The sequence below is a fragment of the Butyrivibrio sp. AE2032 genome (assembly GCF_000702965.1).
This window is the reverse complement of record NZ_JNLF01000005.1, coordinates 1,892,915-1,950,585: the sequence shown is the minus strand read 5'-3', so window position 1 is coordinate 1,950,585 and position 57,671 is coordinate 1,892,915. Positions and strand designations below refer to the sequence as shown.

Sequence of the window (57,671 nt, the reverse complement as noted above, 5' to 3'; positions counted from 1 at the left end):
TCAGATTCGTCTCCGGTGTTGTTCAGTGACAACATGTTTGTTGACACGTCATAGGCATAAAGTGCCTCTCTGACCTGCTTGACACTGAAGCCGCAGATCTCTGCAAGCTGCTCGACAGTGGGGTCGACACCATGCTTGCTGCGGAACCCGCGTTCCATTTTCTTGACCTTCATCTTGCGGATGTTGACACGCGGGTTAACAACGACCTTCGCGTTAGCGCCGTCAACAAATTTGGGGATCTCGTGCTCAAGGGTACGGTCAAGAAAAGTCTTGAATGAAGCACCTTTGGATGCATCGTATGTGACAATGCACTCAAGAAGGATAAGCCATCCCTGCTGGACCAGGTCCTCATGATCGAAAGTTGTGCTCTTAAAGGAAACATACTTCCTGATCGCAGACCTTATCTGCACGTCAGTCTGTTCAAACCAGGCCTTGAAATCACCACCCAAGTGGTTAGTGAGGCGCATCAACCTCTCCTGCTCCTGCAGGTCAAAATCCTTGTAAGTCACTGATGATCCCTCCCTTATTCCGGAATCTTAAAATAACGACATCTATTGCTGTATACCTTTATGTGACGAAACGGTAATCTGTAAACGCTTTATCTATCCCTTATTCCGCATTTATATTTACCGTTGCTGAATGATAGCACCGCATGCACTCCCTTTCAAACGATTTTCTGCAATTATCTTGCAAAAAATATTAAGAGCACATTTAATGGTACTATACCCGTCCTCCGCAGGGGCTGACGGTACGATCTGCGCTATTTTGCTGCAGATGCCTTACTGTTGCTTGATGTTGTCTTGTTTTGGTCGGTCAAAGTTAAAAACTTGTAATCCTTTGTGTGATGTCTCACACGGCTTAAACACTTACCTGATCGGAGTTACCGGCTCCGAAAACAATATAGATTTTATAATGACCCGTGGCACAAATTAATGCCACCGTGTAACATTAAAATATACTCTGATGGAAATGCTTTGTCAAGAATTTTCTAAAATTTTTTCGATCAATAGCCTGAAGGCGGCAGCAGGTAATATTCGAGTTTTCCGTCGACCAGATCGGCGTCACGCTCGTACCTGTCTTCTCCGTCGTAGCTGCGGAACTCTCCCAAAAGACATTTGGGGTGCTTGCCGTTTTTATTCCCGAGTGTGTATTCCGAAACGATCTTCCTTCCCTGGATGAGTATTACCGATATGTAATTATCAACCGTTACATCCTGAAGTGATTCGACCGCCCAGTTATACCAGATGCGGTTCTGGCAGACGAAGCTTATGTTGATACCCTTCATGGATGCAGGATCAAGAAGAACCCTCAAAAGGATCTTGCTGTTCTTCTCGATGACGTCATCCGCCATCCCGAATTCCGGTTCATCCATATCACGGTAGTAACCCTCATAATACAATTCCTCGTATATGAGTTCTCCGCTTCCCATGTCTTCCGGCTCATTTCCGTCGAAAACAAAACCCCAGATGAACCTCTTTCCCTTCTTGTCCTCTACCGAGGCAACATAGTCCAGATCCATATCGAGATCATATCTGTTCGGGGTATTGTCTTTTATCTTACCGTCCTCAACAGTGAACGAGTCTGATCCGGCATTCGGGAAACTCAGGAATCTGAATCCTTTGGAAGCAAGTTCCGTCTCGATGTCTTCGATCGCGCGTTCTTCATCCACCTGGTTATACCTGTCCGAGAAGGGCTTTATTTCACGGTCCTGTGTCATAACAGGTTCCATATAATTGTTGAAAGACAAATCATCTTCATTCGGAAGCTTTTTCTCGATAAGTCCGTTAGCCCTCATGAGGTTAGCCGGAGTAACAAGAGTCTTGTCATCGGCATTGTTGAGCATAGCCTGGATGAGTCCCGCCTTGAGCGGCCTCTTGATGTCATTTTCCTGCATTATCCTCGACAATACGGGCGGATTGATCTGAGTCTTGTTTTCCCTGCACTTGTTCTTGTCGCTGCAGTCTTTTGCAAACTGCGCCATCGTCCGCTTGTTGCCTCTTGCAAAGACCAGCAGCTCTTTTAGCTTGGTCTTGTCGGGTGTATATGCTTCCACGAATATGGTCTGCACCTTATCCTTGCCGTTACTTACCGTCAGGATATACTCGTGGGTATTAAGATCTTTCTTTACCGTATATATGGAACTGTCGTTGTTCATCTTCACTTCCCCTTACGCAAACTCTCAATACCCGAAGAGCGGAACATCCATTCGCTCTATATGGCCGTAGTTCATTATCTTTATTGCCTCTTCCGGGCCTTCGCCTTCGAAATGTTCACATGCCTCTCCGAGCAGACAGATCTGCTTCTTTCCGTCTCTTCTTCCGAGCGTGAACTCGGCCGCGATCTCGCCTTTTTGAATGAGCACCACCGAGATGTAGTTGCTTACTTTGATATCGGATAATTCGCTGACTGCGGCATTATACAGATTCCTGTTCTGATAGACGAAACTTATCTTAAGATCGTTCATCTCCTCCGGATGGATTATGTCCTCCAACAGGATCTCACGAAACTTCTTTACGGCTCCGGCCTTGTCAGCTCTTACGGAGGGAGCAGTTGAATCTATACAAAAGCCCCAGTAAACCGGGAGATTCGTTCCTGTATCCACGAAAACGGTATTCAGGTCATAAGGTTCTATGACGCCGAACCTGTCGCTGAAAAAGAATCTGTCATTATGCGGACGGTCCGGATCCTTCGCAGAACTGAAATCCGGAACTGATATCCATGTAGTGTTCCCGATAGCCGACAATCTTCTCCTGATGTCGGCATCCGCACGTGATTTCAGGGCAATGAACTCCCTGGTGCTCTCGAGCGACATCGAGGCATTCTTCTCACGCTCGGCAACAGATCTCAATTCATATCCGTTTGCACGCAGAAGATCATCCGGATTGACGATCTTCCTGTCGGCCGCGTTATTAAGAAGCGCCTGAATGATCTCTTCCTTGAGCGGCCTGACAACATCGTTTCCGGCAAGGACTCTGGCAAAAGCGGGAGTATTTATCTTCTTCGTATTTTGGGAACATTTCGAAATATCGCTGCAGTCCTTTGCGAACTGAGTCAGCGTTCTGGCCGGTCCCTTGGCAGCCTCGACCATCCTCTTTAACACATTCTTGTTCGGGGCTCGCATCTCGACATAGACCGTCTCGTATCTGACACCGTTTTTTTCTACGGTCAGTACGTATCCTGCCCGCTCATCGTTTTTCTCGAATGTATAGATCTTTGTATTAACGGCCATCAAGGTATCCTTTATCTGTCAGACTCGAATGGTCCTGAATGTAACTGAATGATATCAGATTGCAGAACCGATTTAAACTCTTATGAAATCTGATTGCAAAAAGTATTAATGCCGGTCCGGAGGGGGACCGGCACGGCTCATGCGGCTTCGTATCCTCCGAGACCGAGCCTCAGCTTCTTAAGTGCCTGCAGCTCGAGCTGGCGGACTCTCTCCCTGGTTACGTGAACCATGTTGCCTACTTCGTCGAGAGTGTATTTTCTGTCGCAGTTGATGCCGAATCTCCTCTCGATGATGAACTTCTCACGCTCCGTGAGGCATGTCTCCATAGCCTTGTGGAGAAGGAAGTCACGTTCCTCTTCTTCCAGGACCTCCTGGGGAGTGGGCTCATCGCTGGCGATGAAATCCATCATCTCGGCGTCATCATCGCCGATCTTTTCCTGGAGAGAACTCGTCCTCTCACTTGCCGTGAGGTAGAACTCAACCTCCTTGGCCTTCATGCCAAGTCTCTCGCCAAGTTCTTCATAGGTAGGCTCCATGCCGTATTCATCAATGAAGTCAGCCTGACATCTGAGGATCTTGCCCAGCTTCTCCTGAGCATGGACCGGCACTCTTATGGTGCGGCTGTTATTCTTGATGTATCTGCTTATGTTCTGGTTGATCCACCAGATGGCATAAGTGGAGAACTTGTAGCCCTTGGTGTAATCAAACTTCTCGATCGCTCTGAGAAGACCGAGGTTGCCCTCGCTTACCATGTCATCAAATTCGACACCGTCTCTTTTGTACTCACGTACTCTAGAAATTACGAGGTTAATGTTGCACCTTACGATCTCGTCGCGGGCTTCAAGGTCTCCCTCTTCGCGGTATCTCCTGAAAAGGTCGTACTCTTCCTCGCGTGTTAAAACTCTCTCTTTAGCCATGGTATTTACCTCCCTTATTCCAATTCGTAAATCCGACTAATAATGTTTATGAGACAATTTTTGATTATGTAAACAACTTTCCGCAAAATATTTTTATGCTGCGCTTCCTCCCTCGTCAGGATCGAACCCGTTTATAACAGGAAGATATATATATCTGTATCTGAGGCAGGAGATATTCATCTCTTCGGCAGCCGCAGGAAGCGCGATAAACTCCGTGATCATTTCCGGATCCGTCATGCCTTCCGGTACAGACAACACGTCTATGACCTCACCGGTCGCAAGATCGGAAAGGCATACGCGGGTATTGTCATCGGTAAGCGTAAAACGGACTATTCTGTTGTTCTTCAGCATGGTATCACCCTCCATTGCCAATTATGCGCCGTACATTTTATTTGTAAGGGAATGATAACAAATCCGCTTCCCGTTTGTAAAGAGTTTTTTGCAATTAAATTGCATTTTCTTTTAAGAGTACGTTTATAGGGACTGATTTTACTACGAATATCCAATCGTTATTTATTCTTGTTGCAGTTTCATGCAATTTCATTAAGGAGGAGGGCGGCCCTTAAGGGGGGCAAAGGGCCGCCCAGACACTACGCAAAACCAGCGGCTTATAATTCCTGCCGCTGTTATCCTTTATGAAACGTTTCCGGGATATGTAAACGGGATTTTTCGAAAAAATTTTCAAGCACTTTGGTATGATTTAGAAAAATAAACAAACGGAGGACAGACACCATGAGCAGAATCGATTTCGGAGCACATCCCATTATGTTTCCCCAGCCGGTCCTGATCGTCGGCACGTACGACGAGAACGGCGTTCCCAATGCCATGAATGCGGCATGGGGCATTACCACCGATTTCAAAGAGATCACCATCAGCATGTCCGAGCATAAAACGACAAAGAACTTCGCTGTAACCGGAGCCTTCACCGTCAGCATGGGCACCGAAGACCAGGTCACCGCCTGTGATTACGTCGGCATGGTATCGGCGGATAACACTCCTGACAAGTTCGCAAGAGCGGGATTCCATGCCACAAAGAGCGCTTTTGTAAACGCTCCCCTGATCGACGAACTTCCCATGGCTCTCGAGTGCAGGGTCAAGAGCTTCGAGAACGGCATCCTCATCGGAGAGATCGTAAACGTATCAGCAGACGAGAGCGTTGTCACGGACGGAAAGATCGACCCCAAAAAGTTGAAGCCAATAACATTCGATCCGTGCAACAACGCATATATCGGATTGGGTGAGAAAGTCGGCAACGCATTCAGTGACGGCGCCGCCCTGAAATGACCGGCGCTTTTCACGCTAATACCAGTTACATACAATTAAGAAATGAAATACATATAAAAGCAAATGAGAAGGATCACAACTCCTTCTCATTTGCATGTGCATACAAAATTCTTTTCGGATCACGTTTGAGGATATTGTCCCAATCACCTTTAAGCGTCGGATTATCCTCATAAGCATCCAGGTATTCATTTGGTTCAAGATCACCCACTATGCATGTCCCGTCGTCCAGGATCACGGATACACTGTCAGCGCTGTGGCTCGGTGTGGGTATTATCTCCCCGTCGATACCGAGTTCCCTTAAAAAGCCGCGCGAATCACCGAAATGAAGTATCTCAGCTTTGCTCTCGTCTATCTTCTTATATTCAAGACGCGGTTCTCTGTCGAAGATCGCATCAGAAAAGTGGACAGACTGCACCTGCGTATCCAAAATAACCAGCTTTACTCCCTGCTCTTTCAGATCACCTATGATCCCGCAGTGATCGGGATGGTAATGCGTTGCAATGACATATGTAATGTCTTTTACTTTCAGGCCTTCGCTCTTTAATGCTTTGTAAAAAGCCTGCAGGGTCCCCGCGTAATCAGTATCTACCAGCAGATTTCCAAATGTGCCTCTGATAAGAAAAGTGTTTGTATTACCGTACCTGAGTCTTGTGACCATGAGTTCTATTACCCGCCAAGACTCTCTCTTAAAGCATTAACTACCTTGATGTCAGCAGGCAGCCAGTCAACGCTGTCCAATTCATCAAAGGAGAGCCATTTGGAAGCTTCGTGCTCCAGAAGTTTCAGATGTGCCCCTTCATTAAGTGTTGCCCAGAAGCACTGCATATGGAGGTGGAAAGCCGGATAATCGTGTTCAACGGTGACCAGGTGATCACCCACGGTGATGCCGGCTTCCAGTTCTTCCATTATCTCTCTGGCAAGAGCATCTTTTGGAGTCTCCCCTTCTTCGATCTTGCCGCCCGGGAATTCCCATCCGTCCTTCTGATCGCCGTAACCGCGCTGTGTCGCGAAGATCTTATCTCCGTCTTTTATAATGGCTGCCACTACATTTACGGTCTTCATGACGGATCAGATGGAACTCCTTTTTCGGTTATTTATCAGAAGACATTATATATCATTCTCCAAGATCGACAGTGAAAGTGCTTCCGCCGTTGCCCTTTGTTACGATGATCTTTTGCTTTATGTTCTCGAAAAGTTCCTCCCTGTGGCTGATGACACCTACCAGTTTGTTGTTTCCGGAAAGCGTATTAAGGATGTCTATCGCATCAGAAAGAGATCTTCTACCAAGGGTTCCAAAGCCTTCATCGATGAACAGCGCGTCAAGCTGAACGCCGCCGATATTTGTTGATACTGTATCGGAAAGACCCAGGGCAAGACTCAATGAAGCCTTGAAGCTTTCGCCGCCCGACAGATCGCCGACGGGTCTCCAGCGCTGTGTATTGGTATCGAAAGCCTGAAGATCCAGGAAACTCTTTCCCGTTTTATCCTTTGCTTTTTCCAGACGGCTGAGCTTAAACTGTCCGTCTGTCATAGGCAGCAACCGTCTGTTGGCAGCTTCGATTATGCCGTCAAAACCGGAAGCCTGGATAAACTGTTCCAATGTGATCTTGGCCGTCCCGGCGCTTGTGCCCTTGACCAGTCTGTATAGTCTGGACACTACTTTGTATTCTTCATTTGTCTTATCAAATCCGCTTCTCTGCTCAGTGATGTTCTTCAGTTTTTCCCTGTTATTTGAGAGTCTGTTAGCAATGGCATTCTCTCCGGCTCTGACCGTCTTGACCTTCTCATCCTGCTCATCGCATTTTAATTTCAGTTCATCGATATCTACAGCAGTCTTTCCTTCAGCGTCTTTTCTCGCCTGTTCGAGTCTTGTCTTATTTGTGGACACCTTCTGCTTATATTCGTTGATTAGATTCTCCGTTTGGGTAATGACATCTTCCGTTACGACCAGCTCGAGCATCTCTTCGGCAGACTCAAACTTGCTGTCTGACAGTTTCTTATCCAAAGCAGCCTTTAAGCCGACCTCTTCTTCCTGTTGCTTCTTTAATCCGTCTTCCAGTGTTGCTATCTCGGCTTCGATCGCAGCACAAGACGTATCGGCATCAGCCTTAGCCTTTGAAGCCTTCTCGATGGCAGTGCTGATCTCGTTCATCTTTTTGGATGCCTTGTCCCTCTCGCCGGAGGCTGTTTCCCAATCATCAAAACTGAGCTTTTCCAACTCTTTGAGTTCAGTATTAAATTTGGCGAGATCTATCTCATTCTGCTGTTTCTTTGAAGATATATCTTCCCTGCCGGCATTTAGCTTCACGGTATCTTTTCCGGTTGCAACTTCAAGTTCTTTTTCCTTTTTCTGAAGCAGATCACAGTCTTCTTTCAGCTTGTTCTGGAGAAGGCTGTTCTCATTGATCTTGCCCTTTAATACCTCATTTGATTCCATTAAAGTTTTAAGGATCTCATCAAGAGGCTCACCTTCCGCATTTTCTCCAATGTGGCGGTTCCTGAGACACTCAAGGGCATCTGATCTCATCTGCTCTTCAGCAGACGAGAGAACAGTCTTGGCTTTCTCGGCTTCAGTGTTGGCTCCTTCCTTTTTCTGCCTTGCCTCTTCCTCACGAACCTTGAACGCTTCGAATTCATCCTCAGTTATGGAATCGCCGGTATTCTTTGCAGGTTCAGGATGGTGCGTCGATCCGCATACAGGACACTTCTCGCCTTCTTTCAGGTTCTTGGCAAGGATACCGGCCCTGCATCCGTCGAGGATACGTTCTGCATCCAGCCTCTCTTCACAGGCTGTCTTGTAAGCGTCAAACAAGGAACTGTACAGTTCCTGCTTTGCTTTAAGATCTGCCTGGAGTCTGGCGCGCTCCTGCACCTTTTCATCAAGGATCGCACTCACGTCATCTTCAAGAGAACTCAGATCCTTTCCTTCCGATTTGGCCCTTTCATACTCGGCAGGCTTTTCCTTCAGCGACTCTATTAATTTCTTCAGCGAAGCGATTCGATTATCAAGTTCATCAGCTGCTTCTTTTATCGAGATCTCTTCCTTCTCCAAGTTGCTCTTCTGTTTATTCAGATCTTCAACGATTTTTCTGAGTTCATCACGTCTCTGATATTTCTTTTCCTCTTCACTGATCTTGTCGATTATTTTCTTTAACTCATCAAGTTCAGGTTTATGAGTCTCAGCTTCAGCCAGTTTTACCGAAGCCTCTCCGGCAAGTCTGACAGCATCTTCATGCCTCTTTTTGCTGTCCTCGATCTTCTTAGCGGTATCTTCGGCTTCCCTGCACTTTGAACTCCATGCCGCATAAGACGGATTCACATCGTGCGTTGCCGCCTTTTGTCGCAGCAGCACGATACCTTTTTCTTCAATATCCTTGACCTGTTCTCCGAGTTCCTTATTCTCTTTTTCCAGTTCGGCAAGTCTTGAAATACACTGATTTATGTTTTCGGATCTGGCAAGATCGTCGTTTAACTTCTTCAGTTCGATTTCGGCTTTTTTACGCTCTGCCTTTATGGCCGCTATCTTTTCCTCATCGGATTTGATAACGGAATCTATCGCTTCAAGGATCTTCTCCAGATTCGCGATCTTTCCGCTTTCAGCCGTATTCTTTTGGAGTTCAAGAATATCCGCCGCTGACTCATCAGCAGGATCTGTCTTAACATCGTCAAAATACTGGATGATGCTGTTTTCCAAAGCGTTCGACTTTTCTTCGGCGGCCTTCTGGCGCTCCTGAAGTATTCGCTCCATCCTGTGATACTTCTCGGTATCGAAAATGGTGCGCAGTATCTCAGTTCTGTCATTTGTGCTCGCATTAAGGAGCTTACGGAATTCTCCCTGTGCGATCATGGCGATCTGCTTGAACTGTTCATAGCTGACGTTAAGGATCCGCGCTATGGCAGGTTCCACTTCTTTCGCTCCCTCGATAGGAGGATCTTTTTCAATATACAGCGCAACCTTCTCGCTCACATGGACCGGATCGCCGCCGCGCCTGTTCGTTCTGTCATACTGAGGTGATCTCCGGATGTGATAATCCTTTCCCTGATGAGAAAAATAAAAGTCCACATAACTCTCATCGGTTTCCTTGATATGTTCACTCCTGAGATTCTTGTTATCTCTGTATTCACCGCTCGTCTTGCCGAAAAGCGCAAAGCATATCGCATCAAAGATAAAGGTCTTGCCTGCGCCGGTGTCTCCGCAGATAAGGAAAGGGCCATTGCCGGCAAAATCTTCAAAAACAATCGGCGGCATATTGCCCGCATACGGACCAAAACCACAGATTATAAGTTTAATCGGCTTCATGAATAACACCTGCCTCTCTAGCTACCATTCTCATGACTTCCATCTCTTCCGGAGTGATCTCGCTTCCGTAGATCTGCTTGTAGAACTCACCTATCAGTTCTTCAAATGACTTCTTCTGAGCTATCTTCGAGATATCTATCTGCTCCTCTGCCCTCGTATGAGAGTTGTCGTAATCAATGGCTATCGTATTCGGATAAGTCTGCTGAAAGATGCTCATGACGTCATTGATCGGATCCTCATCCGTAAGCGTGGCATAGATATAGTTATCCTTACCGTACTCATCTGCCTTATCCAGAAGTTCCCTCATGGTTCCTCTGATGTGGATAACGTCACGTCTCGGCTTGAGCGGCACCAGATCGATCCTGATGTCATCCTTTCCGTTCACCGTGATTATTGGTACGGACTTCTTATTGGAAACCTCGCTCTTCGAATACTTAAGAGGCGAGCCGGCATATCTCACTTCCTGTCTTCCGACCTGCTGAGGCGAATGGATGTGACCCAAAGCGACATAATCGAACTTGTCGAAAACGTCGGCGCTTATCTTCTCGATCGTTCCGACATTCTGCGTAGCGACGCTCTCGGAACCACCCAGTGAAGGATCCTCACCCCTGCCCGATACAAACTGATGGGCGATCAGGATATTTACCTTGCTCTCATCGATATCAGCGTGATCAATGACAGTCCTTACCGCATCCTCATATGTCTTGATGTTTTCATCTTCATCATAGAAATGTCTGACCTGGGAAGCTTTTACAAATGGAAGCATGTACACTTCCGCCGCAACATCCCCGATCTTTATCCCGCGGTGCGCGAGACTGCCGTTAAAAACAGAAGATATATAGATCTTCTGCTTCTCGAAGACCCAGCTGCCGTAATTCAGCCTGTCGTCAGAATCGTGGTTGCCCGAGATCAGGAACACCTGAACATCCATGGACGAGAGTTCGTTAAGGAACCAGTCCAAAAGACTGATGGCATTCTCATTCGGATTCGCCCTGTCGTAAACGTCTCCCGCGATCAGCACCGCGTCAACGGATTCCTTCTCGATCAGTTCGAGGATCTGATCAAGGATATATCGCTGGTCATCGAGCAGATCGAAATCTGCAAGATACTTGCCCAAATGCAGGTCTCCCAAGTGTAAGAACTTCATAAAAACAGATCACTTCCTTCCGGGATAAAACTTGTCTGACTACTCTTGATTTCGATTATAGCCCATCAAAATGAGAATAACAGGGCAGCGGAAATGTTGTCCTAAAAACTGAATTGCATGAAGTCCAAAGTGCCTGTATCTTATACTGATATAGATATATTTTTATGGAGCCGTACTCATGTCACGCTTATTCATTACGGGTGATACGCATTGTGATATTGATTGGAACAAACTCAATACCCGGCGTTTCCCCGTACAGAAAGAACTTACCAAGAACGATCACGTTCTGATCGCCGGTGATTTCGGCGGCATCTTTGACCTGAACAGAACTGATGACTACATAATCAAAGAATATACGAGAAGAAGGTTCACGACTCTTTTCATCGACGGGAATCACGAGAATCATGACGCTCTCGACTCATATCCCGTCACCATATGGAACGGCGGGAAAGTCCACATGATATCTGATTCCGTAATCCACCTGATGAGAGGCCAGGTCTACGAGATAGACGGCAAGAAGATATTCACGATGGGCGGAGCCCAGTCGACTGACACCGAATACCGAGAGGAAGGCAAAAGCTGGTGGCGCCGCGAACTTCCGTCCGCAGACGAATATGAGGAGGCGTTAAAAAATCTCGCAGCTCATGATTTTGAAGTCGATTATGTCGTTACGCACTGCGCACCGGAAGAATATGTCTATAAAATGGCAGGACAGTTTAACCGCAGCTCTAATGCTCTGACCGTGTTCCTGTCAGACCTGATCGAAAAACACGGACTCAGATACAAAGAGTGGTTCTGGGGGCATTACCATACCGATGCCGACTTGGGAAACATGCACTGCTTATACCGCAGGGTTTTGGAACTGACATTGACAGAAAACGGATCAGTCATTACGGAACCGCCAAACGGGTTCACGAAAGGAAATTGAATTCATGTCACGGATATTCATTAAAGGCGATACACACAGGCTGATAGACGTCGAAAAGATCGATGAATTTGACCGCGTGGTCGGTAATGAACTGACCCGTGACGATTACCTTATCGTGCTCGGGGATTTCGGCGGCGTATGGACAGGCAAAGACATAATGGGCGACAAATTCGCTTACGATTTCTATGAATGGAAGTGCATGCTGGCCTTTGACGACGAGCCGCGCGAATACTGGGAGAAAAAGCCCTACACCGTTCTCTTCATAGACGGCAATCACGAGAATCACGATGCGCTGGACATGTACCCTGTCGAGGAATGGAACGGCGGCAAGGTGCACAGGATCTACAGCAACACCATCCACCTCATGAGGGGACAGATCTTTACCATCGCGGGAAAGACATTCTTCACGATGGGAGGTGCCGAATCCTCCGACAGGGCATGGCGCACTGAGGGATTTTCCTGGTGGCCCCGCGAAATGCCTTCCGATGAGGAGTATGATGAAGCAATAAGGAACCTCGACAGGTGCGGCAATAAAGTCGATTACATCCTGACTCACTGCGGACCCGAGACCATGCTCTGTTCCATGAACATGAAAGGCATGTATTACCGGTCGTCCAACAGGTTTACCAAGTTCCTGGATTCACTGGCACAGACCGTGAAGTTCAAAGACTGGTATTTCGCGCACTATCACGAGGATTCGGATCTCGGGAAGTTTCACCTGAGATACAACCGGATTGACGAATTGACGGGAGAAGACTGATAAATGAATTACTATATAGCGGATGCTCATTTCTGCCATGTGAACATTCTCAAGTATGATTCCAGGCCGTGGGATGACGTGGATTCAATGGAGTCGGACATGATCGCCCTTTGGAACGGAAAGGTCACCGACAGTGATGACATATACATCCTGGGCGACTTCTGCTGGGGATCGTCCGAAAACTGGAGGCGCATCCTTCCGCAGCTCAAAGGGAGAAAGCACCTTATAAAGGGCAACCACGATCTCAGGAAATTCCCTGAAGACATTCTCGGATTCTTTGAAGAGGAGCCTGTTCCCTGCATGGAGATCAAAGACGGCGAGCATAACGTCATTATGTGCCACTACCCCATGATCTCTTACCGCCACGACTCAAAGCCGGACACGGTGATGCTCTACGGGCATGTCCATACGACTCCCGAGTTTTACGCTGTCGCGGAATCCGTTAAGAAGATGCGGGAATGCTGTGTGGCATCGGGATTCGATTATCAGGGACAACTCTATAACTGCTGGTGCGGGTTCTTCGGCTGGGCACCGGCTTCTCTGGATGAGATATTAAATAACAGGTATGCAAAAGGAGAAACGGATTAAAGATCCGTTTTTCTTTTTTCAGAGCAATAAAAAAACCTTCCCTTATTCTGATAACCGGTTCTGCTCCGTTTGCTTCATCTCTTTTTGAGTCTTTGCAAAATCAATAAGCAATTCTAATTCGTCGGTATTCAGTTTGGGAAGGTTCAGCAGCATCGTGTATAGTGTCTCTCTGCTGGTTTGTGAAGATAGCGGTACACCGTGATCCTCAGTCTCGATCATAATATTGTCGGAAAAGGGATCGACGGCAAGCACATAATCTACAGCCGGCTCGCCTACGCCCTCAATGAGCCAGGTCTTGTTTATCTTCAGTTTTTTTGCAATGCGCTCGAAAGAACGTTGATTGACGTTCACGGCTTTGCCGTTCTCTATCAGGCTGTAATATGGTGAAGAATAACCTATCATTGAAGCCATCTTTTGCTGTGTCAGACGATTCTCTTTACGGAACTCCTTAAGACGGCGCCCTACCTCGACGCGCTCTTTGTCATCGATAACATGATCCATTTTAAGCATTCCCCTTGCTTAAGAAAATTGAGATATATTACAGATTATATTGTAGCGCGGTCCCGAAAGTCAACGCATTTTCTTAAATTTGTTCGAATTATGGGACAGCATTTTTAAAATTCTTAAATTTAATCTTAAATTTCACTTGAAATAATCATTATCCGTGGTACAATCCTGCTTAACAATTTAAGAATATGGCATAAAACATGCCGGGTAAATTAAGAATCTTACAAAAACGGAGGTGACAAAGCGATAAAGATTCTTTTTTTATCTTCAGTCAAGCGGGAGCCTGCACCAATTCAGGAGGTATTATTTTATGAAGGATTTCATTTCTCTCAGTACGTTGAGTTACAAGGTCTACGAGAACGGCCTTACTCTCAAGAAGGGTTCACTTTTCAACAAGTTTCCCAATGGCGGACTTTTCGCCTACACGACCAAGGGAGACAATATCATCATCTACTGCAGGATCGTCATCACGGATTTCTCCGCCGAAGGACTGATCAAGGACATCGCAAAGATCAAGATCACAAATGCGGAGAAGGGCTACTTCTTCATGTTCGTCGGCGACAGCTATAATTCTTTGGAGCACTACGAATGTATCACAAAGGTACTCCATGAGTATGCTCCTGCCTACACGAGATTCGATACGTTCAGAAAGGTGCTCATGAAGGAAACCGCCAAGGAACTTATCATGTTCATCGCATCTTCCAAGGAGGACGAGCTCGTCATCGAAGTCGACTACAACGTCATGCACATGAAGGCTCTCAGATCCCGCCGCACAGCGCCGGAAGCAAAGTCCGAAAGCCGTGACGTAAACGATATTCCCAAGCCGTATTTCTCTTTCGAGTCCTTGAAGATCCTGTCGGATTCCACTGAAGAACAGATCAAGAACTGGCTCTCGACCACTTCCTTCGCGGAATTCAAGAGAGCCATCAGCGAGAGAGTCATCGGCCAGAAGAATCTGCGTCTCGTACTGGTCAACATTTACCAGTATCTGCAGAATGCCGCTAACGGCAACTTCACCTGCAGGAACAACACGATCCTCTGCGCTCCCTCAGGCTGCGGAAAGACTGAGACATACAGGGCTCTGAAGGCTTACTTCAAGCAGAAGATTCCGAAGCTCATCATCAGCATCGTCGACACGAACCAGATCACGTCGGAAGGATTCCGCGGTTCTGATACGGGAGCCATCGTAACCGACCTCAAGAAGGGCGGTTCTAACGGCATCGGCATCGTCTTCCTCGACGAATTCGATAAGAGGCTCGTTCCCGAGTACACTTCCTACGGCGACGACGTAGACGCACGCGTTCAGGCTCAGATCCTCGAGACGATCGAGGGCTACACGCTCAACGGCATCGACACTTCAAAGACCCTCTTCATCGGCATGGGATCCTTCAACGTCGTAAGAACGGGAAGAGAATCCGAGAAGAAGATCGGTTTCGGTGTCGACAGAAAGGAACACATCGAGGATCACTACTCGGACATCAGCCGCAAGGAGATGATCGAGATGGGCGCATCCTACGAGCTGATTGGCCGTTTCACCTCCATCATCAACTACTACAGTCTCTCCCCCGAAGCGATCGACCAGATCATCGACCTGAGACTCAGGGAGATCTCCTCCGAGGTCGGATATATCGTTACCGTAAGCAGTGCCATGAGGGAATTCCTGCACGAGAATGCGAACACCGAATTCGGCAACCGTCTCATCTATTCCCTCATCAGGGAACCCGTGAATTCGGCATTGGCCGAGATCATGGAGTTCGAGATCGAAGCGGCCGGCATCAGGGTGGAATCTGACGGTGAGTACGTCATCGAGGCACCTGCCGAATCCGCATAACACAGCAACTCCTCCGATACATATTAACCCCCTCTTTTGTGCGGGGCTGCCTCAGCCGCAAAGGCCGGGGCAGCCCTTAACTTTACCTTAATTTCGAGCCTTAAGGTTCCGTTTTTCCTTGCAAAGGAGGTCTCCAAATGGCAAACTGTTATCGCTTTACGGATATATGGGGAGGTTAATTATATGCTGGAAGTAAAGAACGTAACCAAGCGTTACGGCAAGAATCTCGCGTGCAACGACGTATCTTTCACTCTGGAGCCGGGCTCTCTGACAGTCCTTCTGGGACCTAACGGCGCCGGCAAGAGTACGATCATAAAGTCCATCATCGGTTTCCTTAAATACGAAGGAACCATTACCGTCAACGGTATGCTGAACAAGTCCGTTGAGGCACGCAAAGTGCTGGGATACATCCCGGAGATGCCTTCGCTCTACCCTACACTCACGGTAGCGGAGCACATGGAGTTCATCGCAAGAGCCTATAAGCTCACAAATTACAAGGAACGCATCAACGAGCTCCTCGAGAGGTTCGAGCTCGACGACAAGCGCAAAAAGTTCGGCGACGAGCTTTCGAAAGGTATGCAGCAGAAGCTCAATCTCTGCCTCGGGCTCCTTCCCGATCCCGACATCATCCTTCTCGACGAACCCATGCTCGGCCTTGATCCCCATGCGATCAAGGAACTCAAGAACTACATCGAAGAGATGCGCAAAGCCGGAAAGACCCTGTTCATCAGTACTCACATCATCGACAGCGTCGATATGCTCTGGGACAGGACCATCATCATGCAGAACGGTCAGATCAAGGCTAACGTAACGAGAAGCGAGATCGAAGGCAGCGGCAAATCGCTCGAAGACCTCTTCTTCGAGGTTACGGAAGGCATCGAGAAAGATGCCGTAAGCGGCGGCAGCAAAGGCGATGAAGGAGAATCATAATGAGACTTTTTCTTTATTACGCCGCACACTCGCTCCTTAACACGCTCAAAAAGCTGTTAAAGACGTGGGTTGCCGTGATCCTTGTTATCACGCTCGCAGGCAGTATCGTCGGCGGCATCATCGGAATGGTCGCCGGAAAACTCATCGATAAGGCGGAAGAAACACATATCGAGGAGGAGGAGGAAGAGCATGAAGGGCTGGCCGAATTCATGGAGAAATACGGCCTCCAGCCCGAAAACGTGGTCGACATCGCGATCTCCGCGGTTTTCCTGTTTATTTTCGCAACCAACGTGATCAACTCAAAGAACTCGGGAAAGATCTTCCAGCCGGGAGATGTTACCATGTTGTTTGCCTCACCACTGAAACCGCAGTCGGTCATGTTATTCCGGCTTACGTGTTCTTTGGGGTCGTCGCTATTCGTGTCGCTCTTTGCACTGTTCCAGATCCCGAATCTTGTCTATAACGCGGGCTTCAGCGTATGGGGCGCTTTCTCCATAATCGTCGTTTACACGCTGATCCTCGTAATTAGCACGCTCATCCAGGTCGTCTTCTACACGATCACATCCAGGATGAAGAACGGCATCGCAAATATAAATAAATTCGTTATCGGATTATATGGCGCGATCGCACTCGGTTTTGTGGCTTATCTCACAATAAACAAGGTCGGTATCGTCCAGGGAATGTTCGGTTATTTCGCTAATCCCGCAACACACTGGATACCCGTCTGGGGATGGCTCAGAGGCATCTCCTACTACGCGGTAACAGGCGACACGGCCATGTCCCTCATCTATCTCGGACTTTTCGTCGTAGCCTGCATCTTTACGATCTTCTTTATCTGGAAGGTAAAGGCCGATTTCTACGAGGATGCCATGTTCGCGGCAGAGCGTAAGGCCGAGGCCATCGAAAACGCACAGCGCGCATCAAAGGGTGCCACGGTTACACGTGAGAAGGAGCGCAAGGGTTCTCTCGAACGCGAGGGTTTCCACTACGGAAGCGGCGCAAACGTATTCTTCTACAAGGCTGTATACAACCGCTTCAGGTTTGCCAAGTTCAAGATATTCTCCACCACCATGATCGTCTACACGATCGCCGCAGCCATTGCCGCTTTCCTGACCACCAAATACTATGAAGGTCCCGAGCCGTACTTTATCCCTGCGGTTGTCCTGGGCGTCATGGCCTTCTACAGAACTATCGGAGATCCTATCCGTGAAGACACTTCACGCGAATTCTTCATCCTGATCCCGGAAAAAGGCTATGCGAAGATCGTATATTCCCTCCTCGGGTGCATGGCAGTCAACGCGATCGACCTCATCGTCCCGATGATAATCGCAGCCGTAATACTGGGCAGCAATCCTCTTGCAGTCCTGCTCTGGCTCCTGTTCATCCTGTCGATAAGCTTCTTCGCTACGACAGTCGGAACGTTCATATCGCTCTCGATCCCCGTTCAGTCCGCCGAACAGCTCAAGACCATCCTGCAGATGATGTTCCTGTATTTCGGTCTTACACCGTCAGCGATAGTCGTTCTCGCAGGCGCATTCCTTCACCAGATGCTGATCGCCATAGCGATCGGAACGGTGATCAACTTCGCAACGGGGTTCCTCTTCTCACTGCTCCTGCCGCCGTTCCTTGGAAGGAAGTAAGCATTCAGGACTTATTAACGAATTGTTTTACGGCAGAGTTTCGGCTCTGCCGTATCTTTTGCAGAAACTTTTCTGTAAATGAATTCGGCAAAGATACGGCTATGTCTTATTTTTGCAGGATTTTTTCATGCTGATGCTCAAAAAATACGGCAAACGATTCGGCACTGCCGCATAAATGCCGAATAAAGAAGGTGCGGATCTGCCTCAACTGAATGTCTGGTCTTACCAGATTAAAACACGGCTAAAAACCCGGCATACGCCGTGCTTTTGACCGGGGTTTCTTCAAAATCTGAACAAAAGCAGGTTAAAACCTCGGCTGTAGCCGATGTTTTAGCCGGGGTTTTCAAAAAGCACTCGCGAAACATCCGGGGTTCAAAAGCAATCCTGACCGCCCGAGTTTTTAAGATTCTTAAACTTTTTCTTAAATTCCCCTTGAATTAACATAATACCTGAGGTACAATAACTCCACGCCCGAGAAATGGGCAAATTGAAAAGTCGTTATTTTGACACAGATCTGATGGCAGGGACAAGTCTGCTTTCAGACAGGTGTCAGAACAACGGCTTTTTTCGTTGTGCTGTCACCCCGTAACTTGACAACCAGATCCTCGTTTTTTAGAGGCGGACGGGCCACCGGTTAAGCCCTGCGATGATGTGTCGCCTGCATCGGCAAGGAGTTCAGATGCCGGCAGCAGATGACACGGAGCGGGCCAGGGAAAAAGTCCGGACTCGCGGGGATCGTTTTATTTCATTCAGTCCTAACAAATGGTTTTTCAATATCGAAAGGAAGGTGACAGCATATGTCAAAATCAATCAGAGTAAGTTACAGCAGGAAGATGGACATCCTCCCTGCAGGCAGGTATATGTATGATCTGGCCGACTATAGGCCGGCAAGTGAGAAGTTCATTAAGTATTCGGAGATACTGGACGGGGACGCGCCGCTGGGGATCCAGCTGGTACCTGAAGCCGGCGGTCACATCGACTGCTTTCTGATCGCCGGCAAGGAAACCATTCTGCCGGACGATGATCTGACCTGGATCTTCAAGGATGTGGCGGAAGTTGCTCCCGAAGCTCCGGCACCCGAGGACTTCTACGCCGAGGGACGCAGTATCTATACTTTTGTTCCGGATAAGAAACCGTCGGACAAATCAGCTCTTCAGATCAGTGAATATTATATAAGTGACCTTTTCAATGAGATGGCCGAAAAAGACATCATGTTCCTCATTGTCACAGGCAAGAAAGAGAGTTCTACGGAACTCCTATTGAGCGTCCGGGAAGAAATAACAGCCAAGCAGCGCATGCTTCTGTCGCTCATCTTCCCTTGTGGCTCGTTCAAACCCGCAGACTATGCGCCGGACGGATATAAGCCCGGGCGGGAACTCATCCTGTCCGTCCTCACATCCTCATTCCGCCAGCTGGCTTACAGGGTAAAAAGCGAGGAGTACAAAGCTGCCGTCAACGCCGCGGATGCGCTCGACGATTTCGACCTCATCGAGGATGACGACTTGGAATCCGACACATCATCTGACACATCGGAGGATAACGGAGAATGCGCCGCCGCGTCACCCAGCCCCGACTCGATCATCGAGGATATGGATTTCTGTGTCAGGACTTATAACTGCCTCAAGCGCGCAGGGATCAATACCGTTGCCGAGCTTCACGGTATGACCGAGGACGAGATAGCAGGAATCCGCAATATCGGCAAGAAAGGCATCGAAGAGGTCCGGGAGAAGCTGAAGCTGATCTACGGTGACTCTGAGGAGCAGCCCAAAGACGGCAACTCCTGTCTTGACCAGCTCGATGAACTGATCGGACTTGAAGACGTTAAGGAACAGGTCAGGCGCATCGCAGCTTTCGCCAGGATGAAAAAAGCCTTCGGCAAGGAGCAGGGTGACAAGCTCTCAATGTCGCTGAACATGGAATTCATCGGCAACCCTGGTACGGCAAAAACAACCGTCGCCAGGATCCTTGCAGGTATATTCCACGAGCTGGGACTCACCGAGAGCAATAAAGTTCTCGAAGCCGGACGTGCCGATCTCGTCGCCGAGTACACCGGACAGACCGCGGTAAAGGTAAAGAAGCTCTTCAAAGAGGCTCGCGGAAAAGTCCTCTTCATCGATGAAGCTTACTCCCTCACGGACGACCGCAAGAACAGCTTCGGTGATGAGGCCATAAACACCATCGTTCAAGAGATGGAGAATCACCGCGACGACACGATAGTCATCTTTGCAGGATATCCCGACAAGATGAGAGCATTCTTCGAGTGCAACCCCGGACTCCGCTCCCGTGTCCCCTTCTGCATCGAGTTCAAGGATTACGGAACTGATACTATGGTCAGCATCGCCGAGCTCGAAGCCTCAAGAAGAGGATTTACGGTTACTCCCGAGGCAAAAGAAAAGATGGTTTCTCTCTGCAAAGAGGCTCTGAAGTTCACTGATTCGGGCAACGGACGCTTCTGCCGCAACCTGATAGAGAACGCTATCCTCAACTTCGCTTCCAGGAACTACGGCCCCGATCTCAAAGAATCCGATGAGGTCCTCCCCATCCTTACTGCCGAAGACATCACGATGCCGCTCGGCATGAAGGAAACATCACCCGTAAGAAAATTCGGTTTTGTATAACAGGTAATCTTAAGGGCTGTTCCGTGACGGAGATCCGTTGCGGGACAGTCCTTTTTCGTTTGTGAGATAATGTTTATAAATAAAAATACATACCAGATGGGCCAGGTTTTGAATCCGCCCGGAAAGGATCTCCAACCCCCGGTCCACCTTCCGAAATAATACAAAACCGTTACATTATCCCGATAACATTACAAAACACCGTGAACAACGTGACATCTTTCATATAAGTGTGGTTTTTTGAAAATACCTTTTAATAATATAGGTTTAGATTATCCTCGCTCGGGGGAGGCTTTTGCATATCCCGAAGAAATGGAGTTTGTTATGAAGACAAAAAAGATCTGCAGTGCTTTGCTGTCGCTTGCGCTCTCTGCTGCCGTCATGCTGCCGGTGTGCGGGGTGAACGTCAGTGCGGATGTTATTGCTGACGGTACATGTGGCGACAACTTAACATGGACCCTTGATTACAATGATGTACTGACAATTAGCGGTCAGGGTGCTATGACAAATTTTTCTAGCAGTTCAATGCCTTGGAAAATTTACAAAAACAGCATAAAAAGTGTTGTTATACAAAATGGGGTAACATCTATCGGGGAAAATGCGTTTAATTCACATTCCGAATTGGAAAGTGTTTCATTGTCAGAAAGCATAACCAATATTGGAAGCAATTCCTTCTATGCCTGCGGATCACTTACTTCGTTAATGATTCCTGAAGGTGTAACTCGAATAGAATCATATGCATTTGCAAATTGTGAAAACATTACCAATGTAGTACTTCCAAGCACCATTGCTTATATTGGTGCAGAAGCGTTTTGGTGTTGCACAAGTGTAGATGAGGTCATTTGCTACGCTAATCCGGATAATTTGGAATGGGATGAAGAATCTTGTGATGATTTCAAAGCAAAGTCTGCCGGCAAGCCGGTAACAACATGTAAAGTCCAAGCTGAATATTGTGACGATTATAACAAAAAATTTGCTGGAAAAGTTAATGTTAATTTCGTTGGTTTTAATATTTCAAAAGCCAACGGAACCTGTGGCGATGACCTGACATGGGAATTAGACAACAGTAATGTGTTGACCATAACAGGAACAGGCAAAATGTATGACTATACTGCCTCATCTGCTCCTACTTGGGCTCAGTACAAAACAGATATAGTTAAAGTGAGAATTAATTCAGGTGCAACTTCCATAGGTAATAATGCATTTAACGGATGCACTTCTTTAGTAAGCATCGATATTCCTGAAGGTGTTGAAAGCATTGGTTATAATGCATTCCAGGATTGTACCTGTCTTACATCAATTGAACTTCCCACCAGTGTCTCGTCAATTGGAAATAGTGCTTTCAGCGGCTGTTCACAGTTGGAAGAAATTACTATTCCTGAAGGTGTAGTAAACATAGATTCAAATGCTTTTCTGGATTGCGGATCACTTACCACCTTCTCTATCCCGAGCACAGTAACAGACATCGGTGCTGACGCTTTTAAGGGATGTACAAGCGTAACGGAATTCGTTTGTAAAGCCGCACCTACACTTAACTGGACTGACAGCGGTTGTGATGATTTCCAGGCCGGAAAAGCAACAAAATGCAAAGTTGTAGACACAGCTGCTTTCAACGCCAAATTCGCCAAAGGTGACTCAACTGATATTAACGTTACATTTGAGGAGTACATTCTCGCCAGCGGTCAGTGTGGTGATAACGCAACCTGGTTGCTTAAAGGCAATGGCGTTCTGACCATAAGCGGAACCGGAGCTATGACGGACTATGAGAGTCAGTCAGCTTGGTATGATTACAGAGACCAGATTACCGGCATCGTTATCGAAAACGGAATTACATCCATTGGTAATAATGCATTCAGCAACTGCTACAAACCCAAAACAATAACCATCCCGGGAAGCGTTCAGAGAATTGGAGCCGGAGCATTCAGAAACTGTGGCTTTACATCCATATCCATTCCTGATGGAGTTAAGACTGTTGAGAATCAGGCATTTTACTATTGTGAATATCTGACAACATTAACTATGTCTGATAGTGTAACCACAATTGGAGAGGAAGCATTTTATAGTTGTTATCGTCTTGAAACAGTATATCTTTCCAATAAATTGACAAGTATCGGTCTCAAAGCATTTTATGGCGCTAATAACGTCGCAGATATTTACTTAAATGCTGATCCTACAAAACTTACTTGGATATGGGATAATGACTATTCTTATGATCATTTCAAAGATAACCGCGAGACCGTATGCCACGTTCCAGAAAATGCTCTTCCGTTCTATAACAGCAAGTTCAGTGATGTAAATGTAACTTTCCAAGGCGATCTTGATGACATAACTTATCTCGCCGGCAACTCAATAACTCTCGCTGACCAGATTGGTGTCAACTTCTTTGTAGGACTTAAAGATAAGATAGATCCTGCTGACGTTACCGTTTCTTTCACATGGGGATCAGGCATTGACGCAACAACTCAGGAATCATATGTACACAATGTAACAGGAACTCTCACAGCTGTTCAGGATCCTTCTACACACGGCGGTGCAGAATATGTTGCCACTTGTAGCGTTGCAGCACGTGCCATGACCGATACCGTCACAATGGAGATCAGGAACGGCAATAATGTGATCATTACCGGGGAGTGCCGCGTAGTCGATTATGCTGATGCACTCGCAAAACAAACAGGAAACCTGAACAACATGACCGAGATCAAGATCCACAGATTGCTCAAGGCAATGCTCAACTACGGAGCTGAATCTCAGAACTATTTCGGTTACAGGACAGATGACCTTGCCAATGCACCTAAATACCTTTCCAGCATACAGGAACCCGGCGGCTTCACAGATCTGCCGACAGTATCTGAATATATTGCTGCACAGAAAGCAGCGGCTCAGGGTTATGTCGACCAGTATGCAGCTCTTCCAATCAAGACTATCGGCACAGATCGTCCTGAACTCGGGATCAAATACAACAGTATGTCTGTTATCTGCACATCGCAGACAAAGGTAAGACTCTACTTCCAGGTTTCCGATGCGTCTAAGCTTAATGATCTGGTCATCAAAGATAACAATAATACGCTCGATATTTCGTTAAGAAAGAATGCGACAAGTCTGTACTATGTTGAGATTTCCGGAATAACTCCAGCCAGACTGTACGGTGGCATGCTTATCACCATCAACGGTACCGAATACAAATTCTACTATGAAGACTATATGGGCAAGTGCGTCGTATTGGGTAACAAGTTTGCAGACACTGCTGTTGCACTCGGTGCTTATTCTTACTTCGCAGACAAATACGTATACGGGGGGTGATACTTATGAATAATAAAGAAGAGTACAAAGATTTGGAATTTGAGATCATTACATTCGATGCCGGGGATCTTATCGTAACAAGCGGTGATCCCGTTGAGGATGAAGGACCCAATGTCGGATAAGCTGACCGTTCTTTCGGGACCGGGAATCATTCTAGAACATCGGGGGTTGTCTTCGGACAACCCCTTTCTCTTCCCTTCCAAATCTCAAATTTTCCCGCATTGAATTCCCCCCTTTTAACTTGGTATGATTTATATCGTTGTGGGGACAATTGCCTGATAAGAATCCGGGCAAGGATAATATAGGAGGATCCGCTGAATGCAACACCTGAAAAAGCTCTTCAGTCTGCTTTTGTGTCTGCCTGTAATGCTGGGCATCGCCGCATGCGGCAGAGGACAGGAATCATCCTCCGAAGAGATCGAAAAGGCAACTCCCGTTGAACAGACGAGCGACTCTGAGGAACTGCTCCTTGAGGAATCGTCGGAGATAGTCTCGACATTCATACCTGAGACAACCGTCGAAAGAGATTCCACTCTTGTTGTCGTATTTTCCGCCACAGGAACCACTAAAGGCATTGCCGAAAAGATCGCCGCCCAGACCGGCGCGGACCTTTATGAGATCACTGCTTTCGAGCCTTATACGGATGAGGACCGCGATTACAAGAACTCGGACAGCAGGTGCGCCATCGAACAGAATGACCCCACGATCCGTCCGCAGATAGGAAGCGAACCTCTTTCGCTGGACAGATATAAGACCATATACATCGGTTATCCGATCTGGTTCGGCGAAGAACCCAGGATAATGGATACTTTCGTTGAGAGCTATGACTTTACCGGGATCACCGTCATCCCCTTCTGCACTTCCGGCAGCAGCGGCATCGGTGAGAGCGGCCATAATCTCGCAGCGCTTGCAGGGAGCGGCAACTGGCTCGAAGGCGAGCGTTTCGGCGCCGATGCGACCGATGAAGAGATCTCGGCCTGGGTCGGAGCCTCCTGATACTTCTTTTTGGATTTCCTGCAAAAGTATAATTTATTATTGAGATGTTCGGTTTTTTCGAACATAATATACTCGTGTTGTTTGGAATATCCCAAACGCGGGAATTTAGGTATTTTTTTAACAAGGAGATTTTTCATGATTGGAAAAAAGATCTGGAGCGCCCCGCTCGCGCTCTCTGCCGCTTTGGTGACGGCAATGTTCTTCGGCGGCATCACCGTCTCGGCTGATGTCATTGACAGTGGAACGTGCGGAGAAAACCTGACCTGGACACTTGACAGCAATGGTAAGCTAACGATCAGCGGAACAGGTGACATGGTCCAGATGGATTATCACAAGACACCCTGGTATTCGCATAACTCGGAGATCGTTGACGTCGTGATCGGGAACGGAGTAACAAACATCAGTCAATATGCATTTGAGTTTTGTTCTCTGAGATCCGTAAGCATTCCAAACACGGTAACCAGCATTGGTTTCTATTCATTCCGTGAATGCGACAACCTTACTTCCGTGGATATTCCCGCAAGCGTCACGTTCATTGACGGAAGAGCTTTCGGCGACTGCGACAAGCTGGCATCGGTAACTATGCATGACGGAATAACGGAAATACCCGGTATGTGTTTCTATGACTGCGAATCACTTGTTTCGGTCAATATCCCGAATACTGTAACATATATCGGTGAAGAGGCTTTCAGGTCCTGTTATTCACTGACCTCCATCACCATTCCCGGGAAAGTAGAATCTATCGACCGGTTTGCATTTGACAGCTGCTACTATCTCTCATCTGTAACTCTTAATGAGGGAGTGAAGGAATTGGAATACGGCGTTTTCAAAGACTGCGCGAGCCTCCAATCTATAACATTGCCTGAGTCTCTGAAAGGCATTGGCGGCGAGGCATTCAATAGCACAGGACTTACTTCAGTCTTTATACCCACCGGAATTGAATGGCTCGGTGACGATGCTTTCGGGAACAATAAACAAATGACATCAGCTACCATTTGCTTCGGACCCGATGCTTCGATGGCCCGCGGCATGTTCGGCTCCTGCACCAAACTTGAGAAAGTGTTGATAGCCGGAAGTATAGATCATATCGGCTACGGCATGTTTTCGGGATGCAGCAGTCTTACGACGGTCAACATTCCCAAAAGCGTAACTTCTATCTACGACTATGCTTTCTCCGGATGCAGCTCACTCGAGTCAGTAATCCTTCCTGAAGGCTTAACGGAAATACGAAGATATGCGTTCGATTCCTGCACAAGCCTCAAGTCCATAGAGATACCGTCTAGTGTTACCAGTATCGGAAGCGGTGCTTTTTCGAAAACAGGCCTTACATCTGTCGTCCTTCCGGGAAAGATATCATACATGGACAGCTATGTTTTCGGTGAATGCGCAGATCTTGAATCCGTAACTATCACAAACGGCGTTACCATGATCGGAGATTATGCCTTCTACGTTTGCGGAAAGCTTACTTCGGTCAGCATTCCTTCCAGCGTAAAGAGCATAGGATGCTGTGCTTTTGAAGAAAGCGGCCTTGTTTCGGTCACTATACCCGGAAGTGTCGATACCATCTATGAAAGAACTTTTGCTTATTGCGATGATCTTAAAACAGTAATTATAAAGCCAGGTGTAAAAACCATTGAAACCGCTGCATTTGGCGATGACGAAAGCCTTGAGACGGTAACTCTTCCCTCAACGGTCACCACTATCGCAAATGACGCTTTCTATTACAATATCTCTCTTAAGGCAGTTTACTATCAAGGAAAAGAAGAACAGTTCAACAGCATCACGGTAGTCCCCGGCGAAAGCTATGCCATATACGGAGTTTTCGGCGATGCCGAGATCAAGTTTGATGCCCCGCCTGAAACCGGCTGGGTCAAAGACGGCGAATACTGGCAGTATTACGACGAAGAAGGTATTCCGGTCAAAGAACAATGGATCAGCGAGAACAATAAATGGTATTACATCAACGAGTCCGGTTATATGACTACCGGATTAGCCGAGATCGGAAATGACACATACTATTTCAAGTCCAACGGCGTAATGCTGACAGGCTGGCTCCAACTTGACCAGGACTGGTATTACTTCAACACAAACGGAAAGATAGTCACAGGCTGGAAGCAGGTCAGCGGCAAGTGGTACTATTTCGATCCCGAAAACTGCAGCATGCTCACAGGCTGGCAGCAGCTCGACGGCAAGTGGTATTACTTCAATAACGGCGGCGACATGGTCACAGGCTGGAAAGAGATCGGCGGCAAGTGGTATTTCTTCAATAACGGCGGCGACATGGTCACGGGCTGGAAAGAAGTCGGCGGCAAGTGGTATTTCTTTAACACCAACGGAAGCATGGCGACCGGATGGAAACAGTCAGGCGGAAAGTGGTATTATCTCGACCCCAAGAACGGCGACATGGTCACGGGCTGGCTTAAGCTCGGCAACAACTGGTACTATCTGAAGTCTTCCGGCGAGATGGCCACAGGCAAGCTCGAGATAGACGGCAGGATGAGCGAATTCAACAGCTCAGGCGTCTGGCTCGGATATGTAAAGTAATAATCCGAAAAGTCAACACTTAAAAAGCGGCAGCCCGGTAAAGGACTGCCGCTTTAATATTGTCTTATCAGCTCAAATCAGATGAGTGTAGCAAGGTCCGTGTACTCACAGTCCAAAGCCAGAGCAACATTCTTGTTGACGATCTTGCCGTCGTAGCAGTTGACACCTGCAGCGATGGCATTGTTTGCCTTTGCAGCTTCCTCAAGTCCTGAACCTGCGATCTGGAGACCGTAACGGAGCGTGGCATTCGTGAGAGCGATCGTGGATGTTCTCGGAACGGAACCGGGCATGTTGCCTACGCAGTAGTGAACGACACCGTCTTCAACGAAGATAGGATCGTCGTGTGTCGTGACACGGGAAGATTCACCGCATCCGCCCTGGTCGATCGCTACGTCTACGAATACCGCACCGTTCTTCATTTCGGGCAGATACTTGCGCTTGAAGAGCTTGGGCGTGGAACCGCCGGGGATGAGTACGGAACCGATTACGAGGTCGGCATCCCTTACTGCTCTCTCAACATTTGAATCGTTGGAAACAAGAGTCTGGATGTGTGAACCGAATCTGTTATCGAGTTCTTCGAGTCTCTTGAGATTTACATCGAGGATCGTTACGTTAGCGCCCATACCGACTGCGATCTTGCATGCGTTCATGCCGACCGTACCGCCGCCGAGGATAACGACATTGGCTTTAGGTGTACCGGGAACGCCTGCCAGTAGGATGCCCTCGCCGCCGAACTTCTTCTCTAAGTACTTTGCGCCTTCCTGAATGGAGAGACGGCCTGCAATCTGTGACATGGGAGCAAGGCACGGTAAAGATCCGTCCTTCTCCTGGATGGTCTCATAAGCAACTGCCTTTACCTTGCCGGCGAGAAGAGCCTCTGTCTGCTCTTTGTCTGCCGCGAGGTGGAGATAAGTGTAAAGGATAAGACCTTCCTTGAAGAGCGGGTACTCTTCCGGAAGCGGCTCTTTTACCTTGACCATCATGTCAACGAGAGCCCATACTTCGGCCGCATTGTCGATGAGCGACGCACCGGCATCGATGTATTCGTTGTCAGTAAAGCCCGATCCGACGCCTGCGCCCTTTTCCATATAGACATGGTGGCCGGCAGCGACATAGGCTTTGACATTGTCGGGTGTGAGTCCCACACGGAACTCATTGTTCTTGATCTCTTTTACGCATCCGATCTTCATTTTTTATATTCCTCCCAATTTAATAGTCCGCTGTCACAGCGGACATCTCACATTATAAAGCATCTTTGCAGATTTTCGGAACTTCAGAAGGGGTCAGTTCTCATAGATATCGCGTGGATGACCTATGCAAATGACGAGTACCCGCACTTTATCATCCTCTATCTGGGCAAGTATCCGGTAATCACCTACCCTATATCTCCATTGACCCTTAAGGTCAGCTGAAAGAGCTTTTCCGTGAATGCGCGGATTATCGCAGTTCTCAATATTCTTTCTCAGCCAGCCGATTATAAGCGCGGCAACCGGAGGATCCATTTTTTTCAGATCCTTCAGCGCCGCCTTTGCAAACTCAACATGATATCTCATTTAAGTCCCAGCTCCTTTTCAACTTCTTCAAGAGAAAAAGCAGCCGGGTCTTTCTCATATTTCTTCATTGCTTCTTCATAGCATTTGAGATCGTATTCATCTTCTATCTTCTCGATGACAGCCTGACGGAACAGGTCAGACACACTTATGTTATGAAGCGTGCAATATATTTTTATTAACTTTGCTTCCTCATCGTTCAATCTGATCGAAACTGACATAATAGTCACCGCCTTTTCTGTAATACATTGTAGTACGTTGTATTACATTGTATTACAGGATTTGTCAGTTATCAATGCAGAAAAAGGCCCAAACCAATGATTAACACTGTTACAGCCCTTATGTTATATGGCTTTGAATGAAATCAGAAAAACAGGATCAGTTCTTACGACAGCACCACATTCGACATGTATGTCATGAGGACGACTGCGATGTTGATGATCATGAGCACGGCGAAAACAAGCAGATGCGTCTTGCGTTCATAAAACAGGGTGGCGATGAATTCCCTGATAAGCGCATTCACCCAGAAATAACTCTTGGTGCGGCTTCCGATGCCTTCGGTCTCAATCCCCTGAAGTCAATGCCACATACACGCGTCCGTTGTTATTTTCAGGATCTTCTTCGCCTTTTCCAAGGCAATTATACAAAAATATTACAAACACTCAACTAACACATTATTTTTCCCATGTATTATAATAAAATGGTTTTGAGATTTATCTCAGCATGAGGATTTAGGCAATTTTTCAAAAAAAGAAACTCGGGGGATTCAATATGAGCAGAAAGAAACTGTGGGGCACGATGCTGTCCCTGGCGGTTGCCGTTGTGACCATTGTCGCATTCGGAAGTATGACCGTATTCGCAGACACCACCATTGTTGCAAGCGGCGATTGCGGCGCACAAGGCAGCAGTGTAACGTGGTCTTTAGAAAGCAACGGAAAGCTTACCATTGCAGGAGAGGGTTCTATAGCAGATTACAAACAAGCATCTGATACACCCTGGTATGGAAACAAAGATAATATTAAATCCATCAACATTGGGGATGGCGTTACAAGCATAGGAAACTATGCTTTTGCAAACTGTGAAAATCTTACAAGCATTAACTTAAATGGTGTAACCAGCATCGGGGCCTTTGCCTTCACCGGATGTACAACGCTTCCCACTGTAAATCTAAACTCCGTAACTGTTGGAGAATCAGCTTTTTCCAGCTGTGGACTACAGTATGTCAGCATATCAGGAAGTATGAAACGTATTGAAGCTGGCACTTTTGCCAAATGTCAGTCACTTAATCATGTGGATTTTCCCTCAGATCTGGAATATATCGGCAACGGCGCATTTTATAATTGTGGTTTCCGGTCATTTACTCAATATGATTTTCCTAATTCATTAAAAACTATAGGTGACCGTGCATTTGCTGATTGCTCTTCCCTCTCATCTGTAGTGCTACCGGCATCCGTTATCAGCATCGGATCATCGGCATTTGCCGGATGCGATCTCTCATCTATAACAATTCCGGAAAATGTTACTACCATTGGATCTAGCGCATTCGAAGGAAACACAAAAATCACCTCGATAACTTTCCCGAAAAACATAACATTTATCGGAAATAAAGCATTACAAAACACCGGCATATATATTTTAAATTGTCTGCCCGATCCTGAAAATCTGACTATTGAATACGGAGACATCGGACTGCCAAACACCACTGTAATCAGAGTCCCCAGCAGATTCAAATCCGCTTATATCTCAAAGTTCGGAAGCTCAAACTTTATTTTTGATGACTACATAATCGACAATGGCACTTGCGGAACCAATCTGACCTGGAAGCTCGACGGTGACGGCATGCTTATCATAAGCGGAACAGGTGATATGAGTGACTTTGAAAACACAAATCCCTGGGTATCCCAAGCTAAATCCATCAAAGAAGTTATCATAGAAGAAGGGGTAACAGGCATCGGTGATTTTGCCTTCTTCATGTGCGAGAACATGACTTCGATCTCCATTCCTTCCGGCGTTACGAGGATTGGAAAATTTGCATTTCTGATGTGCACTGAATTGGAATGCATAGATATCCCGAGCAGCGTCACAAGCATAGGAGAAAAGGCATTTTACGATTGTTTCAGCGTTGAATCGATCATAATACCGGACAATGCTGTAATCAACGGAGAGGGTACCTTCATTTATTGCAAAGCGCTGAAATCAGTTGTTTTACCAAGCGGCTTGACTGCTATCAGTGATTCAATGTTCCAGGGCTGCAAATCGCTTGCTTCTGTTTCGATCCCTCAGGGTGTGACAAGCATAGGCTCAAAGGCATTTGACGAATGCACCAGCCTGGAATCGATCGTTCTTCCCAAAAACATTACCAGTATCGGCAGCTATGCTTTCAGCAACAGCGGGTTAACTTCTATTTCTGTTCCGGCCGGAGTTACGGTCATTAACGAAGGTGCATTTATAAATTGTAAGGATCTTGTTAATGTTACTTTGTCAAATAAGGTAACCACGATCGATTACGCTGCTTTCGAAAACTGCACATCTCTTACCACAGTCAATTTACCTAACTCTTTAACCACCCTTGGATCTCAGGCATTCAATAATTGCGAGTCGCTTGAATCAGCCGTAATTCCCAACGGTATAACAGTAATCGGTCACAATACATTCTACGGGTGCAAGAATCTTTCTGAACTTAAGCTCCCTGATGGTTTGACTTCTATTGGAAATGATGCTTTCGGATACTGCAAAAGCCTGACAACCGTAACCATTCCCGGAAGCATATCAGACAAACTTGGTCAACGTGCATTTGCGGACTGTACCGGTCTGCAGAATGTTACCATTCTCGATGGTGTTACACACATCTCGTATGCGGCATTTTCCAATTGCAGCAGCATCACTTCACTGACAATACCGGCTACTGTAACTTTCATTAATAAAGAAGCTCTTGAGTACTGCGGAGACATCAAAGATGTATACTGCTATGCAGATCCTGATAATCTGGATTGGGATCCGAGCCGCACCGGATTTACGGATAAAACTACGATCCATGTTCTTAGCGGCTATAAGGATGCCTACGAGGCACTTTTCGCTAAATACAACATGACCGTTACAGTCTTAGGTGATGCAGAAGGCGGCATTGATATCGGCAGCGGCGTCCATCTCTACGGCTACTCTTTGAGCCTCGACGGCAATATCGGCGTCAACTTCTACATGACACTGGATGAAACTGTAACAGATAGTGATACAGCATTTATGCTGTTCACCGTAAACGGAAAGACGCAGAAGAAGCTGGTAAGTGAGACCGGAAAGTCCGGCGAATATTACATCTTCCGCTGCGATACTTCGGCTAAGGAAATGTGCGATAAGATCACTGCACAGGTCTACCTGGATGACAGTACTGCTATCGGACGTGAGTATTCTTACATGGTAAGAGACTATGCAAAGTACATCCTGAGCCATTCAGATGATTATTCGGCTAAGACGATCGATCTGGTCAAGGCGATGATGAACTACGGTGCATATTCCCAGATCTACTTCAATTACAATACCGGCAATCTCGCCAACGCGATCCTTGACGCTGCTGACAGAGATGTTTCAAGTATTTCTGCAACATCACTGAATCCTCGTTCATATACAGAAGATGACTTCAGAGTCAATACCGGCAACGGATTTACATCGCTTACGAGCGTCAGCCTGTCACTTGAATCAGAGACAACTCTGAATCTCTATTTCAAGGCCGGCGGTGGCAATCTGACCTTCATATGTAACGGAGTGGAATTGGATTCCGTCGAGACATCAAAAGGATTAAAGGTTAAGATCAGAAACATCAGTGCTCAGAATCTCGGTAATACTTTCACTGTTGAAGTATATTGCAACGGCGTACATTCAGGATCGATCACTTACAGCCCTATGAATTATTGCTACAATGTACTGAAGGATACTTCAACGGCTGAAAAAACAGTTAATCTGCAGAATGCGGTCAGAGCACTTTGCCTTTACAATCAGGCAGCAATAGCATATAAACAGAATTGAGACAGGGGGAAATAATAAATGTTAAGCAAAGAAACATACGAAGAAATCGAGATGAGCATCATCAAATTTGAGAGCAGCGACATTATCACCGACAGTACTGAAACTGAAGACTATCCGCCTAATGGAAAAAATTAAGGCCGCTGCATCAGAATAATCAAAAAAAAGAGCCCTCTGTTTCTCAAAAACGGAGGGTTTCTTCTTGCCTTATCGCCTCTCCTTCTCTTCAATGCTCACGGGCAATAATACATGTTGATTACAATTAATCCACTAACATATTGAAATAGTACGTATTATAATAATATAGTCTGAGAAGTCTCTCAGAATGAGGATTTAGGCTCTTTCGAAGAAGAAACTTGGGGTAATCACTATGAAGCAAAAGAAGTTACGGAGTGCACTGCTGTCGATATTTGCAGCAGCATTCACAATAGCAGCGCTTGGCGGGATCACGGTCCTGGCAGAGGGAGAAAGCGGGGAAGAAACTAATGCCCGTTACAAACTGACTCCTGCCGATTACGAGATTGTTAATACCGGATACATCGATATCAGCTGCAAGTTTGAATATTTGGAACTGGGAAAGATAGCCGGTACTGATAAAGTAGCCACCGGTATCTCATTCAGTACAAGTGCCGGAACGCTCAGCGACGGCAAAGGACATGAGATCCCTTATCTTTTAGGTGATTCCGGTCACAACGGAACTTTCGAGAATCTGGTCGATCTGGCCGTATACGATTCAGTTGATGACACATTCAAAACCACCATCTACATTGATACCAATACTTTTTGGGCTTCATACCCCGGCACCTATGAAGGCAAGTTAAATCTTGCAGCCAGATGGACAACAGGGTCAGGATCTGTTGAAACTGAAACCCATTCGATCGCACTGACAATGAATGTTCCGACTAAAGTTGTTGCCAGCGGCACCTGCGGTACTGATGCTTCATGGAAGCTTTACAACGACGAAAGATTGGTAATCAGCGGAACAGGGGCCATGAAGGATTACGGAAGTTCAACTGACACTTCCCCTTGGAGTGGTGTTGCTTACCGTTCATTAATTAAAAAAGTGGTCATAGAGAGTGGAATAACTCATATCGGCAACTACTCGTTCTACTTCTGCCAGGATATTGAATCTGCAAGTATCCCTGATACTGTTACGACGATAGGCATCGACGCCTTTGGTCATTGTGAAAACCTCAGTTCGGTAAACATCCCAAACAGTGTTCAGATCATTGGAAACTACGCCTTCTGGAGATGCAGACATCTTTCATCGATATCGATTCCCAATAGCGTAACCACGATTGGAGAATATGCTTTTTCTGAATGCGCTTTTCTCACCATAACGCTTCCCGACAGCGTAACAAACATTGGTGAATCAGCATTCTCATCATGCGGAAATCTGTATAAAGCAGTGCTCCCCAGTACGATTACAACCATCCCCGAAAACATGTTTTCGGGATGCAGGAATCTTTCACAATTTACTTTCCCGGCTTCTGTTACCGACATTGGAGAAGATGCTTTTTCAGCCTGCGGATTTACGACATTATCCCTTCCGTCCACAGTTACCAGCATCGGTGAGAGTGCTTTCAGCAATAACGATAATTTAAAGACTCTTATAATCCCTAGCAGCATAACGGTCATAAGCAGTCACGCATTCACCGGCTGTGAAGTTCTCGAATCCGTAACCATCCCTTCTTCGGTAACCAAGATCGATAATAACGCTTTCAGCTGGTGCGAGAAACTGACATCCATAGAGATTCCGTCAAGTGTAACCTCTATAGGTAATTTTGCGTTCAACCGCAGCGGTCTTACAAACATCGATATTCCCTTGGGTGTTACTACACTTGGTGAAGGAGCCTTTACAGACTGCTATGATCTGGAAACGGTCACTTTGCCTGACAGCATTACTACGATCGGTGAAAGATGCTTCTCCAACTGCCGGAAACTCGGAAGTGTAGTAATCCCTTCCGGTGTAACGAGCATTGAGAAACAAACTTTTTCCGGTAGTGCTATAACATCCGTTACGATCCCGGATACGGTAACCACCATCGGAAAATCTGCATTCTATTATTGCTTTAATCTTACTGATATCGTTCTTCCAAAGAATTTAACAACGATCGGCGAGGATGCCTTCAATAGCTGCCGATTTACTTCGATCGATATTCCAAGCAAAGTAACAAGAATCGAAAACAATGCATTTAGCGGATGCGAAAAGGTTACTGAATTACATTGCTATGCTGATCCGGAAAGATTAGTCTGGATAGACTATGACAGTAATGCCTTTGCCAGACCTTCCGGTTCGCATAAGACCATTTGTTATGTACCGCAAAATACACTGCGGGGTTATATGTCCGACAAATTCGCCAGCGTAAATGTAACCTTTACCGAAGAGATCAACATGGATATCGGCGAACACCTCTATGGCTACACATTAAGCCTTGAAGGCGACATCGGCGTTAACTTCTATATGAAGTTCAACGATATCGACGCGCTGAGCAGCAATGCGGAAATGGTATTCACCATTAGAGATCTCGACGGAACAAAGACCAGAACACAGAGCGTTAAAGTCAATTCCGTCACACCTAAGGACGGTTACTACATATTCAAGTGCAAGGTCAATGCCAAGGAAATGACTTCCCTGATCACAGCACAGATAGTAGACGGTAACATAATGAGCGCTCCGTATACTTATACTGTTCAGCAATATGCAGACTATATCCTAAAGAATCCCGCAAAATACGCTGATGAACAGGATCTGGTCAAGGCCATGCTGAACTACGGCGCTTACTCCCAGATCTACTTCAACTACAACACCCGCAAACTTGCAAATTCGATCCTTTCTGATTCTGATAAGGATGTATCCGGAGTTACGGAAGCAACACTTGCTGACTATGAGGATAAGCTTACAGAAGCAGATACCAGATTTGAGAATCCTGTTTCTCATATGAGTGCTTATTATGCAAATCTTTCTCTTGAATCTGAAACCACTCTGAACATCAAGTTCAAGGGCGTGCCGGCAGGAACGGTATTCAAGCTCGGCGATAAGGTGCTTGACGTTGACATCAAGAGCAATGATCTTACGACAGTATCGATAACGGGTATCAGTGCCAAGGAACTTAATTCTTATTTCACGATAACCATTATTTTCAGCAATTCACAGGAGTACTCATTCACGTACAGCCCCATGAACTATTGCTACAACGTTCTGCACAGGAACAGATCTGACGAATTGAGCAACACAGTCCGCGCTTTGTATCTGTACAACCTGGCAGCAGATTCTTATAAGGCAAACTGAGATAAGAGGTAAGGAAAATGGAAAACAAGACAAAATACGAAGCAGTTGAACTGGATGTCCTGTTCTTTGAATCTGATGACATAATCACCAATAGCACTGACACCGGCGACGAACCCATCGGCGGCAACAACGGCTGATAACATCGGATAACACTGATCTGTTACAGGGCTGTCTCTTTGGAGGCAGCCCGAATTATTGCCTTTTCTTCCCAAGTAAAAAGGTCCGGCTACTGATCACGGACCTTTTCATGGGGGGCTGTATGAAGGATTTTTGAAAAAGCTTTTTGCTTTTGATGGCTTCATTATCACCCCTCAACCTTAAACGTACTTAAAACTCTGCAAATAATTTGGTATCTTTGTAATTGATTATTTTTTGCGTTAATCGGAGACCTCTATGACACTCGAACGTTTGCCCTATCAGTTTACGGTCTGCAAGCTGAGATCCGCCAATGATATGGATCTTTCAAAAGAATTCTGCTTTACCGGCAGGACGGATGAGGAGATTTCACTCGTCTGCAAGACCTGCGATGTACCTTCGGAGACCGAAGTCAGGGATGACGGATGGAAAGGGTTCAGGATAACCGGCATTTTGGATTTCTCGCTGATCGGAATTCTTTCAAAGATAGCTTCTATACTGGCAGAGAATAAAATCGGTATATTTGCGGTATCAACGTACAACACGGATTATATCTTCGTGAAGGAAGAAAATTTCGGCAGGGCCATGGAGGCGCTTAATAACGCCGGATATGAGGTGATATAAATGCTTCTGAAGGAACTGGACAGATATAAATTCTCATTGTGTACAATAATACTCCTGACGTATTTCCTGAGCTTCTTCGGCAAGCCAGAGAGGGGTTCTTCCAGAGTTGCCTATCTGATAATCGGGGCATTCGCGCTGGCATCGTTCATAATCAACCAGATCGCAATTTACAAGGGCGGCGAGGCTCCCGTCACCGACAAATACAAGAAGAGAGTCCTGATGCTGTTCGGTTCTCTTTTCGGACTAATCACCGTATATGCTAACTACGAGATGTATATCGAGAAGACTATGGGCTCCAGGATCTTTACGATCGTCCTGCTGTTCCTTTCTTCCGTCGCGGTATTCATCACGATCTTCAGGTTCTGCTGCAGGGTCTTCTCCTGCTTCGACATACGGAACGAAAAGACGGCAGGGAGCGCGGTCAAATGGTTCTTCGGATGCTTTATCGTACTGTCTGCTTTCTACCTCACCATATTCTATCTGTGCTCATATCCGGGACAGATCTGCTCTGACAGTCTGAACCAGATAAAGCAGGTCATCTACGGCAACTACTCAAATCACCATCCCGTGTATCAGACATGGATCATAGGATTCTTCTTCAAGATCGGCATGGCACTGTTCAATGACGTCAACGATGCGGTAGCGATGTACACGGTCTTTCAGATTCTCTTCCTGTCCGCAGCGTTCGCCTACTCTATCGCCACCATGATACAGGCCGGCAGCAAAAGACTCTTCGCGGTCTTATGGCTCGTTTGGTTCATGCTGACACCAGGACACCTCATCTTCAGCTTCACCCTGTGGAAGGACAGCCTCTACGGCGCGGTCGTTCTCATCTTCACGGTTTCCCTGTTCAGGATCCTTAAGCATATAGGCAGACATAAGATATTGAATTACGTGATCCTTTCTTTGTCGGCAGTCGGATTCAATCTTTTAAGGAGCAACGGCATGCCCGCATTTCTCCTGCTGCTCGCGGTCTTCGCCTTATTCTGTTTCTTCTTCTCGGACCATTCCGAAAAGAAGACCATCCTGATCTCCTGCGCTGCCGCACTTCTTTTGGCGGTCATAATGAAGTATCCCGTACTAAAGGCAATGAACATACCCCAGGCGGACACCGTCGAGATGCTGTCCATCCCCGTTCAGCAGGTAACGAGGATCGCCCGCGAAACGGACGATTTCACCGACAGGGAACTTGAAGTCATTGCCCAGATCGCACCCATCGAAAGACTCAGGGAACAATACAACCCGAAGATCTACGATTATGCGAGGGACGTCATCCGTTACGAAGGCAACCAGCAGTACATATCAGACCATCCCTTAAAGTGCCTGGGCACATGGTTCTCCATAGTCACGAGGCATCCGTTCATAGCCACGAAAGCCTGGGTTGACCAGACATCGGGCTACTGGAATCCGAGTTCTTATTACTGGATGAAATGGTGGGACGGCGTCTGCGAGGAAGAAGGTCTGCACCTTATCGTAAACAATCCGCGCGCAAACGACGCTTTCCATACTTATGTGAGACAGTTCACGGATGAGAACGCGGTCCTCGGGCTGTCCTACAGCGTCGGTCTTCATGTATGGATAATCCTGTTCTTCGTGGCATACAGCGTCTATCAGCGCCGCAGGGACTACATTTTCGCACTACCTGTACTCTGCCTTGTGTTCACGCTCCTCATCGCCACGCTCATGCACGATGAGTTCAGATTCGGATACCCGATCTACACCTGCTTCCCGATGATCATATTCGCATGTCTGGGATATAAAAGCGTGAAGAGCGCCAAAGCACGTAAGGCTGCAAAGGTCTTAAAGAGCGGCTCTGCGGATAACACTCCCGAGGCTTAGCCGCGGAACTTCTCCATCCTGATAAGATGCTCCTCGTCGGGCTCTTTTATGCCGTTCTTGAAGCCGTAACCCATCTTCAGATAGAAAGGAACACCCGTAATCGAAGCGGGTATCTCGATGCGCTTTGCCCTTAAGAAGTACTCGTCCTTTTCGAGAGTGTCGATAATAAGACGGCCTACTCCCTTTCCCTGGTATTCAGGCAGAACAAATATGGTGAAAAGGCTGCTCTCTTCTTCACTGCCCCAGTACGGTCCTATGGCACCGCAGCCGATGATCGTGCTCCCGGTCTCTGCCACATAGAAGTGCGTCCAGGAGGCCATCCCAAGGACGTTCTCAGGCGTCTCTGAGGCTATCAGCTGGTCCATCAGTTCAGCCGGATAATCTTTCTTATTCGAGATGCCTATCGTCGTTCTGATGAGCCTCGAGACGGCTTCGGCATCGCTTTCTTTAAATCTTCTCATCACGATGCCAGGTTCTGAATAAGTCACTTCATTCGTCATTATTGGAATCCTCCTGCGGTTCAGCTGAAGGTGCAGACTGTGCGGTCTGCTCCTCTGCGCTTTGAGCCTGTGTCTCCGTATTCTGTTCCTGTATGGTCTCTGCCGTTTCAGTCTTCTTTTCATGCTCGGGCGCCGGTTTGCCGATCCTCTGCTCATACTCTTCCTTCGGCATCGGCTTCGCGTAGTAGTAACCCTGGATCATGCTGCATCCCTCAGCGGCGAGGAAGTCGACCTGCGCCTGCTCTTCAACGCCTTCGGCGACAGTCGTCATTTTGAGTTTCTTAGCGAGCTGCAGGGCTTCCGAAACAACGATCTCCGTCCTGCCGTTATCATTGTCTCCCCTGAAGAAACCGGCATCGAGCTTAAGGATGTCGAGCGGCATGTCCTTTAAGGAATTGAGTGAGGAATAACCTGATCCGAAGTCATCCATGGAGACGAGGAATCCGTATTCCTTGAGCTTTCTGATCGTCGTGAGCATGACCTTCTTGTCATCGAAGAATGCGCTTTCCGTAAGCTCGATCTCGATGAGGTCATGAGGTGTGCCGGCTTTATTTACCATGTCCCTTATCTCTTCGGCAAGGTCAGTCTCGGCGAAATGCGCTCTCGAGATGTTGACTGATACCGGCACGCACTTCTTGCCTTCATCGAGCCATCTTCTCTGATCGGCTGCGACATGTTTGAGCATGTAGTGATCGATCTCCGTGATAAAGCCCGATGTTTCGAAGATAGGTATGAACTTGCCTGGCGGGACCAGACCCATGTCGTCCGTCTGCCATCTGATAAGGGCTTCGGCACCCATGAGCTCATTTGTCCTCGGGTCGTATTTCGGCTGGTAGTAGACCTTGAATTCCTCATTATCAATAGCCTTCTGCTGTCTTGCCTGAACCTTGTCGATCCACTTCTCATCCTCGACGAGCTTGTTATCGAAGAAAGCGATGCCCGTATCTTCGGTATCCTTGAGCGTGCTGCGCGCAGAAGAAGCGTTGTTGTAGATCAGCTCTATGTCCGCGTTCTTCCTGATACCGGGATCGATCATGTAGATGCCAGCCTGGAAACTGAAATCATGCTTGTCTCCACCGATCTTTTCGAGGCATTTGATGATCCTGTCTATCTTCTTTCTCGCCGTCTCCTCGCTCTCTGCCTTTATGAGGATCGGGAAAGTGGAGATGCCGCTGTGCGCGCAGATCTCGCCTGAGTCGAGATAGCCTGCTATAACCTCATAAAACTGACGGAGCAGATGTTCGCCGTCATCTACTGTATGACAGAGGACATAGTTCCTATATCTTACGAAAACAAGGCTCACCATCGCATAGCGGGTGCTGATGCTTTTCTTCTTAAGGAGCTTCCTGCTGTTGATGACGAACCAGAACCAGTTGTGGTCCGTGGTTATATTGTCCTGGAAGAGTATCTTTCTCATCTTCCTGTTTTTCCTGTGCGTTCTTATCAGGTTTACGACAAGGATGATGAAGAAGATATCCGCGATGGAATTGAGCAGGACATAGTAAGCCAAAAAGAAAAACAGGTCGGTAAAATCAAGAACGAGATTGGTCTTAAAAAAGATCCACTCTGTATTGTTCCTGACCTTGAAGGCTATCCAGTAAGGTGTGGTAAAACTCTTTTCTTCTTCGCTGACGGATTCCCAATACGTCGAAGAAGTGATCATTTCCCACATTTCAGGGGAAATGCTGGATTCGTCAACATCCATGAACTGCGTTTTCCCGTCAGGATAAAGACAGACATTCTCTCCAAATACGAGAGGATTACCGTCGATAAAGAAATCATAGCCTCCGAATCCGAAGAGTTTTAACGTAATAAAGCCTATTCCGCCAGCCGATCCGGTATTCCCATCCGGATCCTTAATAACAGCCGTCACTTCATCATTCTGATAGATGATGTTTTTGTTGCTGTCAGCAACAAAGAACTCAAACTTGCTGTCCTCGCTAAGGCTTTCGAGGATGCGGTCCCTTTCTGCGGTAGATGCCTGATCGTACAGCTTTGCAAAACGGTAGGTGGTCTCTATATCCCCCCTGGCCTTGAGATTAGTCGTGTAGCCGGAGAACAGGCCGAATGATACAGATATCAGCGCAACAACGATCAAAAAGATGAGCGTATAAATAATGAGCGGGATGACGATCCAGTTCCTCGGCAGTTTGTATCTCTGGTCTCTTTTCTTTGCCATGTGTATCCCCTTATCCGTAAATTACAGAAAATATACTACAACAATGGTTTTACGTCACTATTTATTCTTTACGATGACCAGTTCTTCGAGTTCGTCCACGGGGAGCGGCTTTGAGAAGTAGTAGCCCTGGAAGAGTTTGCATCCCATCTCTGCAAGACCGTCATACTGATCCTGTGTCTCAACGCCTTCTGTAAGTGCCGTCATGCCGAGATCGAGCGAGAGATTGATTATGTTCTTAACGATCGTATCCGCCCTCTGCTCATCGTCTGACTTGCCAAGGAAATTCATGTCGATCTTAAGAACATCAACAGGCAACGTCTTGAGCATGTTAAGTGATGAATATCCGCTTCCGAAATCATCCATCTCAACAATAAAACCTGCATCGCGGAATTCATCCATAATGGCAATTATCTTGTCGGCATCGTTAACCATGACGGATTCCGTGATCTCGACGCGGAGCTGTCTGGGCTCAAGTCCGTATTCCCTGACCAGTCCCTTGATGTATTTCGGGACATCCATATAGTAAAAATCCTTGGGAGAGATATTGACCGATAAGAACATGTCCCATCCGCGCTTCTTCCAGGCAGAAAGGATCTCGCATGAGCAGCGCCACATGTATCTGTCGATCTCGGCGATAAGGCCGTTCTTTTCGAGTGACGGGATAAACCTGATTGGCGCAAGGAATCCGTAATCCTTGTGTATCCATCGTGCAAGCGCCTCGCAGCCTACGATGTTGCCGTCGCTGTCCGCGATGGGCTGCAGATATGGTCTTATGTCACGGTTTTTAATTGCATCTGCAAGCTGTGCCGTAAGCTCCTGATCCCAAAGGATCTCATTGCGCAGATCCTCATCGTAATATGCGATATGCTTTGCATCGTCTGACTCTATCGTGGACAATGCCAGACGCGCATTGGAAAACATTATGGAAACATCAGTCACTTCGCGGTCGACCTCATATACGCCGATCTGGATCTGCAGCGGATACTTAGCCTTGTCCTTCTTAATGTTAATGTGTGCAAATTCCTGTTCGATCATGTGCTCGTCATATTCATCCTTCGGTATGAGGACACCGAAAGTGGCACCTGCGAGTCTTCCGTAAATACATCCCTTGGAGAAGAACTCCCTGAACTTATCGGCAAAACTGCTTATCGCGTAATCACCGAAATCGTTTCCGAAAATGTCGTTTACGACCTTGAAACTCTTTATGTTCACGAAAAGGATCATGTAATCGGTGTTCTTATTGACATCGATTTCCGACTTGATCGCCTGGAACAGGTGTTCTTTGGTATAAAGTCCCGTGAGCCTGTCATGTGTCGCTTCATAAAGATCACGCCTTATCTTAAGCTGTTCTTCGGTAATGTCCTTGACCTTCAGATAGTATCCGGACTGAATGCCCTTCTCGTTGACGACGTCACGGTTCTCGAGAAGATAATATCTCATGCATTCTCCTGCGCCGGTGGAATGCTGCTCGGACCAGTTACCCTTGCGCAGCTTTGTGTTAAACAGGTATTCCACGAGTTCCGGAGCATTGCCGCAGTCATCTTCCTTGACTCCTACAAGAACGCTTGCAGCCTTGTTGACCCAGACACATCTGCCTCTCGGGGTGAATATAAAACATGCATCGTTGCCGTTTGAGACAATGCCCGAAAGCATGCGGTCAAGAAGTTTCAGCGGTCTGTAATGGATGGAGAAATAGTAAACGAGGATGCCGAATGCGCCGAATCCGATCATGGAACGGTCTATCGGGATCTTCGCGAAGATATCGATAGTTTCCCATACACCGACCGCGATCAGGGTGACCAGAATGATCGAATATCTTTCCCTGTAGATACGTGAGGCCTTGAAAGTGTTTATGGCAAATGTGATGATGATCGCCAGAAAGAAACCGTAATCCACGACACGGTGAAAAGCCTGTCCGATAAGAGGCTTCATGATATAGAATACTTCGTTGTTATATACGGTCCAGTCAACCTTGAAAGCGTGTGCCGTGAAGATATTTGCCAGAAGCTGCAGTGCGTCGGCAGCAAGGACGAATGCCGGCCAGCGCGGAGCTTTTTTGTGTTTACCTGCCCCTTTGCAGTAAGCTTCGGTAAATCTCAGCAGCTCGAATATGACCAGATCCATTCCGATGTAATAGGTGTAGCATCCTATCAGCGCGACATATCTGCGCTGTGCCATGATGATAAGGGCATTTCCGAGGATGGGCGGGATGAACGCGAGATCAAGGCGCGCAACAGCCTTGCTCAACGCCTTGTGATGGCGTATCGAGCTGACCGTGCATGCTATCAGTGCGAGTATCAGGACAGAGAATAACCCTGCATAAAACGATCTCGAAAACACTTGATTACCTCACCCTTAAAAAGACTTAACCACCTACAATTATAGGCGTGGCTTTATTAACACACATCACGATTCTATTAATAATTTGAAACAAAATAACTATATGCAGGCTGTTTGCACGGCATGGAAACACTCTACATCCCGCTTTACGGGAAATCAAAAGTGAGCCGGCAGGACATCAGGTGCAACATTTATCTTCCGGCGGTTGTATATAGGGCATAACAGAAATGATCCGGAACAACCGGAAACGGAGGATAAACTTATGAAGTCCATAAGATCTCACATATTGAAAGCCGTCACGGCAGTTATCGCGCTTGTGCTGGTCACGGGCTCTCTCGCGGCATGCAGGCAGGAAAAGAAAGATTACGCGACCGGTTATCCGATCGAAGTAAAAAAGCACGACCGCAATGTCCTCGATAAATGGGATATCTGGAAGAGACAGGAAAAAGGCGTTACATTCCTTCAGATCTCCTGCCGCGGCGAAAAGGAAGAACCAATGGATGACCTGCTCTTCTGGGTATATGACACTCCGGAAGAAGCAAAATATGCTTACGACAATTACTACGAATCCACAAAGAAATATACTTCCGGTAAGTATTGGCAGGAAGATAAGAACTGGTTCATAGGTGAGGAACCCGGAGTATGCGATGCAACGGTCATATGGATGGTCTGCCTTGAGGAAAACGTCATCATCACGGGAGACATCGATGTATGGAGCGCCTGGTCCGAAAACGTTTCGGACGGTGTACAGACCGATCCGCCGGCTGATGATCCCGGTGATTCCGAACTCAAGGAATATGTGATCAAAAACTCTTCCAAGATAAAAGATTATGTGATCAACAAGATACTTGAGGGGTAAGCGCAGCGTTTCCTAATGATATAATTAACGCCATGGAAAAAGCGTTTAAACCTGAAAAGATATTTGAATCGGAAAGAATAGTATTCGTTAAGCCCTCGCTGGACCTGGTGCCGGATTATCTTGTGATGATCAACGACATCGAGAATGTGGCGCGTTTCATCAGTGACAGGCGCGAGAAATACACCGAAGAGGAAGAGCGGGAATACATTCAGGAGAGACTGGACAGGAATGCAGCCATGTTCTCCATGCTCGAGAAAGCCACCGGGAAGTTCATAGGAAACATCGAGTTCTTCAACAGGAACGGCGCAGAGTCCGAATGGGGCATCGTCATAACCGCTTCAATGCAGGATAAGGGCTACGGCAAAGAAGCCCTACTCCGATCGACCGAATACGGCTTTGGCAAGCTCGGATTAGACCGCATATACCTCACGGTCTTCGCCGACAATCCGCGCGCGGTGCATGTCTATGAAGCGTGCGGCTACAAAGAATACGACAGGAACGACGTCGACATCTTCATGGAAATACTTAAATAGCGGGAGGGATCACATGAAGGCACTTGTTATCAACTGCAGTCCCGTAAGAACGGGAGCCACGGCCGAGATAGTCAGAACGGTATGCTCGGAACTCGAAAAGAGGTACGACACAAAGAGCATCTGCATAGACGATTACACTTTCGCCTTCTGCAAAGGCTGCCGCTCCTGCCACAAGACGGCCGCGTGCGTGATGCCCGACGCTCCGGTGATCCGGGAGATAATGGACGAATTTGACAGTGCCGACATTATCGTGTCCGTTGCACCCTCATACTGGGCAGACATCCCGGGACAGTATAAATCCTTTATCGACAGATGCACCCCGTGGTGCAATACGCATGAGCCTCACGCCACGATAAAGAGCGGAAAGAAAGGCTATGCCATTGCACTCCGCACGGGTCCCAACATGCCCGAGTGCGAGCGCCTAATAGGCAGCATCGAACACTTCTACGGGCATCTTGAGATCGAACGTGCAGGCCATCTTGGACTGACTTCCGTGGAATATAAGGAAGACGTCGAACCCAGAAAACCTGAGATACTGGAATTCTGCCGGAACATCTGAGACGCCCGGACTCACAAGCATACTCACATGCGCACTTCCAGGTCCGCAACGGCCTCCGAGAATGTGCGGTCATGCTCGACGAAGAGCATCGTCACGTTGTTGTCTTTTACGAGGCGCTCTATCTCCTGACGCATGTAGACATCTATGTAATTCAGCGGCTCGTCCCACAGATAAAGGTCGGCATGTTCGCACAGACTTAAGGCTATCATGACGAATTTCTTCTGCCCGAGTGACAATGCAGATACGTCGCGGTATAGCATCTCCTTCGTAAATCCCATCTTGATAAGGATGGTCGAAAAGATCGTCTTGTCAGCTCCCCTTTCAGCAGCGATGTCATAAAGAGAACCCGCAAGCGACGAGGTGTCCTGACCGACATATGATATCTTCAGACCGGGAGCGATGTAGATGTCGCCTTCAGCGGTTATACCCTCGTCTTCGCCCATACCCGCAAGATACTTGATGAGCGTGCTCTTTCCGCATCCGTTCCTGCCCTGCAGGGAGATCTTCATTCCGCGTTCGACGGTAAGGCTGAACCCTTCGACGACAGGCTCCCCGTATCTTCTCAGAGTTATGTCCTTTAATATCACGGGTGTCCTGTTGTGATGCTCAGTACCCGTGATCTTGAGTTTTTCGGAGCGTTCCAGGTCTTTGAGGAGCCCCTGCTTTTCTTCCATCTTGCGCTCATTGCGTCTCTCGAGATTCTTGGATGCGGCCATGAGCTTGCGCGCCTTCTCCGCTTCGTATGCCCTTCTGAAATGATCTTCAGCGACCTTCGACGGAGCTTTGGAACGGTTCTTATGTCCTTCGGCTTTTGAAGACCACTGCGCGTTTTTCTTCATGGCGGCGTCGATCGAACTCATCTCTTTTTTCAGCTGCTCGTTGCGCGAACGCTCACTCTCCATCCTCTGCTCGTTGTTCTCCCACCAGACCGAGTATGTCGTTCCCACGAGTTCCAGTCCGGTCTTCGTTATGACGAGCGTGTGGTCGGTGCAGCGGTCCAAAAAGGCACGGTCGTGCGAGATCAGGATGAAGCCTTCCTTTGACCTGAGATAGTCGGCGACGGCTTCTCTTCCCTGCCTGTCCAGATGGTTCGTGGGTTCGTCGATAAGAGGATAGATCCCGTCAGATGCAAAGAGATTCGCGAGCATCAGCTTGGTGCGCTCTCCGCCCGACAGCGTCTCCACCGGACGCCACATGATGTCGGGATCGACGCCCATGAGATTAAGTTCCTTACGGACTCTCCAGTCCTCGTTTTCGGGCAGTTCGGACATGGGGAACAGGATCGTCTCAGGCACTCCCGTGACTGTCCCGCCGTAAGGGAGCTCGCCTCTCAATATCTTGAAGAACGTGGTCTTTCCCCTGCCGTTCCGGCCCGCCAGCGCGAGCTTCCAGGTGGTGTCAAGTGTTATGGTGACGTTCTCGAAGAGCATCTTCTCCGAGCCGTCATATCCGAATGTTAAGTTGTTGATGTTAATTATTGGCATATAGATCCTTTCATGGTGAATCCTCTGCCGGATAAATCAAAAGCCGCGACACATGGTAGCGGCCGCGGCTAATAAAAATGCAATATAAATGAACACACAAAAACAGACTTATCCGCGAGGCAGTTATTAAACTATCAGCAGATCGTCTTTCTCATTGGTGTTCCTCCGTTCGTTGTATTTCAGCCGTGATAATACAGTATGTAACAGACTCCGTCAAGCGGTATGTAATCTGTTCGTCACTTAAATCACACACCTTTCACTCACCCTTCCCTCACACTTCACGCACATCGCCTCAGGGCGGATGTTATACTTCGGGTGGCTTAAGGGAAGCGCTGAAGATTTCAGGATGTGCGCTGAATAAGAACAGCGCTCCCCGGATCGGCCGGTAATGGGAATAATAGCTGGAAGAAGGAAACACCTGATGAAAAATGTTAACGGTTGCAGGCTTTTGTCTGCATTTTTGCTTGTCGCGGTAACGGTGTCGGGATGCAGTACGCTGATGGCTGCGGGAGCAACGAAAAATGTATCTGACAACTCTCCATCATTAACGGAAGATATCGTTATCAGTGAGACAACCGCCGCAACAACCGAAGAGACTGCAAAAGAGCCTGAGCCTCTTACCTTCAATACACACGTCTATTCATGTTTCCTCGATGCCTGCTACAGCGACGACTACAGGGAATCTTTCTTCAACCTCTGCGATGCCCTGCAGAAAGGCGAAGACACGTTCAAGTGCACGAACGAGGACATATACAAATTCTGCCTGGACCCTGTTACGCTGAACCAGCTCTACCCTGTCGGATGCATGCAGATAATGGAAAAAGCTCCTGACGGAGAGCCTTCTTTCGAGAACGGCACAGGACACATCTACTACACGAATTCAAAAGAAGATTTCCTCGAGAAACAGGCGCATTTCCAGACCGATATCATGGCGATACTTGATGCATACATCACATCCGATATGACGGATTTTGAGAAGTGCCTCTCGCTTTACGAATACATGGTCTGCACATACGAATACGATTACGACGACGAACTCGACAGGTCCGAACTCGGCTCGGGCTGCGCGACTCTTAAATACAGGAAGGGCGTCTGCGGCGACTTCTCCGCACTTTATTCCTACCTTCTCCTGCAGAGCGGGGTCGATGCGATCTCGGTATCAAACTGGGGCGAGACTGACGGGACCGGCTATCACGCATGGACTTTCGTCGAGGTCGACGGCAAGGGATATCACATCGATCCTACGTGGGGACTCAAAGCAGACAAATCCGTGGAGACTTTCACTCTTGATTTCTTCATGATGACCGATGAAGACCGCGCGGAATGGGGCTATCCTCCGGAACTTCTTGATATCTACCTCCTCCCCACATTCTATGCAAAAGACTGCAAGGAGTACGATTTCACGGCAAACGACAGATCCTACCGCCTGCCTGACGGTTCACAGTGCTGCGGCTACGACACTGACAGGAACATCATCTTCTATTACGATTACTCCTACAACTACGACAAGCATACATTCCAGTATGAGTAACAGGTCCTAAACCCGAAAAATAACCCGCTCCCGCCATTTTCTGATACAATTACCGTGGTGACCTGAAAGAACGGTCAAATGGAATAAGGTAAAGTGAAAAGGGTTAAGGAGTAAGGGATATGGCAAACGAGAATTTCACGGACAACAAGTGTCCTTCATGCGGCGCAACACTTGCGTACGATCCTTCCACCGGCGGACTGGTCTGCAGCTTCTGCGGAAGCAATGTCAAGATAAACACCATCCCCGCAGCTCCGGGTCTCGGTTATTGGCTTCAGGATCTCCAGAACGGCACAGGGAGCCATCTGCTTAAGACAACAAATAAACAGATCGTCTGCGGAACCTGCGGCGGTCAGTTCTCTGCTGATCAGAGTGCGATCTCAGGTCTTTGTCCTTTCTGCGGTTCCAATTCCATAACCGTGTCCAACTGCGAGAGCGGGATACTCGAGCCGACAGGAGTCATCCCCTTCAAGATCGGCAAGGACGAGGCCCAGGAGATATTTAAGAACTGGCTTTCAGCCAGAAGACTCGCCCCGATGGACTTAACAAAGAACACGGAGATCACAAACCTCGTCGGCGTGTACATCCCGTACTGGGTCTTCGACTGTGATACATACACTCCTTATAAGGGTAAGTTCGGCAAATACTACGGCAGCGGAGATGACAGGTACATCAAGTGGCACAAAGCGGACAGCGTCTGCAAGATGCCCGTCAAGGATCTGACTCTTCTCGCGAGCAGCCGTCTCGAGAAGGATTCCTTCTGGAAAGGTGTCTCAAAATTCGACATCAATTTCACAAAGAGATACGACCCGAATCTTCTTGCGGGATTCTGGTCCGAGAGCTACACGATCGATGCCCCGACGGCATGGCAGACGGCCATGGGCACTATCTATGAGAGGATAAAAAACCAGATACTCAAACAGGAAGATGCCAACACGTCAGACAGACTGGACATGAAACCCGAAGCGACGAACATCCGCGCGAAATACATTCTAGCCCCCATCTGGATAACGTCATTCAATTACCACGATCAGATCTATCAGGTCCTCATCAACGGACAGACAGGTTATATCGACGGCATATGGCCGAAATCCTACAAGAAGTTCTTCATGACATTCGGACTCATAGCCGGCGGTATCGTCGCCACGCGCATACTGTACATGCTGTTCGTGCAACTCATTCAGTTCCTGCAGAACCTCGGTCACTGATCCTTTTCGGCATCGCACTATTGAACCTCTTTTCGTGACGTTTCCGTGAAAGCCGATGGTTAACATGTCCGGCGGTTATCTGCAGCGGCTCTTTCCGTAAACGGAGCTGTGATCGCGGCTTTTTCCTTGTATCCGCAAATGATCTCAAGAACCCCTTCTTTGCCACACATTTTTTAAAGTTGATTTTAAGTAACGGTCGAATAATGTTGGCAGATCCTCAAAGGGAAAGGAAGGAATAACATGGAAAATAATAATCTTACGGGTATAAACCCGGTTAATACTTTTGACCAGTCACAGAATAATGTCACTGTACCTCAGCAGATAACACAGGTAAACCCTCCCCAAAAGAAAAAAGGCGGTGCGGCCAAAGTGGTCGCACTCGCACTCTGCTGCTCCCTGGTAGGCGGCGCGGCAGGCGCTGGAGCCATGGCCTTTGCCGGCACATTCAGAAATGAGGAGATCGAAAAGACAAGCAGCCTCAATGATGAATCCACGATACTCGTCGGACAGCGCGACAGCACCGTTCTCAACATGTCCTATGTCAACACAGATGCCGAGCTCACGCCCGCCCAGATCTATGCTGCGAACGTCAATTCGACTGTCGGAATAAGGACTTCTATATCAACGAATTATTTCGGATATACCACAACAGCCGCGGCAGCCGGTTCGGGCTTCATACTTACGGCTGACGGCTACATCGTAACGAACTATCACGTTGTCGAAGACGCCAATGACATCAAAGTCACAACCTACGACAACAAGACATACGACGCAAAGCTCATAGGTTACGATGAGAGCAACGACATTGCGGTACTGAAGATCGATGCGGAAGATCTCACTCCTGCAGTCTTAGGTGATTCGGATGAGCTGAATGTCGGTGATTCCGTAGTCGCGATCGGCAACCCTCTCGGTGAACTGACATTCTCCCTGACAACAGGTTCCGTAAGCGCTCTCAACCGCAACATCACCATCGAAAACAAATCAATGAATCTCATCCAGACCGACTGCGCGATCAACTCAGGCAACTCCGGCGGCGCGCTCTTCAATTCCCACGGTGAAGTAATAGGCATCACCAACGCGAAATATTCAGGCGATTCCACGAGCGCCTCGATCGACAACATCGGCTTTGCGATCCCCGTCAACAGCGTCCGCAACATCATCACTTCGATCATCGAGAAGGGCTATATCGAAAAGACATATGTAGGCATAACCCTCTACAACATGTCAAGCGATTACCAGACTGACGGTGAGACCGGACTGACTGTCCACAGCGTCGAAGAGGACAGCCCCGCCGAAAGAGCCGGACTCAAGGCAGGCGATATCATCACAGCCGTCAACGGCAAAGAGATGACAAGTTACAATGACCTCTATTCCCTGATCTCACAGGGCAAGGAAGGCGACAAGATGATCTTCACCGTCATCCGTGACGGCGAGACCCTAGAACTCAAGGTAAAGCTCGGCGTTAAGACGCAGTCCGCGCTTCCCGAAAATGATACCGAAACCGAAACCAAGCGTGGCCAGGAATATAACTACGAATGGCCTGACTGGTCCCAGGATAAGCCCGACGGAGAGTCGGATTATCCCCAATGGCCTTCCGACGGGCAGTCTGGCAGAACACACGGCTGATTGTCTCCTTACAATCGAATAGATTCCCTAATGCAGGGCTGTCCCAAAAAGTGGATCCTCACTTTGCGGGGCAGCCCTTCTGATGTTTTTACAGACAGTATCCTCCCCTTCCGCCTGAAAACAGGGACGTGTCCGATTAATGGAATGGATATTTGGATTGCCGCGGCTATAATAAAAATATTATTCACGTGTTGCGGAGGTATCCTTATGCGCAAATTACGTCCCCTTCTTATTGTTCTTTTAGTCCTCGTCCTGTTCTCAGGCAATGTATCGGCGGCAACCTACCGCACATTCAACCTGACGTACGAAGTCGACACCACCGGAGCCAGATCGATGCTCCAGATGATCAACGACTGGCGTACCAGCGGTGAAGCCTGGCAGTACGACTCCAGCAATCAGAAAGTCAACCTCGGCGTCCTGCCGGCATATACTTACGACTACAATCTCGAGCAGATCGCACTTCAGCGCGCTTACGAGGTAGCCATCTATTTCGCTCACGAGCGTCCCGACAAGACATCCTGCTACACATGCACCTATAACGGAACATCCAGCAAGGGCGAGTGCTGCGCGGGAGGATATCCCACCGCAGAAGGCACCTTCGTCCAGTGGCAGGAAAACAACGACGACTACAGCGGCCAGGGCCACAGAAGGGCCATGCTCAGCAAGTCTTACACCGCGATCGGAATCGCGCATGTTTACTACGAAGGTCAGCATTACTGGGTTCAGGAATACGGTTACAAGAATACCAATTCCACGGCTACCGCAGCCTTTGACGGCACAAAGACGGGAAGCGTCAAGATCGATACCGACTCCGCCAAGGTAAAGGTCGTCGCATCGACCACTACTTATTCCGGATACTACAGCACGCAGAGAGACCTGCCTGAAATATCGGCTTACTATATTTTCGAGAAAGACCCTAACGTCGCTACTTCCCTCGGTACATTCGGAAAAGGAATACCTCTTTCCTCAAGCGAGTACACGGTATCCTGGAAGTCAAATAACACTTCCATAGCGACCATCCAGAACAATTCAAAGTTTACGTTCACTGGTACCGGCCAGACAACGCTGACGGCTACCGTTACTTTCGGCGGCAAGACCTACACCACCGATGTCAAGGTAACCGGGAACGCCATGCCTCTGACCAACAGCACCTATGTACAGTGCTCGGTCGCAAACTGTGATTTCGCATGGACTGCCGCCACTCCGAAGCCTGTTATCACATGCAACGGCAAGACACTGGTCGAGAACACCGACTATACGATAACCGGCTATTCCAACAACACGGCGGCGGGCACGAACGCGCGCGTGACCGTACAGGGCACCGGTAATTTCTCCGGAACAAGGTCGATCACCTTTACGATCAACAAAGCAAATCTCAGCTCATGCACTCTGGCAACGATCCCTTCACAGAATTACGCCGGAGGCAGTTCGGTCACACCGGATGTTACCCTGACTTATAAGGGCCAGACACTCACCAAGGGAACGCACTATAAGCTTGCTTATTCCGGCAATACCGCGATAGGCACAGCAAGCGTCACCATAACCGGACTCGGCAGCTTTGAGGGCGAGAGGAGCACTACGTTCAAGATAGTCGCGCAGTCGGTCAGCAATCTCACGATAAGCGACATCGCGGACCAACAGTACACAGGCAGCGAGATCACTCCTTCTTTCACGATAAAGAACGGCTCAAAGTATCTCACAAAAGGAACGGATTATACCGTCGAATATTCAAATAACATCGAACCCGGCACGGCTTCGGCCAAGATCACCGGCACAGGCAACTATACCGGAACAAGGACCGTAACCTTTAAAGTCGTAAAAAAGCAGATGTCCGGTATCTACTGTTATGTCTACGGAAAGACTTATACCGGTTCTCCCATAACACAGACGCTTACCGTTAAGAACGGTTCTGTAGTTCTCGAGGAAGGCACTGACTATACGGTTGCTTATTCCAACAACACAAATGTCGGCACGGCGACCATTACCCTGACCGGCATCGGAACACACTACACCGGAACAAAGGAACTGACCTTTGAGATCACTGCCGTACAGGCTTACCAGACATCATGTACCGTCACGGGAACATATACTTACACGGGTTCCGCGATCGTACCGGAATTCACACTCAAATACGGTGACATCGAATTCAAGAAAGGAACCGACTATACCGTCACTTATTCCGACAACATCGAACCCGGATATGGCAAGATCAACATCACAGGCATCAGCTCGATCCTCACAGGCACTTCCTCAAAGAGCTTCTACATCAACCGTATCAACATTGCAAATGCCGCAACTGTCGCGGATATTCCGGACCAGATCTATACAGGCTCTGCGATAGAACCTTCCGTTACCGTTAAGCACGGCTCCAAGACTCTGGTAAAGGATACCGATTACACTGTCTCCTACTACTACAACACTAACTTAACGAGCTCTGCAAGGGTTACCATTACGGGTACGGGACATTATTCCGGAACGGTCTACAAATATTTCAGGATCACCGGAAAGCCGATGTCCGACGCGACTGTAAGCTCGATCTCAGCCCAGACCTATACGGGCTCCGCCATTAAGCCTTCCGTAACTGTTAAGTACAACGGCACTGCGCTTACGGAGAACACAGACTACTATCTTTCTTACTCCAACAATACCAATGCCGGCACGGCTACGGTCAACGTGATCGGAATGGGCACTTACGCAGGTACGAAGTCCGTTACCTTCACGATCTCGCCCAAGTCCGCAAGCGGTGTTACCGTATCTACGCCCGGTCCCTTCACTTACGACGGATCTGCAAAGACACCGACACCGACAGTAAAGGACGGAACAAAGTATCTGTATTCGGGCACTGATTACACGATCGCTTACACCGGCAACAAGAATGCCGGCACGGCAACAGCAACCCTGACGTTCAAGGGCAATTACACGGGAACAAAATCAGTACAGTTCACGATCTCGCCCAGGAGCATCGCAGGCACAAACACGACCATGAACACCATCTCCGACAAGACCTACACGGGTTCGGCAATAACACCGGCCGTAACCTTCAAGGACGGCGATAAGGTTCTGACCGAGGGTACCGATTACACTGTCACGTATACAAACAATACGGACATCGGAGCGGCATCTTTCACTATCACGGGTACAGGCAACTATACAGGCACAAAGAACGGCGGATTCTTTATCGTTGCCAAGTCCATAAGCAGTGCGACGGTATCTTCCATCGCCAATCAGACATACACGGGCTCTGCGATCAAGCCCGGAGTCACCGTAAAGGACGGTTCCAGGACGCTCACCGCCAACACTGACTATACGCTCTCATATTCAAATAACGTAAATGTCGGAACGGCGACCGTCACCATCACCGGCAAACACAACTACACGGGAACTATCAGCAAGACATTTAAGATCATCGCCGACACCACAGGCTTCACGATCTCTTCCGTCGGCGACCAGACATACACGGGTTCCGCCATAACTCCTGCATTTACGGTCAAGTCGGGAAGCAAGACGCTGACGTCAGGAACCGATTACACGGTTGCTTACTCCAACAATATAAATGTCGGTACTGCGACCATAACCGTTACGGGCAAGGGCAACTACTCAGGCACAAAGACAGTGAACTTCAAGATCGTTGCAAAGTCCATAAGCGGCACAACCGTTTCCTCCATTGCAAACCAGACCTACACAGGTGCTGCGGTCACTCCTTCTGTTACCGTTAAAGACGGAAGCAAGACGCTGACGTCAGGAACCGATTACACGGTTGCTTACTCCAACAATATAAATGTCGGAACTGCGACCATAACCGTTACGGGCAAGGGCAACTACTCAGGCACAAAGACAGTGAACTTCAAGATCGTTGCAAAGTCCATAAGCGGCACAACCGTTTCCTCCATTGCAAACCAAACCTACACAGGTGCTGCGGTCACTCCTTCTGTTATCGTTAAAGACGGCAGCAAGACGCTCGCTTCCGGAACGGATTACTCTGTTGCTTATTCAAACAATGTAAACGCAGGTACTGCAACCGTAACCGTTACGGGCAAAGGCAACTATTCTGGAACGAAGACTGCGAACTTCACGATCGTTGCAAAGTCCATCAGCGGTGCAACCGTATCCGATATCGCTGACCAGAAATACACCGGCTCTGCTATCACACCTGCTGTTACCGTAAAGGACGGCAGCAAAACTCTCGTTGCAGGAACAGATTACACTGTTGCATATGCCGATAACATCAATGCAGGCACTGCAACCGTAACCGTTACAGGCAAGGGCAACTATAAAGGTACAAAGACCATCTCCTTCAATATAACCGAAGAAGCTGTGGAAAGACCTGATTTTGAGTGGGTAAACGAAGACGGCAAGTGGTACCTGATAAACAAGGAAGGTAATGCCGTAACCGGATTTGCGACAGTCGACGGCCTGACATATTACATGGACGAAAACGGCGTAATGCAGACCGGCTGGAAGCTGCTTGACGGCTACTGGTATTACTTCACCAAGTCAGGTGACATGCGCAAGGAATGGCAGAAGATCAACAACGTCTGGTACTACCTCGGAACTGACGGCAGGATGCTTACCGGCTGGCAGGAGATCGGTGGCAAATGGTATTACTTCGCAGAATCAGGCGCAATGCTCACAGGATGGCAGGAACTGGACGGAAAGTGGTACTACCTGAAGTCATCAGGCGAGATGCTCACAGGTTGGCAGCAGATAGGCAACTACTGGTTTTACTTCTCGTCATCAGGCGTAATGCAGACCGGCTGGCAGAAGATCCGCGGCAGCTGGTACTACTTCAAGAGTAACGGATACATGGCCACCAAGTGGCTCCAGATCTCGGGCAAGTGGTACTGGTTCGGAACGAACGGAGACATGGCATATTCAACCAGCATCGAGATAGACGGAAAGGTCTATGATTTCGATGCGAACGGAGTATGCACGAATCCGTAAGCCGGGAAACCAAAGCACGCTGAATGAACTCTTCGTTTTAAGATTCAGCGCGCTAAAAAAACAAAATGTAATAAGGAGTTGTCTCAAGGGCGGCTCCTTATTTTATGTTTTAAGTTTTTTCAGCGGTCAACAAAACAGATGAAAAATGAAGGAACGAACCCTGAGCAATAGCGGTCTCTTTTCGCGAAATGCCTAAGGGACCTATATGCCCATCTCCTCTGCCATATGCCAGATAATGTACGGGATATAATCCTGCTGTCCGATATCCGGATCGTCTTTTTTCAGGCTGCGCAGCATTTCGTTATAACGGATAGTTTCCGGAGTGGAATCATCGCTTACGAATTCCAGAAAGGTAAACAGGTATTCCTTCTCCTCTTTCCTTTTCTTTCTGTAAACGGAAAACCCATCAGGGTAATTACAGAGGGAGCCGGAACAATAAGGCACCAGGTGATAACTTGCTCCGTCGATCCAAAAACGGATACTGTAACAATTATCGTGCAGCGTAAATCCGGAGACCCTGTGCTCAGTTTTAAATCTCTCTATCTTATCAGCATTGTTGTCCATGTTAATCCTCACTAAAACCTTTTTCTGTTTTCCTCAAGATCAGTCCGCCAATAGGTCACAGGCGGATATAATGCCGTCATTCTTCTATGTTCACTATCCTCACATACCTGCTTAGCGCGTACTCGCCGTCATGACATTCGCCCGGGAAGTAGGCACTCATGTCAGCGCCCTTTGTGACGCGTATCAGACCGCATCTCGTAAACAGGTCCGCCAGTTCCGCACGCTCTTCATCCGGGCAGATGAGTCCTGCCGTCTGAAGATGATATCTTGAATCGTAGAGCATCCTGCCGAGGTTTTCGCGCGGCAGGGGCTTTACCAAAACATTGCACATCATGGGGGACAGTTCGAGACGGTCGTCATCGGATAAGATAACGCTG

42 protein-coding genes (2 of these 42 running past the window's edge) are annotated in these 57,671 nt (G+C 47.8%); 22 read left to right on the top strand and 20 right to left on the bottom strand.

What is annotated here, in order from left to right:
* The 5 genes from BO18_RS26135 to BO18_RS26115 all read right to left on the bottom strand — a co-directional run.
* Window positions 1-509 carry the 5' portion of a sigma-70 family RNA polymerase sigma factor gene (locus BO18_RS26135; RefSeq protein ID WP_034450696.1) on the bottom strand. Its footprint begins 280 nt before the window's first position, so 509 of the gene's 789 nt are visible here — the first part of the coding sequence; the start codon lies at window positions 507-509; its stop codon lies beyond the left edge, outside the window.
* Window positions 510-1,003: 494 nt separating this feature from the next.
* A complete protein-coding gene (locus BO18_RS26130) occupies window positions 1,004-2,155 on the bottom strand; it encodes a hypothetical protein (RefSeq protein WP_034450694.1) in 1,152 nt (383 codons plus the stop codon).
* Window positions 2,156-2,179: 24 nt separating this feature from the next.
* Window positions 2,180-3,229 (bottom strand): hypothetical protein, encoded by a 1,050-nt coding sequence (locus BO18_RS26125; RefSeq protein WP_034450693.1) that lies wholly within the window; start codon window positions 3,227-3,229, stop codon window positions 2,180-2,182.
* A 137-nt stretch (window positions 3,230-3,366) separates the two neighbouring features.
* Window positions 3,367-4,146 (bottom strand): sigma-70 family RNA polymerase sigma factor, encoded by a 780-nt coding sequence (locus BO18_RS26120; RefSeq protein WP_051689193.1) that lies wholly within the window; start codon window positions 4,144-4,146, stop codon window positions 3,367-3,369.
* 93 nt (window positions 4,147-4,239) lie between these two features.
* Entirely contained in the window at window positions 4,240-4,497 is a 258-nt protein-coding gene (locus BO18_RS26115; RefSeq protein ID WP_034450691.1) for a hypothetical protein, read from the bottom strand.
* A gap of 381 nt (window positions 4,498-4,878) precedes the next feature.
* Here BO18_RS26115 and BO18_RS26110 point away from each other — a divergent pair, with 381 nt between their 5' ends.
* Complete coding sequence (locus tag BO18_RS26110; RefSeq protein WP_034450688.1) at window positions 4,879-5,430, top strand: flavin reductase family protein; 552 nt, start codon at window positions 4,879-4,881, stop codon at window positions 5,428-5,430.
* A 73-nt stretch (window positions 5,431-5,503) separates the two neighbouring features.
* Here the strand turns inward: BO18_RS26110 and BO18_RS26105 are convergent, their stop codons facing one another.
* From BO18_RS26105 to BO18_RS26090, 4 genes are read right to left on the bottom strand one after another with little or no spacing between them, the layout of a single operon-like run.
* On the bottom strand, window positions 5,504-6,088 hold the full coding sequence (locus BO18_RS26105; protein ID WP_034450686.1) for an MBL fold metallo-hydrolase: 585 nt from the start codon (window positions 6,086-6,088) through the stop codon (window positions 5,504-5,506).
* A gap of 8 nt (window positions 6,089-6,096) precedes the next feature.
* Window positions 6,097-6,492, bottom strand: coding sequence for a (deoxy)nucleoside triphosphate pyrophosphohydrolase (locus tag BO18_RS26100; protein ID WP_034450683.1), 396 nt, complete (start codon window positions 6,490-6,492; stop codon window positions 6,097-6,099).
* 52 nt (window positions 6,493-6,544) lie between these two features.
* On the bottom strand, window positions 6,545-9,730 hold the full coding sequence (locus BO18_RS26095) for an AAA family ATPase (protein WP_034450682.1): 3,186 nt from the start codon (window positions 9,728-9,730) through the stop codon (window positions 6,545-6,547).
* Window positions 9,717-10,877 carry an exonuclease SbcCD subunit D gene (locus BO18_RS26090; protein WP_034450679.1) on the bottom strand — a complete coding sequence of 387 codons (1,161 nt, stop codon included), beginning with the start codon at window positions 10,875-10,877 and terminating at the stop codon, window positions 9,717-9,719. Before BO18_RS26090 ends, BO18_RS26095 begins: the two co-directional genes overlap by 14 nt.
* Before the next feature lie 178 nt (window positions 10,878-11,055).
* Between BO18_RS26090 and BO18_RS26085 the strand changes: the two genes are divergently transcribed.
* From BO18_RS26085 to BO18_RS33660, 3 genes are read left to right on the top strand one after another with little or no spacing between them, the layout of a single operon-like run.
* On the top strand, window positions 11,056-11,805 hold the full coding sequence (locus BO18_RS26085; protein WP_034450677.1) for a metallophosphoesterase: 750 nt from the start codon (window positions 11,056-11,058) through the stop codon (window positions 11,803-11,805).
* A gap of 4 nt (window positions 11,806-11,809) precedes the next feature.
* The gene (locus BO18_RS26080; protein ID WP_034450674.1) at window positions 11,810-12,565 is read left to right on the top strand and encodes a metallophosphoesterase; all 756 of its coding nucleotides are present in this window, start codon (window positions 11,810-11,812) and stop codon (window positions 12,563-12,565) included.
* Window positions 12,566-12,568: 3 nt separating this feature from the next.
* Complete coding sequence (locus tag BO18_RS33660; RefSeq protein WP_051689191.1) at window positions 12,569-13,153, top strand: hypothetical protein; 585 nt, start codon at window positions 12,569-12,571, stop codon at window positions 13,151-13,153.
* Window positions 13,154-13,195: 42 nt separating this feature from the next.
* Here BO18_RS33660 and BO18_RS33655 read toward each other — a convergent pair whose 3' ends face one another.
* On the bottom strand, window positions 13,196-13,654 hold the full coding sequence (locus tag BO18_RS33655; RefSeq protein ID WP_051689190.1) for a helix-turn-helix domain-containing protein: 459 nt from the start codon (window positions 13,652-13,654) through the stop codon (window positions 13,196-13,198).
* 316 nt (window positions 13,655-13,970) lie between these two features.
* On the opposite strand from BO18_RS33655, the gene BO18_RS26065 reads away from it, so the two are divergent.
* From BO18_RS26065 to BO18_RS33645, 7 genes are all read left to right on the top strand, one after another.
* On the top strand, window positions 13,971-15,491 hold the full coding sequence (locus BO18_RS26065; RefSeq protein ID WP_034450672.1) for an AAA family ATPase: 1,521 nt from the start codon (window positions 13,971-13,973) through the stop codon (window positions 15,489-15,491).
* Between the two features lie 183 nt (window positions 15,492-15,674).
* On the top strand, window positions 15,675-16,421 hold the full coding sequence (locus BO18_RS26060; protein WP_034450670.1) for an ABC transporter ATP-binding protein: 747 nt from the start codon (window positions 15,675-15,677) through the stop codon (window positions 16,419-16,421).
* Complete coding sequence (locus BO18_RS26055; RefSeq protein WP_034450667.1) at window positions 16,421-18,061, top strand: putative ABC exporter domain-containing protein; 1,641 nt, start codon at window positions 16,421-16,423, stop codon at window positions 18,059-18,061. Before BO18_RS26060 ends, BO18_RS26055 begins: the two co-directional genes overlap by 1 nt.
* 797 nt (window positions 18,062-18,858) lie before the next feature.
* Complete coding sequence (locus tag BO18_RS33650; protein WP_051689189.1) at window positions 18,859-20,679, top strand: DNA-directed RNA polymerase subunit alpha C-terminal domain-containing protein; 1,821 nt, start codon at window positions 18,859-18,861, stop codon at window positions 20,677-20,679.
* Between the two features lie 321 nt (window positions 20,680-21,000).
* Entirely contained in the window at window positions 21,001-23,976 is a 2,976-nt protein-coding gene (locus BO18_RS26045; protein ID WP_185752575.1) for a leucine-rich repeat domain-containing protein, read from the top strand.
* 318 nt (window positions 23,977-24,294) lie between these two features.
* Window positions 24,295-24,972, top strand: a complete 678-nt coding sequence (locus BO18_RS26040) for a flavodoxin (protein ID WP_051689188.1) — start codon at window positions 24,295-24,297, stop codon at window positions 24,970-24,972.
* A 135-nt stretch (window positions 24,973-25,107) separates the two neighbouring features.
* Window positions 25,108-27,516 (top strand): leucine-rich repeat protein, encoded by a 2,409-nt coding sequence (locus tag BO18_RS33645; RefSeq protein WP_051689187.1) that lies wholly within the window; start codon window positions 25,108-25,110, stop codon window positions 27,514-27,516.
* A gap of 77 nt (window positions 27,517-27,593) precedes the next feature.
* Here BO18_RS33645 and ald read toward each other — a convergent pair whose 3' ends face one another.
* The 4 genes from ald to BO18_RS35135 all read right to left on the bottom strand — a co-directional run bounded on the left by ald (window position 27,594) and on the right by BO18_RS35135 (window position 29,589).
* Complete coding sequence (gene ald, locus BO18_RS26030) at window positions 27,594-28,706, bottom strand: alanine dehydrogenase (RefSeq protein WP_034450661.1); 1,113 nt, start codon at window positions 28,704-28,706, stop codon at window positions 27,594-27,596.
* Window positions 28,707-28,799: 93 nt separating this feature from the next.
* A complete protein-coding gene (locus tag BO18_RS26025) occupies window positions 28,800-29,069 on the bottom strand; it encodes a type II toxin-antitoxin system RelE family toxin (protein ID WP_034450659.1) in 270 nt (89 codons plus the stop codon).
* On the bottom strand, window positions 29,066-29,287 hold the full coding sequence (gene relB / locus BO18_RS26020) for a type II toxin-antitoxin system RelB family antitoxin (RefSeq protein WP_034450657.1): 222 nt from the start codon (window positions 29,285-29,287) through the stop codon (window positions 29,066-29,068). Before relB ends, BO18_RS26025 begins: the two co-directional genes overlap by 4 nt.
* Window positions 29,288-29,451: 164 nt before the next feature.
* Window positions 29,452-29,589 carry a hypothetical protein gene (locus BO18_RS35135; RefSeq protein ID WP_185752574.1) on the bottom strand — a complete coding sequence of 46 codons (138 nt, stop codon included), beginning with the start codon at window positions 29,587-29,589 and terminating at the stop codon, window positions 29,452-29,454.
* A gap of 248 nt (window positions 29,590-29,837) precedes the next feature.
* Here BO18_RS35135 and BO18_RS33640 point away from each other — a divergent pair, with 248 nt between their 5' ends.
* The 4 genes from BO18_RS33640 to BO18_RS33630 all read left to right on the top strand — a co-directional run bounded on the left by BO18_RS33640 (window position 29,838) and on the right by BO18_RS33630 (window position 38,973).
* Window positions 29,838-33,086: a leucine-rich repeat domain-containing protein gene (locus tag BO18_RS33640; RefSeq protein WP_051689186.1), complete on the top strand. Its 3,249-nt coding sequence runs from the start codon at window positions 29,838-29,840 to the stop codon at window positions 33,084-33,086.
* Window positions 33,087-33,453: 367 nt separating this feature from the next.
* The gene (locus BO18_RS33635; RefSeq protein ID WP_051689185.1) at window positions 33,454-36,375 is read left to right on the top strand and encodes a leucine-rich repeat domain-containing protein; all 2,922 of its coding nucleotides are present in this window, start codon (window positions 33,454-33,456) and stop codon (window positions 36,373-36,375) included.
* A 393-nt stretch (window positions 36,376-36,768) separates the two neighbouring features.
* Complete coding sequence (locus BO18_RS26005; RefSeq protein ID WP_034450654.1) at window positions 36,769-37,134, top strand: ACT domain-containing protein; 366 nt, start codon at window positions 36,769-36,771, stop codon at window positions 37,132-37,134.
* Window positions 37,135-38,973 (top strand): DUF6020 family protein, encoded by a 1,839-nt coding sequence (locus BO18_RS33630; protein ID WP_051689184.1) that lies wholly within the window; start codon window positions 37,135-37,137, stop codon window positions 38,971-38,973. It abuts the gene before it with no gap.
* Here BO18_RS33630 and BO18_RS25995 read toward each other — a convergent pair.
* The 3 genes from BO18_RS25995 to BO18_RS25985 are packed head-to-tail and all read right to left on the bottom strand — an operon-like array spanning window position 38,970 to window position 43,992.
* Window positions 38,970-39,473 carry a GNAT family N-acetyltransferase gene (locus tag BO18_RS25995; protein ID WP_034450647.1) on the bottom strand — a complete coding sequence of 168 codons (504 nt, stop codon included), beginning with the start codon at window positions 39,471-39,473 and terminating at the stop codon, window positions 38,970-38,972. The genes BO18_RS33630 and BO18_RS25995 overlap by 4 nt on opposite strands.
* A complete protein-coding gene (locus BO18_RS25990; protein WP_034450644.1) occupies window positions 39,463-41,652 on the bottom strand; it encodes a bifunctional diguanylate cyclase/phosphodiesterase in 2,190 nt (729 codons plus the stop codon). Before BO18_RS25990 ends, BO18_RS25995 begins: the two co-directional genes overlap by 11 nt.
* Before the next feature lie 57 nt (window positions 41,653-41,709).
* A complete protein-coding gene (locus BO18_RS25985) occupies window positions 41,710-43,992 on the bottom strand; it encodes an EAL domain-containing protein (protein WP_034450642.1) in 2,283 nt (760 codons plus the stop codon).
* A 262-nt stretch (window positions 43,993-44,254) separates the two neighbouring features.
* Between BO18_RS25985 and BO18_RS25980 the strand changes: the two genes are divergently transcribed.
* From BO18_RS25980 to BO18_RS25970, 3 genes are read left to right on the top strand one after another with little or no spacing between them, the layout of a single operon-like run.
* The gene (locus tag BO18_RS25980) at window positions 44,255-44,851 is read left to right on the top strand and encodes a hypothetical protein (protein WP_034450640.1); all 597 of its coding nucleotides are present in this window, start codon (window positions 44,255-44,257) and stop codon (window positions 44,849-44,851) included.
* A gap of 32 nt (window positions 44,852-44,883) precedes the next feature.
* Window positions 44,884-45,384 carry a GNAT family N-acetyltransferase gene (locus BO18_RS25975; protein WP_034450637.1) on the top strand — a complete coding sequence of 167 codons (501 nt, stop codon included), beginning with the start codon at window positions 44,884-44,886 and terminating at the stop codon, window positions 45,382-45,384.
* A 13-nt stretch (window positions 45,385-45,397) separates the two neighbouring features.
* Entirely contained in the window at window positions 45,398-45,943 is a 546-nt protein-coding gene (locus BO18_RS25970; RefSeq protein WP_034450634.1) for a flavodoxin family protein, read from the top strand.
* Window positions 45,944-45,966: 23 nt separating this feature from the next.
* Here the strand turns inward: BO18_RS25970 and abc-f are convergent, their stop codons facing one another.
* A complete protein-coding gene (gene abc-f, locus BO18_RS25965) occupies window positions 45,967-47,427 on the bottom strand; it encodes a ribosomal protection-like ABC-F family protein (RefSeq protein WP_034450633.1) in 1,461 nt (486 codons plus the stop codon).
* Window positions 47,428-47,848: 421 nt separating this feature from the next.
* Here abc-f and BO18_RS25960 point away from each other — a divergent pair, with 421 nt between their 5' ends.
* The 4 genes from BO18_RS25960 (at window position 47,849) to BO18_RS33620 (ending at window position 56,730) form a co-directional block, all read left to right on the top strand.
* The gene (locus BO18_RS25960) at window positions 47,849-48,958 is read left to right on the top strand and encodes a transglutaminase domain-containing protein (RefSeq protein ID WP_034450630.1); all 1,110 of its coding nucleotides are present in this window, start codon (window positions 47,849-47,851) and stop codon (window positions 48,956-48,958) included.
* Between the two features lie 119 nt (window positions 48,959-49,077).
* Window positions 49,078-50,163 (top strand): TFIIB-type zinc ribbon-containing protein, encoded by a 1,086-nt coding sequence (locus tag BO18_RS25955; protein ID WP_034450628.1) that lies wholly within the window; start codon window positions 49,078-49,080, stop codon window positions 50,161-50,163.
* Window positions 50,164-50,403: 240 nt separating this feature from the next.
* The gene (locus BO18_RS33625; protein WP_051689183.1) at window positions 50,404-51,789 is read left to right on the top strand and encodes a S1C family serine protease; all 1,386 of its coding nucleotides are present in this window, start codon (window positions 50,404-50,406) and stop codon (window positions 51,787-51,789) included.
* A gap of 207 nt (window positions 51,790-51,996) precedes the next feature.
* Complete coding sequence (locus BO18_RS33620; protein ID WP_051689182.1) at window positions 51,997-56,730, top strand: CAP domain-containing protein; 4,734 nt, start codon at window positions 51,997-51,999, stop codon at window positions 56,728-56,730.
* A gap of 201 nt (window positions 56,731-56,931) precedes the next feature.
* On the opposite strand, the gene BO18_RS25935 is transcribed toward BO18_RS33620, so the two are convergent.
* Together BO18_RS25935 and BO18_RS25930 are read right to left on the bottom strand one after the other, a co-directional pair.
* A complete protein-coding gene (locus tag BO18_RS25935; protein ID WP_034450626.1) occupies window positions 56,932-57,294 on the bottom strand; it encodes a hypothetical protein in 363 nt (120 codons plus the stop codon).
* A gap of 76 nt (window positions 57,295-57,370) precedes the next feature.
* On the bottom strand, window positions 57,371-57,671 hold the end of the coding sequence (locus tag BO18_RS25930) for an acyl-CoA reductase (RefSeq protein ID WP_034450624.1). It continues 995 nt past the right edge of the window; only the last 301 of its 1,296 coding nucleotides appear in the window; its start codon lies off the right edge, out of view; the stop codon is at window positions 57,371-57,373.

Excerpts from the sequence above, each read along its gene's own strand:
- BO18_RS26130 (WP_034450694.1), bottom strand. The coding sequence starts at position 2,155 with ATGAACAACGACAGTTCCATATATACGGTAAAGAAAGATCTTAATACC.
- BO18_RS26125 (WP_034450693.1), bottom strand. The coding sequence starts at position 3,229 with ATGGCCGTTAATACAAAGATCTATACATTCGAGAAAAACGATGAGCGG.
- BO18_RS26120 (WP_051689193.1), bottom strand. The coding sequence starts at position 4,146 with ATGGCTAAAGAGAGAGTTTTAACACGCGAGGAAGAGTACGACCTTTTC.
- BO18_RS26115 (WP_034450691.1), bottom strand. The coding sequence starts at position 4,497 with ATGCTGAAGAACAACAGAATAGTCCGTTTTACGCTTACCGATGACAAT.
- BO18_RS26110 (WP_034450688.1), top strand. The coding sequence starts at position 4,879 with ATGAGCAGAATCGATTTCGGAGCACATCCCATTATGTTTCCCCAGCCG.
- BO18_RS26105 (WP_034450686.1), bottom strand. The coding sequence starts at position 6,088 with ATGGTCACAAGACTCAGGTACGGTAATACAAACACTTTTCTTATCAGA.
- BO18_RS26100 (WP_034450683.1), bottom strand. The coding sequence starts at position 6,492 with ATGAAGACCGTAAATGTAGTGGCAGCCATTATAAAAGACGGAGATAAG.
- BO18_RS26095 (WP_034450682.1), bottom strand. The coding sequence starts at position 9,730 with ATGAAGCCGATTAAACTTATAATCTGTGGTTTTGGTCCGTATGCGGGC.
- BO18_RS26090 (WP_034450679.1), bottom strand. The coding sequence starts at position 10,877 with ATGAAGTTCTTACACTTGGGAGACCTGCATTTGGGCAAGTATCTTGCA.
- BO18_RS26085 (WP_034450677.1), top strand. The coding sequence starts at position 11,056 with ATGTCACGCTTATTCATTACGGGTGATACGCATTGTGATATTGATTGG.
- BO18_RS26080 (WP_034450674.1), top strand. The coding sequence starts at position 11,810 with ATGTCACGGATATTCATTAAAGGCGATACACACAGGCTGATAGACGTC.
- BO18_RS33660 (WP_051689191.1), top strand. The coding sequence starts at position 12,569 with ATGAATTACTATATAGCGGATGCTCATTTCTGCCATGTGAACATTCTC.
- BO18_RS33655 (WP_051689190.1), bottom strand. The coding sequence starts at position 13,654 with ATGGATCATGTTATCGATGACAAAGAGCGCGTCGAGGTAGGGCGCCGT.
- BO18_RS26065 (WP_034450672.1), top strand. The coding sequence starts at position 13,971 with ATGAAGGATTTCATTTCTCTCAGTACGTTGAGTTACAAGGTCTACGAG.
- BO18_RS26060 (WP_034450670.1), top strand. The coding sequence starts at position 15,675 with ATGCTGGAAGTAAAGAACGTAACCAAGCGTTACGGCAAGAATCTCGCG.
- BO18_RS26055 (WP_034450667.1), top strand. The coding sequence starts at position 16,421 with ATGAGACTTTTTCTTTATTACGCCGCACACTCGCTCCTTAACACGCTC.
- BO18_RS33650 (WP_051689189.1), top strand. The coding sequence starts at position 18,859 with ATGTCAAAATCAATCAGAGTAAGTTACAGCAGGAAGATGGACATCCTC.
- BO18_RS26045 (WP_185752575.1), top strand. The coding sequence starts at position 21,001 with ATGAAGACAAAAAAGATCTGCAGTGCTTTGCTGTCGCTTGCGCTCTCT.
- BO18_RS26040 (WP_051689188.1), top strand. The coding sequence starts at position 24,295 with ATGCAACACCTGAAAAAGCTCTTCAGTCTGCTTTTGTGTCTGCCTGTA.
- BO18_RS33645 (WP_051689187.1), top strand. The coding sequence starts at position 25,108 with ATGATTGGAAAAAAGATCTGGAGCGCCCCGCTCGCGCTCTCTGCCGCT.
- ald (WP_034450661.1), bottom strand. The coding sequence starts at position 28,706 with ATGAAGATCGGATGCGTAAAAGAGATCAAGAACAATGAGTTCCGTGTG.
- BO18_RS26025 (WP_034450659.1), bottom strand. The coding sequence starts at position 29,069 with ATGAGATATCATGTTGAGTTTGCAAAGGCGGCGCTGAAGGATCTGAAA.
- relB (WP_034450657.1), bottom strand. The coding sequence starts at position 29,287 with ATGTCAGTTTCGATCAGATTGAACGATGAGGAAGCAAAGTTAATAAAA.
- BO18_RS33640 (WP_051689186.1), top strand. The coding sequence starts at position 29,838 with ATGAGCAGAAAGAAACTGTGGGGCACGATGCTGTCCCTGGCGGTTGCC.
- BO18_RS33635 (WP_051689185.1), top strand. The coding sequence starts at position 33,454 with ATGAAGCAAAAGAAGTTACGGAGTGCACTGCTGTCGATATTTGCAGCA.
- BO18_RS26005 (WP_034450654.1), top strand. The coding sequence starts at position 36,769 with ATGACACTCGAACGTTTGCCCTATCAGTTTACGGTCTGCAAGCTGAGA.
- BO18_RS33630 (WP_051689184.1), top strand. The coding sequence starts at position 37,135 with ATGCTTCTGAAGGAACTGGACAGATATAAATTCTCATTGTGTACAATA.
- BO18_RS25995 (WP_034450647.1), bottom strand. The coding sequence starts at position 39,473 with ATGACGAATGAAGTGACTTATTCAGAACCTGGCATCGTGATGAGAAGA.
- BO18_RS25990 (WP_034450644.1), bottom strand. The coding sequence starts at position 41,652 with ATGGCAAAGAAAAGAGACCAGAGATACAAACTGCCGAGGAACTGGATC.
- BO18_RS25980 (WP_034450640.1), top strand. The coding sequence starts at position 44,255 with ATGAAGTCCATAAGATCTCACATATTGAAAGCCGTCACGGCAGTTATC.
- BO18_RS25975 (WP_034450637.1), top strand. The coding sequence starts at position 44,884 with ATGGAAAAAGCGTTTAAACCTGAAAAGATATTTGAATCGGAAAGAATA.
- BO18_RS25970 (WP_034450634.1), top strand. The coding sequence starts at position 45,398 with ATGAAGGCACTTGTTATCAACTGCAGTCCCGTAAGAACGGGAGCCACG.
- abc-f (WP_034450633.1), bottom strand. The coding sequence starts at position 47,427 with ATGCCAATAATTAACATCAACAACTTAACATTCGGATATGACGGCTCG.
- BO18_RS25960 (WP_034450630.1), top strand. The coding sequence starts at position 47,849 with ATGAAAAATGTTAACGGTTGCAGGCTTTTGTCTGCATTTTTGCTTGTC.
- BO18_RS25955 (WP_034450628.1), top strand. The coding sequence starts at position 49,078 with ATGGCAAACGAGAATTTCACGGACAACAAGTGTCCTTCATGCGGCGCA.
- BO18_RS33625 (WP_051689183.1), top strand. The coding sequence starts at position 50,404 with ATGGAAAATAATAATCTTACGGGTATAAACCCGGTTAATACTTTTGAC.
- BO18_RS33620 (WP_051689182.1), top strand. The coding sequence starts at position 51,997 with ATGCGCAAATTACGTCCCCTTCTTATTGTTCTTTTAGTCCTCGTCCTG.
- BO18_RS25935 (WP_034450626.1), bottom strand. The coding sequence starts at position 57,294 with ATGGACAACAATGCTGATAAGATAGAGAGATTTAAAACTGAGCACAGG.